Source organism: Streptomyces sp. NPDC020884 (assembly GCF_044333935.1).
Taxonomy (GTDB): domain Bacteria; phylum Actinomycetota; class Actinomycetes; order Streptomycetales; family Streptomycetaceae; genus Streptomyces.
The window spans coordinates 1,476,407-1,534,077 of record NZ_JBIRRY010000001.1; the positions used below are offsets into that span (position 1 = coordinate 1,476,407).

Consider the following 57,671-nt stretch of genomic DNA (forward strand, 5'->3'; position numbering starts at 1 on the left):
ACCGCGGGCGAGGTTCTCGGCGCTGGGCCGCCGGTCCGGGTTCTTGCTCAGGCAGCGCTCTATGACCGTCCACAGCGGTGCGGGGACGGTGCTGGGGCGGCGGGGCTCCTCGCTGAGGTGCCGGTGCAGGACTTCCAGGGCGGTGCCCCCGGCGAACGGCGGGCGGCCGGTGACCAGCTCGTACAGCAGGATGCCCGCGCCGTAGATGTCCACGGCGGAGGTCTGCGGGCGGCCCTCGGCGGACTCCGGCGCCACGTAGGCGGGGGTGCCGACGAACTCGTGGGTCCGGGTCAGGCCCGGGGAGTCGGCCAGGCGCGCGATGCCGAAGTCGGTGAGCATCGGGTGCATCTGGCCGTCGCGCTCGTCGAGCAGCACGTTGGCGGGCTTGAGGTCGCGGTGGACGACGCCGTCGGCGTGGCTGGCGGCGAGCGCGTCCGCGATCTGCGCGGTGAGCAGTGCGGCGGCGACCGGGGTGAGCGGGCCGTTCTCGCGGAGGTACCGGTGCAGGTCGGGGCCGTCGATCAGGTCCATCACCAGGGCGAGCAGATCGCCCTCGACGACGAGGTCCCGGGTGCGCACGATGTTCGGGTGCGTGAGCCGGAGCAGGACGGAGCGCTCCCGCAGGAAGCGCATCACCACATCGGCGTCGTTGGCCAGCTCCTCCTTGAGGACCTTGATGGCCACGGTCTCGCCGGGCTGACCCGCGACGGCTGCCTCGGCGCCCGCGGTCTCCCGCTGGCGGGCTCGCCAGACGGTGCCCGTGGCGCCGCGTCCGAGCGGCTCCTCGAGCAGGTACTTGCTGCCTACCGGCCGCACGTCATGCGCTCCCTGCTGATCGTGGTGCTTGCGGTCCCCCCGGGCCGCCCGAATGTTCCGGCCCACTGTAGTGCCGCCGAACGGGGCACCGGAGGCTCATGTTTCGGGGGAAGACGCGCAGACCGGGCAGATGGTTGCCGCACGGCTGATCAGAGGCCGCTCGAACGTTCGGATGCGGGTGCAGGTTCCTGCCCGGCATACGGCAGGTTTCTGCCGGGGAACTCCTCCGATATCCGCCGGGAACCCCTCCGAGCGGCGGGATCCGGACGCAAGCAGGCACTTTTGCGCCCACAGCCGACCATCCAAGATCATTTAAGGGTGACCGCCGGGCGTGTTGTCAGTGGCAGGTGCGAGGATGCCTGCAGCACGGATCTGCGGGGTCGGAGTCTCGCGGTGCGTGACGACCTGTACGGACGACGTGTCCGTGCCGGGTGGGGGGATCACAGGGCGTTTCCCCTGCCGGGCACCCCCGCGCAGAAGGGACCGCTGACGGCGATGCAGATCCGGCTGACCGTCCTCGCGCCGCGCAGCGGCCAGACCCCGGCGCGCACCTGCGACGTGCTCGTCACCGGCCCCGCCGGGACGGCGCTCGCGGCCGTCGCCTCGCAGCTGGCCTCCGCCGTGTCGGGGCCCGAGAGCTCCCAGGGCGGCGGGGCGGTCGTGCTCTTCGCGGGTCGGGAGCGGCTGGACGCGCACCGCATCGCGCTGGGCGAGCCGCCCCTGGTCGACGGAGCGGTCCTCTCGCTCCAGGTTCCCGGCGGGGACGAGGCGACGGACGACGCCGTTCCGGCCCAGTTGCACGTGGTGGCGGGGCCGGACGCGGGCGGGGTCCATCTGCTGCACGGCGGGCAGATCCGGATCGGCCGCTCCGCCGACGCGGACGTCCCGCTCGACGACCCGGACGTCTCCCGGCTGCACTGCGCGGTGACGGTCTCCGAGGACGGCCGGGTCTCGGTCGCCGACCTCGGTTCGACGAACGGCACCTCGCTGGACGGCGTCGAGGTGCTCGAACGGCCGGTCCGCCTCGCCCCCGGCGCGCTGCTGCGGCTCGGCGAGTCCGCGCTGCGCCTCACGGCGGGGTCCCGTCCGGCGACGCTGCCGACGGCCCCGGACGGCGAGGGACACCTGCGGGTGACCCGCGCCGAGGCGGGGCCGCCCGCCCCGGGCCGGGCCGGCGGTGCGCCCTTCGCCGCGCGCACCCCGGACCACGGCGGCGCGGGCTCCGGCCCCGCGTACGGCGCAGCGGCCTCCCCGTTCCCCGCTTCCCCCTCCAGCCACCTTTCACCTTCCCCTTCCCCTTCCTCCTCCCACTCCCCTTCACCGGCGTCCTCCGGGGCCCACGGCTCGTACGGGTCCTCCGGGTTCGCCGATGACGTGGCCTCCTGGCCGGAGCACGCCGAGGCCGGGCCGGGCGCGTATCCGGGTCACGACCGCTACGCCCGCGGCGAGGAGTCCGACGCCGCCCCCGCGCCCCGGCGCGGCGGCATAGGGGCCTGGGCGCGGCGTCTCACGGGCGGCGCGAAGGGCGAGCAGACGACGGGGGCCGGTGGGTCCTCCCGCACCCCCGACGCGTACGGCGACTCCCGCACCGCGGGCGATCCGGGCGGCCCGGCGGCGTACGGATCCGGGGCGGGCTCCTTCGGCTCCCCGGGCGGTTCGCCCGACCCCTCCGCCGGCTCGTCGGGGGCCGGGCACCTCGCCTCCCCGGCCTCCCCCGGCTCCCCCTTCTCCGCGCTGCCCTCCGCCCCCGAGGGCACCTGGCCCGATCCGGCCGCCGTGCTGCTGACCGCGCTCGGCCCCGGGCCCCGGCTCTGGGAGCGCCATCCGGAGCACCCGGAGGCACTGGTGGTGCGGCTCGGCACGACCGACCGGGCCGAGGTGCCCGCCGTGCCGGTGACCGTGGGGCTGCGGGAGGCCGGTTCGCTGGGGCTCGCCGGTCCGCGCGACCGGCTGGCGGGGCTGGCCCGCGCGACGGTGGCGCAGCTGGCCGCGCTGCACTCCCCGTTCGACCTGGAGATCGTCCTCATCAGCACGGACCGCTCCCGCCCGCTGGAGGAACGGCGGCGCGAGTGGTCCTGGCTGGGCTGGCTGCCGCATCTGCGCCCGACGCACGGGCAGGACTGCCGGCTGCTCCTCGCGTACGACCGTGAGCAGGCCGCCGCCCGTACGGCCGAGCTGGTGCGCCGTCTCGACGAGGGCCCGCTCGGTCCTGGCTGGCCGCATCTGGACCGGGCCGCGGTGGCCGAGGCCGCCCGCGCCCACACGGGCCCGCACACGGTGGTCGTCCTGGACGGCGACCCCGGTACGGCGATGCTGCGCGAGACCACGGCGCGGCTGGCCGGGGCGGGCGCGGCGGCCGGGATCCATCTGATCTGCCTGGCCGAGACCCCGGCCGCCTCCCCCACCTCCCCGGTGGCCGCGACGTACGAGGCCGCCTGCCGGGCCTCCATCGCCTTCCGGGAGTGCGGGGCGGTGGCGATGCTCAGCGGGGACGTCGCCACGGCGTTGCGCCTGCTGCGCACCTCGGGCGGGCAGGCGGCGGGGCACGGGACGGTGGCCGCGGTGGACGCGGTGTCGGCGGCCTGGGCCGAGCGGTTCGGACGGGGGCTGGCGCCCCTGCGCGAGGAGGGCTCGGCCGCGCTGGCGGGCCGCCCGACGACCGCGGCGCTGCCGCCGTCCGCCCGGCTGCTGGACGAGCTGGGCCTGGCCCGCGCCACACCGGCCTCGCTGATGGCCCGCTGGGCGTCCACGGCGGAGGCCCAGCCCGGCGCCTCGGCGCCCCGGGCCGGGGCGAGCGCCCCGGGCCGTTCGGAGCTGGACAGCACCGACTCCGGGCGCACTCTCAGCGCCGGCCCGCGCGTCGGCCCCCAGCGCACCACCTCCTCCTCCCCGCACAGCGCATCGGGCCGCACGCCGTATCCGGCGGCGGGCGCCCCCGACCCCGACCGCACCCCCTACCCACCGCTGGACAGCCACGACGCGGAGCGCACGCCCTACCTCGGCTCCCAGCGTTCCGGCCCGGGGCAGCGGCTCGGGCCGGGTCCCGGCGAACAGGGCGATGCCGCCGCTTCGGCGTCCGTCCAGGGCGTGCACACCGGCCGGCCGGTGCTCGTGCTCGGGGCGGGCCCCCGGGGCCCTCTCAGCGTCGATCTCGCCGACGAGGGGCCGCACCTGCTCATCGAGGGCCCTCCGGGCAGCGGCCGCACCGAGCTGCTCCGGGCCGTCGCCGCCTCGCTCGCCTCCGCGGCCCGGCCCGACCGGCTCGGCATCCTGCTCGTCGACGGCTCCGGCGGCGAGCAGGGGGAGCGCGGCGAAGGCCTGCTCCCCTGTACGGAGCTGCCGCATGTCTTCACCCACCTCGTGGCGTCCGACCCGGTCCGGATGCGGGAGTTCGCGCAGGCCCTGGGCGGCGAACTGAAGCGGCGCGCCGAGCTCCTCGGCGACCTGGACTTCACGGCCTGGCACGAGCGGTACGCCGACCAGGAGGCCTCCCCCCGCGTCGTGGGCCAGCGGCCGGCGAGCGGCTCCGAGCGCCGGGGCGACCTGGAGTCCGCGGCCAGCGGCACCCTGAGGCTGCGCTCCGTCTCCCGGTCCGCGGACCCGGGCCCGTCCCCGCTGCCCCGCCTCGTCGTCCTCGCCGACGACTTCGACGCGCTGGTCGCCCCGGCGCTCGGCAGCCCCGGCCGGCCCACCGCCGGTTCGGTGGTGCGGGCGCTGGAGGCGGTGGCCAGGGACGGCGGACGGCTCGGGGTGCACCTGGTCGCCACCTCCGCCCGCCCGGACCGCACCGAGGACACCGAGCTGGCCCGGGGCGCCCGGTTGCGCATCGTGCTGGACGCCCCGGTGCTGCCGCCGTCCCCGGACGAACCGGCTCCGGGCAGGGGCCGGCTGGGGCATCCGGACGGCCGGGTGACGCCGTTCCAGGGGGGCCGGGTCACCGGCCGTATCCCGCGTACGGCGACGCTGCGCCCCACCGTGGTCCCGCTGGAGTGGGAGCGGATGGGCGATCCGCCGACCCGGCGCCCGGTCCGGGAGCTGGGCAACGGGCCGACCGACCTGGCGCTGCTCGCCAGCGCGCTGGAGCGAGCCGCCCGATCGGTGAACGCCGAACGGCTTCCGGCGCTCGTCCCGTTCACGGCCTGACGTCGTCAACAGCCCCTTCCGTCAACGGAGTTGTCCGGGTCGAGACACCCCATAGGCCTGACATGTCGTCACGAGGCGATCACGATCATCTAGTTGCCACCACTGACGGTATTGCGGGGCCCGTGCACCGGGCGTAGGACTGTGCGCACGGACGACGTAGTCCGGGCCTGGAGACATGGCCGGGCGCGTGAGAAAGAAACGGGGCAGGAATGCGCACAACCCTTCGGATACGCAGGGCCGCACTTGTGTTTGCGGCGGTCGGCGCTCTGGCGCTCACCGGCTGCGGGGGCGACGGCGACGGCAAGAAGAAGTCGGACGACGGTTCCGGCAAGGGCACGGACAGCGCCTCCACGGTCGACCTGCCGAAGCTGGACGGGGAGGACATCTCCGTCGCCGCGGTCTGGACCGGACCCGAGCAGGCCAACTTCACCAAGGTGCTCGACGAGTTCGAGAAGCGTACGGGGGCGAACGTCACCTTCGTCCCGGCGCAGGACCCCATCATCAACTTCCTGGGAACGAAGATCGCGGGGAAGCAGCCGCCGGACGTGGCGATGATCCCGCAGGTGGGCGCGATCCAGCAGGCGGCCGCGAAGAAGTGGGCCAAGCCGGTCGGCCCCGAGGCGCGGGCCCAGCTCGGCCAGAACTACGCCAAGGTCTGGCAGGATCTCGGCGCGGTCGACGGCACCCAGTACGGCGTGTATTTCAAGGCCGCCAACAAGTCCCTGATCTGGTACAACGCCGCCGCGTTCGACAACGCGGGGGCGAGTGAGCCGAAGACCTGGAAGGACTTCCTGGCCACCGCAGAGACGGTCTCCGCCTCCGGCGTCCCCCCGGTCTCGGTGGGCGGCGCGGACGGCTGGACCCTGACCGACTGGTTCGAGAACGTCTACCTCTCCCAGGCGGGCCCGGAGAAGTACGACCAGCTGGCGAAGCACGAGATCCCGTGGACCGACCCGTCCGTGAAGGACGCGCTGACCACGCTGGCCGAGCTGTTCGGGAAGCCGGAGCTGATCGCGGGCGGCGCGGACGGGGCGCTCCAGACGGAGTTCCCGGCCTCGGTGACCCAGACCTTCACCGGGGGCGACCAGCCCAAGGGCGCGATGGTCTTCGAGGGCGACTTCGTCGCCGTCAACATCGCGCAGACCGAGGCGAAGATCGGCACGGACGCCAAGGTCTTCCCGTTCCCGGCGGTCGGCGCGGACTCCCCCGTGGTGACCGGCGGCGACGCCGCGGTGGCGCTGAAGGACACCAAGGGCGCCCAGGCGCTGCTGACCTGGCTGGCCTCCTCCGACGCGGCGAGGATCTGGGCCGAGGCGGGCGGGTTCATCTCCCCGAACAAGAGCCTGGATCCGAAGGCGTACCCGAACGACGTGCAGCGCACGATGGCCCAGGCGCTGATCGACGCCGGTGACGACGTCCGGTTCGACATGTCCGACCAGGCCCCGCAGTCGTTCGGCGGGACGCCCGGTGCGGGCGAGTGGAAGATTCTCCAGGACTTCCTGAAGAACCCGAAGGACATCGCGGGGGCCCAGAAGAAACTGGAGTCCGCAGCGGTCAAGGCGTACAAGAGCTGACGCCGTGACGACAACGACCGCGGGGGGCGCCGGAGCGGCGCCTCCCGCCGACGACACGAGTCCACGCCCGTCCCCGCCCCCGGATCCGGCGAAGTCCCGCCGGAGCGTGACCGGCACCCGCAGGGTCATCGCGGCGGCGTTCCTGCTGCCCGCGCTGGTGCTGCTCGGAGCGCTGGTGCTCTATCCGATCGGGTATTCGGTCTACCGGTCGTTCTTCGACCAGGCCGGTACGGGCTTCGCCGGGATCGACAACTACAAGGCGCTGTTCACCGACGCCACCATCCTCACGGCGGTGAAGAACAACGCGATCTGGGTGGTCTTCGCCCCGACGGTCGCCACCGCGCTCGGGCTGATCTTCGCGGTGCTGACCGAGCGGATCCGCTGGGGCACCGCGTTCAAGCTGATCGTCTTCATGCCGATGGCGATCTCGATGCTCGCGGCGGGCATCATCTTCCGGCTGGTGTACGACCAGGCTCCCGAGCGTGGTGTCGCCAACGCGGTGGCGGTGAGCGTGCACGACACGTTCAACGAGTCCTCCGGCTTCCCGAAGGCGCGCCCGCTGCCCGTGCACCCGCTGGAGAAGGGCACGGGCGGCACGTTCGTGTCCAAGGAGCCGATCCGGGCGGGCCAGCCGCTGCGGGTACCGCTGATCGGCGTGGCCCCGGCGAAGATGCCGGGCGACGCGCGGCCGGCCGAGGGCGCCCCGGCGGCCGCCGGGGACAAGATCTCCGGCACCGCCTGGCTGGACTTCACCCGGGGCGGCGGCGGGAAGCCGAACGTCGTCGACCCGAAGGAGCTGGGCCTGAAGGGCCTGAAGGTCGAGGCCGTGAAGGACGGGAAGGTCGTCGCCACGGCCACGGCGGGGGCGGACGGCGTGTTCACGCTGCCCGCGTCGGCGGACGGGGCCCAACTGCGCCTGCCCGCCGAGAACTTCCGCGAGCCGTACAACGGCGTCGACTGGCTCGGCCCGTCCCTCGTGACGCCCGGGATCATCGGCAGCTACGTGTGGATGTGGGCCGGGTTCGCGATGGTGCTGATCGCGGCGGGCCTGGCCGGTCTGCCGCGCGAGCTCCTGGAGGCGGCCCGGGTGGACGGCGCGAACGAGTGGCAGGTGTTCCGCCGGATCACGGTGCCGATGCTGGCACCGGTGCTGGCGGTGGTCCTGGTGACGCTGATGATCAACGTGCTGAAGGTCTTCGACCTGGTGTTCATCATCGCGCCGGGCTCCTCGCAGGACGACGCGAACGTGCTGGCACTCCAGCTGTACCGGTCCTCGTTCGGCACGGACGCGGACCTGGGCATCGGGAGCGCGATCGCGGTGCTTCTGCTGCTGCTGGTGATCCCGGTGATGTTGTTCAACATCCGCCGGATCCGGAAGGAGGGACGCCGATGAGCAGCGCACCGGAAGTGAACACCGCACGCATCGGCCGTCAGCGGGCGGCCTCCGGGGAGGCGGGCCCGCCCCGGGCGCCCCGGGCCAAGCAGTCCCTCGGGGCCAGGGTCGCCGCGCGCGCCGGCGGCGGGGTGATGCGGGTCTTCCTGATCCTGGTCGCCCTGTTCTGGATGATGCCCACGATCGGCCTGCTGCTGTCCTCGCTGCGCGGTCCGCAGGACATCGCGGCGACCGGCTGGTGGAAGATCTTCACCGCCCCGTCCGAGATGACCTTGGACAACTACCAGCGGCTGCTGGACAATTCGACGATCACCGGCTCGCTCGTGAGCACGATCATGATCACTGTGCCCTCCACGGTGCTGGTGGTGGTGATCGGGTCCCTCGCCGGATACGCCTTCGCCTGGATGGAGTTCCCCGGCCGCGACTGGTGGTTCCTGCTGGTCGTCGGGCTGCTCGTGGTGCCGGTGCAGGTCGCGTTGATCCCGGTCTCCGAACTCTTCGGCACCATCGGGATCTTCGAGACGACGCTCGGGGTGGTCCTGTTCCACACCGCGTTCGGCCTACCGTTCGCGATCTTCCTGTTGCGGAACTTCTTCGCGGAGATCCCCCGCGAACTGCTGGAGGCCGCCCGGCTCGACGGGGCGGGCGAGATCCGGCTCTTCGCCCGGGTCGTGATGCCGCTGGGCGGTCCGGCGATCGCCTCGCTCGGGATCTTCCAGTTCCTGTGGGTGTGGAACGACATGCTGGTCGCGCTGATCTTCGCGGACTCCGAGTCGCCGCCGATCACCGTGGCGCTCCAGCAGCAGGTACGCCAGTTCGGCAACAACATCGACGTGCTGGCACCCGGCGCGTTCGTGTCGATGGTGATCCCGCTGGTGGTGTTCTTCGCCTTCCAGCGGCAGTTCGTCACCGGCGTGATGGCGGGCTCGGTCAAGTAGCCCTCGCCATCGGGCCGTACGCCCACGAAGGCGTACGGCTGTACGTCAACCCGGAGCGGCCCGGTTCCCCGGAACCGGGCCGCTTCGCCGTGTACTTCCCCCGAATGCCACGTCCGGCGTAACCCTGTCATTCCATCCGACGTTTGCGGGCCACCTGGTTCCCGCGAACGACCCATGGATGTGTAGTGCCCCGGTTCAGTGTCATCGTGCCCGCATTCCGGGTCCAGGCGTATCTGCACGCGTGTCTGGATTCCGTGCTGACCCAGTCCTTCAAGGACTACGAGATCATCGTGGTCGACGACTGCTCCCCCGACGCCTGCGGACCGATCGCCGACGAGTACGCCCGCCGGGACCCCCGCGTCACCGCACTGCACCTGCCCCGCAACATCGGCCTGGGACCGGCCCGCAACGCCGGGATGGGCCGGGCGGTCGGCGACTACCTGATCTTCCTCGACGGCGACGACACACTGCTGCCGGACGCGCTCCAGACCATCGCCGACCGGATCGGGACGACCGGCGAGCCCGACGTCCTGATGTACGACTACGCCCGCACGTACTGGACCGGCCGCAGCGTGCGCAACGTCCTGGCCGTCCACCTCGACGAGAGCGGCCCCGCCCGCTTCCGCCTCACCGACCGCCCCGAGCTGCTGCAACTCCTCATGGTCGTCTGGAACAAGGCGTACCGCCGCACGTTCGTCGAGGCCGAGGGGTTCACCTTCCCGCCCGGCTACTACGAGGACACCCCCTGGACGTACCCGGTGCTGATGTCCGCCGGGTCCATCGCGGTGCTGGACGCGGTCTGCGTCTCCTACCGGCAGCGGCGGCGCGGCAACATCCTCTCCACCACGAGCGAGAAGCACTTCGACGTCTTCGACCAGTACGACCGGGTCTTCGCGTTCATCGACTCCCGCCCCGAACTCGCCCTGTGGCGGCCGGTGATATTCCGCCGCATGCTGGACCACTTCTCGGCGCTCTTCGCCTCCCGGGACCGGCTGCCGCTCCACAGCCGCGCCGCGTTCTTCCGCCGGGCGACCGCGTCCTGCCGCCGCTATCACACCCCCGGCGCTCCGGTCCCCCGCCGCGCGCTGCTGCGCCACGGGCTGCTGCGGCTCGGCGCGCGGCGCACCTACCGGGCCCTCTCGGCGGCCCAGCGCATCGGCGGCCAACTGCGCCGGGGTTCGAGCGCCGTGCGCCGGGCGGTGCGGGGCGCGGTGCTCCGGGCGCACTACCTGATCCAGTTGCGGCTGCCGCTGCGGTCCCGGGACGCGGTGTTCGCCGCCCGGGGCGGCCCGGGGTACGCGGGCAGCCCGGCGGCGATCGAGGCGAAGGTCCGCGAACTGGTCCCGGGGGTGCGGACGGCCTGGATCTGCCGGCCCGCGGACGCCCACACCGTGCCGACCGGCACCCGGCATCTCGCGCCCGGCACCCTCGCCCACTGGACGGCGCTGGCCCGCTCGACATACCTGGTGAACGACGCGCCCTTCGACCGGAGGCTGGTCAAGCGCCGGGGCCAGATCCTGCTCCAGACGCACGAGGGCACTCCGCTGCGGACCGTGGGCACCGATCTGCTGGACCGGCCCGCCGCCGCCCGGGGCACCGACTTCGAGCAGTTGCTGCGCTCCGTCGACACCTGGGACTTCTCCCTCTCGGCGAACCCGCACTCCACCCTCGTACGGGAGCGGGCCTACCCGTCCGCGTACACGACGCTGGAGTACGGCTCACCGCGCAACGACGTGTACCACCGCACCGGCCCGGCCGATGTGGCGCGGCTGCGCGAGACGCTGGGGATCCCGGCGGGCTGCACGGCCCTGCTCCACGCCCCGACGCACCGCGACTACCGGCGCGTCCAGCGGCCCGCCCTGGACCTGGAGCGGCTGATCCGGGTGCTGGGCCCGCAGTTCGTGATCCTGTCCAGGACGCCTCTCCCCGCTGGCCCGGGGGGCGTCCGCCGGGTTCCGCATCCCCGGATCATCGACGTCAGCACGCACCGGTCGGTGGAGACCCTGGCGCTCGTCTCGGACGCCCTGATCACCGACTACGCGTCGCTGATGTTCGACTACGTCAACCTGGACCGCCCGGTCGTGCTGCACCTCGACGACATCGAGGCGTGCGAGGCGGCCCGGGGCACGTACTTCGACATCACGACGTTCCCGCCCGGCATCGTGGCCCGGAGCCAGGACGAGCTGTTCGACATCTTCGCCACGGACCACTGGCGGGGCTCCCGCTCGGCGCAGCTGCGGGCCGCGTTCCGGGCCCGGTTCTGTCCGTACGACGACGGATGCGCCGCCGAGCGGGTGGTGCGCCGGGTCTTCCTCGGCGAGACGGACGGGCGGCCGACGCCGTCCCCGGCCCGCCGGACGCCCGCCGCCCTGCCGTCCCAGGAGCAGACCGGGGCCGGCGTCGGGAGCTGAGCCGGCCGCCGGGCCGGCTCAGCGTTCCAGGAACGCGAACAGCTCTTCCCAGCGGCGCAGGGTCTCCGGCTCGGAGAACCGCTGCACGCCGGACCGGGCCCGCGCGCCCATCGCGTCGCGCAGCCGGGGGTTGCCGGTGAGCCGCAGCAGCCGGTCGGCGAGGGCGGCGATGTCCCCGGCGGGGGCCAGGAGCCCGTCCTCGCCGTCCCGGACGATCTCCCGCACCCCGGGCGCGCAGTCGAAGGCGGCGCAGGGCACTCCACTGGCCATCGCCTCGAGCAGCGCGAGGGGGAAGCCCTCGCCCCGGGAGGACTGGACGAAGACGGAGGCCTCCGCGAGGGCCCCCTCGACGTCGTCGGTGCGGCCCATCCACCGGACCGATCCGTCGAGGCCGAGCCGGGTGCACTGCGCCTTCAGCGCGGCCTCGTCCTCGCCCGCCCCGTACACGCGCAGCTCCCAGTCCGGGCGGGCCGGGGCGACCAGGGCCCAGGTGTCCAGGAGCAGATCGATGCCCTTCTGGTCGCTGAGCCGGCCGATGGCGGCGACGGTCCTCGCGGTGCGCGGGGAGGGCGACGCGGGGAGGCGGGAGAGGGCGTTGGGCAGGAAGCCGACGTTGTTCATGCCGTCGCCGGCCCACTGGTCGGCGTCCTCCTCGGTGAGGACGAGCCAGTGGTCGAGGTTCCTGTAGTGGTTCTTGATCCAGCGGTAGCGGTGGCTCGCGCGGGAGTAGTCGTAGGACTCGTGGCTCATCCCGATGACCCGCAGGCCGGTGGTGTCGGCCTCGCCGACCCACTCCATCGCCCAGACCTGGGTGACGATGACGACCGCGCCGGGGCCGGCGGTCGCGAAGATCTCCGAGAGCCGCCCGACCGCCTGCTTCTTGGCGGCGACCCGGGCCGCCTCACCACGCCTGCTGGGGACGCGGAAGCGGTCGCGGACGCCGTGGGGCGTCCAGGGGGTCGGGGGGTGGGCCGGGTAGAGGGCGGTGACGGGGTGGCCGGGCTGCTCGGGCAGGGCCATCTTCAGGTCGGCGGCGTGGATGCCGATGGCGTGGACCCGGTGGCCCCGGCCCGCCAGGAGGCGCGCGGTCTGGTACATCCAGCCGGTGACGCCGCCGAGTTCGTCGGTGCTGTTGGAGACGATGAAGATGTCGCGGCTCATCGGCCGGCCCCCCGGTCGTGGTCGGTGGTGCGGTGGGCGTCCCGGGAGGATCCGGGGGCGAAGACGGCGGCGACGGTGCGGCGGGCCGCGTCGCCCCGGTCGTAGCGGCCGAACTGTTCGGCGAAGGACCGGCGTCGTTCGGCGTACCGGGTGTCGGACTTCTTCAGCTCCGCGAGGGCGGCGAACAGCTCGTCCGGGGTCTCGGTCACCGGTCCGGGGGCCTTCTCCCGCAGGTCGAAGTAGCTGCCGCGCTGATCCGCGTACGCGTCGAGGTCGGGGGCGAACAGCACGACGGGCCGGTCCAGGAGCGCGAAGTCGAACATGATGGAGGAGTAGTCGGTGACCAGCACGTCGGTGAGGGCGAGGAGTTCGCTGACGTCGTGGTGGCGCGAGACGTCGACGACGGTTCCGGGCGGGCAGACGGGAAGCCGGGCGGACTCCAGGTAGTGGGACCGGACGAGCAGCGTGTGGGTGTCGCCGAACCGCTCCGCGAACTCCCGTACGTCCAGCGGGAGCCGGCTCTTTCGCTGTCTGCCGGGGCCGCCCCGGAAGGTCGGCGCGTACAGCACGGTCTTCTTGTGGTCGTCCAGCCCGAGCTCCCGGGCGAGCGGCGGGCGGGGCAGCCGCCCCTCGGTCTCGGACCGGGTGCGCTCGGCGACCAGGGCGTCGTTGCGCGGGTAGCCGGTGCGCAGGAGCCGTTCCTCGGGCAGCAGGTAGGCGCGGGCGAGGGTGTGCACGTCGTGTTCGGAGCGGACGAGGAAGTGGTCGAAGCGGTCCACGGCCTGCTGGAGCCGTTCGCGCCGGGGGGCGTTCTGGAGGCGTACGCGTCGCTCGTCGAAGCCCATGCGCTTGTACGCGGATCCGTGCCAGGTCTGGAGGTAGGTGGTGTGCCGGGGCTTGCGCAGATGCTGCGGGAAGCCCTGGTTGTCGACCCAGTACTCGGCGCGGGCCAGCGCCCACAGATAGCGCCAGGACCAGCGGCGTACGAGGCGGGCGTCGCCCGGGAAGCCGGCCGGGGAGGGGTCGTAGGACCAGGTGGCGTGCAGTTTCAGGCCCTGGCGGCGGATCTCCTCGTACAGGGCGCGCGGGCTGTCGCCGTAGCAGGTGCCCATGTGGCTCTCGAAGACGACGGAGCCCCGGCGCACGGGGAGCCGGGTGAGCCAGGTGTTGTAGGCGGGGGCCTTGAAGCCCCGGGAGCGGTAGCGGTCCAGGCGCTTGCGCAGGGCCCGGACGAGGAGTTTCGCCTTGCGGGCGGGCCGGAAGCGGGTGGCGTAGCGGATCAGGCGGTGGGCGGTGCGGGCCGGGCGGCGGCGGGCGGTCAGCCGGAGCGCGAAGTGGTCCTTGAGCGTGATGTAGGGCTCCCAGGCGTCCCCGGCGAGCCGCCCGAGCCGGGGCCGGGCGGGCAGGCGGCCCGCGTCGGACGTGAGGTCCTGCGGAGCGAAGAGATCGCTGACGGACCGGGGCCCGTCGGGGCCGTCGGTCCGTACGGTCAGCCGCGCGTCCCACGCCGTGTCGCGTACGCCCACGGGGCGCAGGCGGCGCGCGACGTCGGCCCGCGCCCGCCAGATGATCCCGTTCCCGTCGTGCCGGACCTCCTCGACCGGGAACGCGACGGCGCGCGCCCCGCCCCGGGCCCGGAACTCCAGGGTGGCGGCGAGCGGGGCGTCGGGGGCGGGTCCGCTGTGGCCGGGCAGCACGAGGCGGCCCTCGAGCAGCAGGCGGCCGTTCTCGACGGTGGCGCGGGTGAGCCGGTTCATCAGCCGCAGCTCGCCGAACGGGCGGTGCTGGTAGCCGAGTTCGGTGATGTCGACGGCCGGCCCCGATAGGTCGCCGCCCCAGGTCACCCGCCCGTCCGCGCCCGTCGTCAGCGGCGCGCACACGGTGGCGGGCCGGCTCAGCGCGTACGCCGCCGCGAGGACGCCTTCGGCGTCGCCCCGGGCCAGCAGGCTCACGGCGACCCGCTCCAGCGGCGGGAGGCCCACCGGGTTGGGCTGGTTGGCCGGGTTCGGCTGGTCCGGCGGGTTGGCCGGGTTGGGCGGGAACGCGTCGGTCAGTACGCGGGCGGCGGCTGCGGCGACCCGGGCGCGGCGCGCGGCGGGCAGCTGGGGGAAGGACCGGGCGAGCGGCACCAGGTGATCGCGGGCGAACGCCCTCTCCCGTGCCTCGCGCAGCTCGGGCAGCCCGTGCGCGAGGAGGGTGTTGGCGACCCGGCGGTGGGCCTCGACCAGGGCGGCGAGGTCGCGGGCCCGGTCGGGGACGGCCCGGCCGCTCACGATGAGGCGGCGGACCAGGGCGATCCGGCCGACCGTGGCGGCGGCCAGCGGGCCGAACAGGATCTCGCCGTACGTCAGGTCCTCCTCGTACCGCAGCCCGTGCCGCCTGGCGGCCTCGCGGCGCAGGCAGAATCCGGTCACCAGGGCGTCCCTGACGACGAGTTCGGGGGCCTCGGTGAAGCGGGTGAGGGTGCGGGAGCGGGCGTACAGCTCACCCTGCCAGGAAGGCTCCCGCTCCTTGCCGCTCTCGTCGGCGATCCGGCTCCAGCGGCCCGCGATCAGGTCGGCGCGGCTGCTCTCGCCCGCCTGCCAGAGGTTGCGGCAGGCGTGCCGCTGGAGGCGTTCGCCCCCGGTCAGCACCAGGACGTAGCGACCGCTCGCCGCGTCCAGGCCCGCGTTGCGCAGGGCCCCGGTGGTGCGGGCGGCCGGGTCGGCGTGGACCAGGCGGACCCGGTCGGGGGCGCGGTCGGCGAGGGTGCGGGCGGCGGTGCGGACGGCCGGGTCGGCGGTGGCGGCGAGGACCACGACGGCCTCGGCGGCGCGCAGCGACTGGTCGAGGACGGACTCCACGGAGCCGCGCAGGGCGTCGGCGGGGGCGGGCCCCGCACCCTCCCCACCACCGGTGATCACACAGCTGAAGTCGCTCATGCCTGCTCCCTCTTGAGCATCCGGTCGACGACCCCGGCGGCGGCGGTCCCGTCGTCGAGGTCGCAGAACGCCTCGCGGAACCGCTCGTAGGCCTCCCGGTGCCCGGCGGTGGCGGCCTCCGGGTCGCGCAGGGCGGCCACGATCCCGGCGGAGTCGGGGATCAGGGGGCCCGGGGCGCGGCGCTCGAAGTCGAAGCAGAAGCCGCGCAGGGTGTCGCGGTAGTGGGCCAGGTCGTAGGTGTGGAAGAGCATCGGACGGCCGGTCTGCGCGAAGTCGAACATGATCGAGGAGTAGTCGGTGACCAGGACGTCGCTGATGAGCAGCAGCTCGGCGACGTCGGGGTGGCGCGAGACGTCCCGGACGACATCGGTGTCGGGGACGCTGCCGCCGACGAGGTAGTGGCGGCGGACCAGCAGGACATGGTCCTCGCCCAGGGCCTCCACCGCTTGTTCCAGGTCGAGTTGGAGGTCGAGTCCGTAGCGCCCGCCCTGTTTGGGGCGGTCGTCGCGCCAGGTGGGGGCGTACAGGACGACGCGCCGCCCCTCGGGGATCGCGAGCCGTTCGCGTACGGCGGCGGCGGTCTCGGCCCGGTCGGGCGCGTACAGCAGGTCGTTGCGCGGGTAGCCGCACTCCAGGACCTCGCCCGAGTAGCCGAAGGCGCGGCGCAGGACGGGGGTGGAGAAGCTGTTCGGGGAGACCAGCACGCTCCACTGGGCGGCCCGGTGCTCCATGGACGCCATGTACGCGGCATCCGCGTGCGGGGTGCCCGCGAGGTCGCGGCCGATGCGCTTGAGCGGGGTGCCGTGCCAGGTCTGGACGACGCACTGGCCCTCGGCCCGCTCGAACCATCCGGGCAGGTGGGTGTTGGTGACGACCCAGCGGCTGCGGGCCAGCGCCTCGTACCAGGCGGGGCTGTGCAGCGCGACGGGGCGGACGCCGTCGGGCACGGTCGCCTGCTGGTCGCGCACCACCCACAGGTGCTCGATGTCCCGTCCCCGTGCGGCGAGTTCGCGGTGGATGGCACGGGGCGAGTCGGAGTGCTGGCGGCCGTCGAAGCTGGAGTAGAGGACGGCCGGGCGCAGTTCGTCCACCGTGGAGGCACGCAGTTCGGCGTACCGCTCGCGCTGGATCCGCTGCCCGTACGCTCCCCGGGAACCCGGCGCGAGAGCGCTGCCGGACTCCAGGACGAGCCGGTCGTGGTGACGGCGCTGGAGCGTGAAGTTCCGTCCGCCCGCGTGCTGTTGTCGGGGCAGGCCGTGATGCAGCGGGGTGCTCAGGCGCAGCGGCCGGTACGCCTCCGGGTCCCGCTCCCCCGGGGCGCGCAGGAAGAGGTACCAGCGTCCCTCGGCGAGCGGCAGCGCCCCGCCGGGCCCCTGGACGGCGGCGGGTGCGATCACGGCCCGGAAGCCGCCGCCCTCGCCCCGCTCCAGGCCGAGGACGGTCTCCTCCTGGTGGCCGCTGTGCCGCAGGACGAGTTCCCGGGAAGCGCCCGTGGGTTCGGGGTACACACCTTCGAGGATCAGCTCGCCCGACTCCGCCCAGGCGGCGGAGGTGACGACGGGCTGGACGGGCCGGTCGGTGAGCACGAGGTCGCCCGAGGGGTTGGGGGCCGCGTACAGCTCACGGCCGCCGGGCAGCGGATAGCGCCCGTCCTGGCCGTCGGTCCGGGCCGCCACCGTCAACGCCGTGCCATCACCGACGAGTTGGACGCCCCAGATATCGTCCTCTCCCCGGAAGACGTCGAGCGGGATCTCGGCCGCCCGGGAGCCGAGCGAGCCGCGCAGGGCGAACTCCCGGGTCTCCTTGGTGCGCCACTCGGTGAGCCTGAGGGCGACCGGCCCTGCGTCGCCGAGGACCTGCACCTCCAGGCGCACGCTGTCCTCGCCGGCCGACTGGCCGGTCAGGACGGCCGCGACGCGTTCGACGCGCAGCTCCAGCTTGTTGCCGGACAGGACGGGGACGATACGGGTCCGCTCGTCGGTGTACGTCACCGCGGGCGGGGCCGGGGTGCCGACGAGCCGCAGCGGGCCGCGGCGCGGCCGGCCCGCGCCGATGACGAGGACCTCCGGCTTCCAGGTCGTACGACCGCCCCCGCCACTGCCCCTGCCCTTGCCCTTGCCCTTGCCTTTCCCCTGAGCAGTGAGTCGGCGCGGGTCGATGACGGCCTCGAACCCGGCGCGGTCGTAGCGGTGCAGGGAGCGGTCGGAGCGGTCGGTGGCCTCGTCGCCCGGGACCGGGCGGGTCCGCAGGGGGATCAGCCGCTTCCCGGAGCGCAGCCAGCCGAGCCGGACCGGTCCGCCCGGGGCGTTGCGCACGTAGGCGTGGCCGGTCAGGTGCAGCAGCCCGTCCCGCCAGACGGCCTCGGTGAGGTGGGCGTGGACGGGGAGATCGGCGGAGGCCAGGGCGGTCGTGGCGGGCGGCAGCGGGTCGCGGACGGCGGGGTGCTGGGCGCGGGGGCGGAGCAGTCCGGTGACGTGGAAGGTGTCCCGGTCCTTCTTCTCGTCGGCGAGCAGGGCGAGGAGTTCGGGCAGCCGGCGTTCGCGGATGAGCTGCCACTTGACCCGCAGATGCAGGGGCAGTCCGGCGAGAACATCGGGTTCGACGGTGGCGGCGAACGCGCCCGCGTGCTCCAGGAACGCCTCGTGGAACTCCGCGTCGCCGCCCGCGAGCGCCTCGATGAACAGCCACAGGTCGCCGGAGAGCGCGTGGGCGTCGTAGCGGCGTTTGGCCTCCGTCAGGTCGGGCCGGCCCGCGAGGAAGCGGCTGACGGTGGTGACGGCGGTGACCCGGTCGCGGATGCCCCGGGGCACGGCCCGCCGGGTGGTGATCGAGCCGTCGCGGTCGCGCCAGTGGTAGACGGGCTCCTCGACGACGTCGACCGAGCGGGCCAGGAAGTGGGCGGGCAGGACGACGGCGATGTCCTCGTACAGCACCCCGGTGGGGAAGGCGAAGGTGTGCTCGTCCCAGAAGGTGCGGCGGAAGACCTTGTTGCAGGCGATGCGGTCGCCGAGCAGGATCCAGTCCCGGGTGACGTGGGTGGCCGCGCGGGCCTTCTCCATGGGTTTGCGGAACATCGGGGACTGCTCGAGATCCCCGTTGGCCCGCAGCCTGAGCACGTTGCCGGTGGCGAAGTCGGAGTCCGACCGGTCGAGTTCGGCCAGCATCCGGGCGTACGCGCCGGACGGCACGACGTCGTCACTGTCGACGAACGTCAGGAACTCCGCGCCGGGATGGGCCTCACGGACCCCGGCGTTGCGGGCCGCGCCGAGCCCGGCGTTCTCCTGCCGGACCAGCCGGAAGCGCGGGTCGCGGTCCGCGAACTCCTGCGCCATTGCCGGTCCGTTGTCCGTCGAGCCGTCGTCGACGAGGACGACCTCCAGGTCCGGCATGGTCTGTTCGGCGAGCGAGGACAGGCAGGCACCGAGGTACTCCTCGACGTTGTAGAGGGGGACGACGACGGTGAGACGGGGTGCCATCGCGGCGCACGATCCTTCCGGGCGGACGACATCGGGGGTCAATGAGCGTCGGGGAGACGGGTACGGGTTCGGGTTCGGTCGGGTTCGACTGCGGGATCGGCTGCGGGTTCGACTGCGGGTTCGTCTTCGGTTTCGATTGCGGGGAGGGAGAGTTGGGCTGGGACTTCGAGGGGCGTGAGGGGCCTATCGGGGCCCGTCGGGGGCCATGGGGTACAACCCGCGCCGGATGGCCGGGTCACCCGAGGGGGTCCGTTCGGGTGAAGCGGAGGGCGGAGTCATCCACCAGGGGGCGCGCCGGGAGCACGTTCGAGCCCCGTACCGGAAGGGCACGGGGCTCGGTGCTGCCGTGGAGCCGGGCGTCAGGGTTTGACGGCGATCCGGCCCTCGTCCATACGGAGCAGGAGGAGCCGCTCGCCGGTCTTCTCGAGGAACTCGTCGACCGCCTGCCGCGATCCCTGCCAGTACCCGTAGTCGTCGATCAGGAGCACCCCGCCGCTGACCAACCGGGAGTAGAGGTACTCCAGTTCGTGCTTCGTGGAGGCGTACCAGTCGGTGTCCAGGCGCAGGATCGAGATCTGCTCGGGGGCCTGCCCGGGGACGGTGTCCTCGACCCGGCCCCGGACGTAGTGGACGCGCTCCTTCGGGTACGGCACGTTGTCGAAGCCCGCTTGGACGTCCTCCAGCGAGGCGACCGCCCAGATCGGCCGGTCCTTGCCCTGGGCGTCCAGCAGCTCCTGGGCCGGCCGGCCGTCGCGCCGCAGATCCTCTGCGGTGGGCGGGGTCATGCCCTCGTACGTGTCGAAGAGATACAGGTCGCGCTCGGTCTCCCCGGCGGAGAGCAGGGTCCGGGCGCAGGCCTGCATGGAACCGCCGCGCCAGACGCCGCACTCGACGATGTCGCCGGGGATGTCGTGCCGGGTGATGTAGCGGGTGGCGAGGATGAAGGCGTTGAGCCGCTCCGGCGAGGTCATCGAGTACGGCTTGACCGCGCGGATGATGTCCTTCGCCTCGTCGTCGTAGTCCGCCGGGAAGGCGAGGGCGGACTTCTTCGCCTTGGGCTTCGGCTCCGCGGCTTTCGCGGGAACGGAGGCGGGGACGGGTGCGGCGGCGGCCGGAGCCGGTGCGGGACCGGCGGGGGCGGTGCGGGCGGCGGGCACCGTGACGCGCCTGAGCTGGTATCCGGTGAGCTGCTGAAGGACGCCGTTGACGGCGTTGCGCCAAGCCATGCCCCGGGACAGTACGCGCGGTTTGCGCCGCATGTCATCTTTCGTCAACCTGCCATTGATCCCACGGGTCCCGCTCATGGCTCAGCCCGCCGACTCGGCACGCACGGGGGCCTGTTCCGGTGCGGGCGTCTGCTCGGGTACGGGGGCGGGTGCGGGCTCGGCCCTGCCGCACCGTTCGCGGCCGTCCACCGGCCGGGGCAGCGGGACGCCGTCCACGCCGCCGACCCGGTTGGCCCACCACACCGCCAGCTCCCGTACGGCGAACATCGTCAGGCGGGGGTAGCGCTGCGGCTTGCGGAAGACGCCGACGGAGTCGCCCCAGTAAGCGGCCTTCTTGTCGATGGCCCGGTAGTCGTGCCAGATCCCCTTCCGCGGCGGGAAATCGGTGTAGGCCTCGCGCAGTTCGAGCCGGGAGTGCGCGGCCAGCGCTCGGAAGCCGTCGGGGTAGTAGCGCCAGCAGTCCTGGGCGTCGTGAACGTGGCCGCGCGAGGGGGCGGTGATGAACGCGTGCCCGCCGGGCTTCAGGATCCGGGCGATCTCCAGCATCGACGCCCAGAAGAACGGGATGTGCTCGAACGCCTGCCCGGACAGGACGACATCGGCGCTGTTGGAGCGGGCGGGGATGCGGTACGGCTTCGTCATCACCGCGTCCACGTTGGGGCCGTCCTGCACGTCGACCCCGAAGTAGTCGATGGGGTGCCCGGCGAGCAGTGCCCGGTGGGTACGGGTCTGCTTGCCGGAGATGCGCGATCCTAGGTCGACGACGCGGTACCGGCCGGAGGCGGCTTCGCCTGCGGGCCCTTCGACCGGCAGATACTCCTTGATGCAGAGTTCCATCTGCTCGTAGGCGGACCGGTGCATGGACGTCTCCCAAGATGGCGGGGTGAGCGAGCTGTTGGGCACAACGACGGCGCGGGGCGGAGGAATCGGCACGAGGAGGCCGCCTTGGGCCATCCGGGTGACGGGCCCCCGCGATACAGGGACGGCACGAGCCCGGCCGGGCGTCACAGGGACGGCGCGAAGAACCGCCGTACGACGCGTTCCGCCGCGTGCCCGTCGTCGTACGGGCAGAACCGCTCCCGGAACGCGGCGCGCAGCGCGGCCGCCTCCGGTGACCGCCACTGCCCCGTCCGGAACGCGTCGGCCAGTTCGTCCGGGGTGGCGGTGACGGTGCCGGGGGTGTCGCCGGGCCGCCCGGAGAGCAGGTCGAAGTAGGTGCCGCGCGCGGCCCGGTAGGCGGCCCAGTCGGGGGCGTGGACGACGATCGGGCGGTCCAGGCAGGCGTAGTCGAAGATCAGGGAGGAGTAGTCGGCGATCAACGCGTCTGCGGCCAGGCAGAGTTCCTCGACCCGGGGGTGGCCGGTGACGTCCACGACCCGCCCCGCCCCCGTCGCGCCGACCCCGGCGGAACGCCCGTAGAAGTAGTGGGCGCGGACCAACACGACATAACCCGAGCCCAGTTGCTGCGCCAGTCGCTCCGGGTCGAGGTCGGGGACGAAGCCGGTGCGGTAGTCGCGGTGGGTCGGGGCGTAGAGCAGGGCGGTCTGCCCCTCGGCGATGCCCAGTCCGGCGCGGATCTTCGCGATGTCCGCGGCGATGGCGGTGAAGTAGACGTCGTTGCGCGGGTATCCGAGGTCGAGCCGTTCGTAGGGGCGGTCACCGGGAGACGGGTAGACGCGGTCCCAGACCTCGGTGCTGTGCGGGTTGGCGGAGAGGCTGAAGTCCCACTGGCGGACGTGGGCGAGGATCTTGCCGAAGTCGGTCTTACGGGCGAGGGCGGGGTACGCGCGCTGGTCGAGCCCCATGGTCTTGAGCGGGGTCCCGTGGTGGGTCTGGAGATAGCGCTGACCGGGCCGTTTGGTGAAACCGCCGGGAAAGCTGGAGTTGTTGACCAGGTAGGTGGCCGTGGCCATGGCCCGCCAGTAGGGCCGCGAGCCCTCGATGACGTACGGCACCCCGCTCGGCATCCGGTCGCGATGGCGCGAGGAGACGGCCCACACGCCCCGGATGTGCGGGACCAGTTCACGGGCCTTGGCGTGCAGGGCGGCAGGATTGCAGGCGACGCCCCGGTTCCAGTAGGCCCCGTAGACGGCGAGGTTCGGGTCGAGCGGGCGGCGCAGGTCGATGCGGTAGGCGGCCCGCATGGCCTGCCTGCGGACGAACCGCTTCGCGGAAGCTCTGGTGGGCATGGCAGCCGAGCGTAATCGCGGGCCCGGCCGGCCGGTGGCCCGCGTTCACCCGTTCGGGTCAGCGCCGGTGACCCCGGGACCCGCCCCCTGTTGACCAGGACATGAAGCCACTCCTCAGCGTCGTCGTCCCCGTCCACAACGTCGAGGCCTACCTTGAGGACTGCCTGCGGTCGGTGGCGGAACAGAGCCTCGAAGCGACCGAGGTGGTCATGGTCGACGACGGTTCGACGGACGGCAGCGCCCGGATCGCCGCCGAGTTCGCCGCGCGGGACGACCGCTTCCGGCTGGTCCGGCAGAAGAACGCCGGTCTGAGCGCCGCGCGCAACACCGGTGTCCGGCACACCACCCCCACCGTCCCCTACCTCGCGTTCGCCGACAGCGACGACATCGTCGTGCACGACGCGTACGAGCGGATGACGGCCTCGCTGGAGTCGACCGGCTCCGATCTGGTGACCGGCAATGTGTGGCGGCTGACCGGGCAGGGGCGGCAACAGGCCTGGCAGTACCGCTGGCTGACCGCCACCCGTCCCCGCACCCACATCACCCGGGACCCACGTCTGCTGGCCGACCGGGTGGCGTGGAACAAGGTGTTCCGGCGCTCTTTCTGGGACGCGCACGCTTTCGCCTTCCCCGAGGGCAAGTTGTACGAGGACACCCCGGTGATGATTCCCGCGCACCACCTCGCCGGGTCCGTCGACGTCCTGCACGAGCACGTCTACTACTGGCGGGTGCGGGAGGGCTCGATCACCCGGCGGCGCACGGACGTCACCGGTGTGAGGGACCGGATCGCCGCGTGCGAGCAGGTCAGCGCGTTCCTGGGCGGCCGGGACGCGGCGCAGCGGCGGGCGTACGACGCGTCCTGTCTGCGCGACGACTTCGGGTACTTCCTGGACGGCCTGCCGATGGGCGGCACGGCGTACCGGGCGGCGTTCCTGGAGGGAGCCGGGGCCTTCGTCGACCGGGCGGGACCCGGGGCGCTGGAGGGGCTGCCGGTGGAGCTGCGCATCAAGTGGAAGCTGGTGCGGGAGCGACGCCTGACGGAACTGCTGGCGGTCCTCGCCTTCGAACGGGCCAACGGGGCGGGCACGTTCGCCGTCGAGGGCCCCCCGGGACTGCGGCGGGCCGTGTACCCCGGCGTGCACGGCGCGAGCGCCCGGCTCGCGCGCACGGACATTCCTGCGGTCGCGCGGCTGCTGGAGGCGCACTGGGGCGCGGACGGGAAGCTGCGGCTGCGCGGGTACGCGTACCTGCGCAACCTCCCCGCCGCCTCCCCCCGGCAGCGGCTCACGGTGGGGATGGTCCGGGCGGAGCGGGGCCGACAGGTACGGCCGGTGCCGGTACGTGTCGTGTCCGCGCCCGAGGCAACGGTGAACTCCGGCCAGGAGCTGCACGGTTACGACCACGCGGGCTTCGAGATGGTCCTCGACCCCGACCGGCTGCCCGCGACGGCGGGGAGCGGCTGGCTGATCGGCCTGGTCCTGGCGGGGCCCGGAACGGTCCGCCGGGTGGCGGTGCGCGCGGCGGACGCGGGCGCGGACCAGCCGCTGGTGCACGACCTGGCCGACGGCCGACGGGCGGTGCTCGACCACCGGGGCGGCCGGCTCCGGCTGACCGTGTCCCGGCCACGGGCCCTGATCGAAGGCCACCGCCCCGTCAAAGCGGAGGGGGCCCCGCTGGAACTCACGGGCCGGCACTTCGCCGGAAGCAGGCCCACGGCACTGCTGCTGACGCGCGACGGGGACGAGGAGCGCTCCTACCCGGTGACGTATGCGACGGCCGGCGGGGACATCGGCACGGACGCGGACGCGGACATGGACGTGGATGAGGCGGGAGGGGCACGCGGGGCGGACGAGGAGCCCGGGGCGGAAGGGGCGTGCGGGGCGAACCGAGCACGCAGGCCGGGCGGGAGGCCCGGTACGGGCAGTGGCTCCGGGCCGGAAGAGACGCGCGGGCCGGACGGGGAGCCCGGGGCCAACGACGCACGCGAGGCAAACCGCGAGCCCGGCCCGAACAGGCCGCCCGGCCCGGACGGGGAGCCCGGAACGGGCGGGAGGCCCGGAACGGACAGGAGGTCCGGCACGAACAGGTCGCCGGGCACGGACGGAGGGCCCTGCACGGACGGGGAGCCCCGCCCGGACGGGCGGCGCCGGCCCGACGGGGTCGTGTTCACCGTGCGGGTGCCGGTCGCCGTACTCGCCGCTGTTCCGCCCGCCCCGCACCGGGCCCCCCGCGAGGTCGAGGCGGCGGGCGGGGCGCGGTGGCGGGTGCGGCTGCTGCTCGCCGACGGCTCCCGCGTCCCGCTGCCCGCCGCCCCGGACCTGCCGCCGCCCGCGTGCGCGGACCCGGCGGGCGACCTGGTGCTGGACCTGGCGGGGCCCCCGTACGCGGACCGGGTGGAGCGCACGCCCGAGGGTGGCCTGCGCGTCTCGGGGGCGTACGTTCCGCCCGCGCCGGGGACCGCGTCTGCGTCGTCCGGCAACCGTCTCGTCCTGCGCCACGAGACGCTGCACGAGACGCTCCCGGTCGCGGATGCCGTCGTGAACGTCGCAGATGACGGCGTGAACGTCGGGGACACCGGCGTGCACGTCGGAGATGCCGTCGCGCACGTCGCAGATGACGGCGTGCACGACGCCGACACCGTCGCGCACGAGCCTCCGGCCCCGACCCCGACCCCGGACCCGACCCCGAACGCGGCGGCCCCCGCCCCCGCACCCGGCCGGTTCTCCGCCCTGATCTCCCCGCCGCTCCCCGAGGGCCGGTGGGACATCCGCCTGGACGGCCGCCCCGTACGCGTCCTCGGCTCCGCCGCCGCGCAGCTGCCCTGCGGTGACGACGCGCTGCGTCTGGAGCGGCGGCACGGCGACCGGCTGTCCGTGCTCGCGGGGCCGGACCTGCCGGCCGCCGGGCGGGGCGCGTACGGCAGACGGCTCCTGCGCGCCGCGCACTACCGCGACCGGCGCACGGCGCTCCCCCTCCGCGACACCGTCCTCTACGCGGGCGGCGACTCCCCGCGCGCCGTGCACGCCGAGCTCGTGCGCCGGGGCACGGAGGCCGAACACCTGTGGGTCACCGGCACCGCCCCCGGCCGCACCACCCACGTCCCGCCCGGCGCGCGGGCCGTCCCCGCGCACAGCGCCGCCTGGTACGAGGCGCTGGCCCGCTCCCGCCGGATCGTCACGGACGGGCAGCTGCCCGCGTGGTTCGAGCGGCGTCCGGGGCAGACGGTCGTGCAGACCTGGCACGGCACCCCGCTCGGCCGGTTCGGCGGGGGCCTGGCGGACACCCTCTACGCCGACCACCAGCACCTCGCCACCCTGCCGCAGCGGTCGGCCCAGTGGTCGGTGCTGGTCTCCCCGAGCCGCTTCGCCACCCCGTGGCTGCGCCGGTCGCTCGGGTACGGGGGCGAGGTGCTGGAGGCCGGGTCGCCCGCCAACGACGTGCTGTTCCCGCCCGACCGGGACAAGGCCGCCGGGGAGGTGCGGCGCGGGCTCGGGCTGCCGGACGACCACCGCCTCGTGCTCTACGCCCCGACCTACCGCGACCACCTGGCCCACCCCCCGGCCGCGTCCGCCGACCGCACGGCCCCTGGCCCGTACCGCTGGGACCCGGCGCTCGACCCGCACGCGCTGGCCCGGACGCTCGGCCCCGGCCACACGGTGCTGGTCCGGCGGCACCCCCGGGTCACCGGTGGCCCCCAGGACGGGCCCGGCGTGCTCGACGTGTCCGGGCACCCGGGGGCCGCGGAGCTGCTGTTGATCGCGGACGTCCTGGTGACGGACTACGCGGGGCTGATGTTCGACTTCGCACTGACGGGCCGGCCGATGCTCTTCCACACCTACGACCTGGAGCACTACCGCGACACCGTGCGCGGCTTCTGCCTGGACTTCGAGACCCGGGCCCCGGGGCCGCTGCTGGTCACGACGGACGAGGTGGCCCAGGCACTGCGCGACACGGAGGCGCTGGCGGCGCGGCACGCCGACGCGTACGAGGGCTTCCGCCGCGACTACTGCGACCTGGACGACGGCGGCGCGGCGGCCCGGGTCGCGGACCGGCTGCTGGCGGACCCGGCGCAGGGGGAGGCCGGAATCCCCCGGACGAGTGGCGGCCGGGAGAGCGGGCCCGCCGCACGGAACCCATGAGGTGTGCCCCTCTTCTCCGCTGCCTCCGCCCCGTCATCCGACCTACCGCCCGCCGTGGCCGAAGGCGACGGGGCGGTCCGGCCGCCCCTGTGGCTGCCGTCGCCGTACCTCGTGCTGGGCGGCCTGCTGTGGGCCGTGCTGTCGGCGGCGGCCTGGCAGGCCCCGCTGTGCTGCGAGGCCGGGCTCCAGGCCGCGATCGTCGAACGGCTGCGGGTGAACCTGCTGCACCCGGCGTTCCCGATGACCGACCTGCCCGCCGTCGCGAGCGCGCACTACTCCCCGTACGCGCTGCTCCAGGGTCTGGCCGCCCGTGCCACCGGGCTCCTGGGCCCGTCCGTCGTCGCGCTGGCCGCGTCGGTGAACCTGCTGCTCCTGCTCACCGGGATCGGCCGGCTCACCCGGCTGCTGACCCCGAACCGCTGGGTGCCGGTCCTCGTGCTGGCACCGCTGGCCCTGATCCACTGGGCGGACCCGGCCCGCTGGAGCGCGCCGAGCACGTTCGCGGTCGCGGTCACCCTCCATCTGTGGGCGTGGACCGGTCACGCGGCCGCCCGGACCGCCCGCCCCGGTGATCCGAAGCCCGGCCGGACGCCCCGGTGGCCGGAGGCGGCCGGGATCGGCGTGCTGCTCGGGCTCGTCCTGCTGGTCCACCCGCCGACGGCGCTCGGCGCGGCGATCGGGTGCCTCGCCCTGATCGCGGTCCGGACCCGGACCCGGATCCGGCCGGCCGTGTGGCGGTGGGCGTTCGCCGTCGTGTGCGCGGTGGCCGTGGCGGCGCTGTGGCCGTACTACAACGGGCTCACCGCACCGCGCACCCCCGCCGCCGGCCGGACCACGGGGCCCCCGGCGGCCGCGGGGGTGCGGGCGGCCGGGGAACCGTACGCCTGGGCGACCGCGTACGTGCCCCCGGGCGAGGTGGTCCTGACGGACAGCCGCCCGGCGATGTACGCGCTGGCCGGGCACGGGGCGTACGTACTGGCCGACGCGCTGCCGGACGCGGGGCTCGCGACCACCGAGCGGCGGGACCGGAGCCGGGCGGTGGCCGCCTATCTCGACGTGTCGACCCCGCAGGCCCGGCGGGACGGGATCACCACCCGGTACGGGGTGCGATGGCTGCTGCTGACCCGCTTCCAGCGGCTGCCCGAGAACGCGACGGTGCTGACGTTCAGCCCGCGCACGGGCGAGGTGCTGGCGCGGGTGGGCGGCGGCTGATCCCGTACGCGTAGGGGGTCAGCCGGAGTGCCGGAGTGCGGCGACCGCCGAGGCGGCCAGATCGTCCAGGTAGCCCTTCGGCAGTTCGCCGCGGACCACGACGAGCCGCCAGTACAGCGGTCCCACGATCAGGTCGAGCGCCCGGTCGGGATCGCTGCCCTCGGGCAGTTCGCCCCGGGCCACCGCCTCCCGTACGACGACGACGGCGACGCCCTTCTGCTGGTCCAGGAGCGCGGCCTTGATCGCCTCGGAGATCTCCGGATTGCGTGCCGCCTCGACCAGCAGGTCCGGAATGACCTGGGAGGCGACCGGGTGGCGCAGGGCGTAGGCGGCCAGTTCGAGGACGGCGCGCACGTCCCCGTACAGCGAACCGGTGGCCGGGGCGGGCATCCCCTGGGCGGCGACGGCCGCGACCAGGTCGAGGACGAGCGCCAGCTTGGACTTCCAGCGGCGGTAGACGGCGGTCTTGCCGACGCCCGCGCGCCGGGCGATGCCCTCGATGGACATCCGGGCGAACCCCACCGCGGCGAGCTCCTCGAAGACGGCGGCGCGGATGGCGTCCGTCACGTCCTCACGCAGGACGGCGGCGCCTGCGGGGGCGCGGCGGCGGGTTCCCCGTTCGGTGGTCATGGCCCGCATGATAGTCGGCCGCGACGAAACGGTTGCGTTGCGACGTAGAAGCGTCCTACTCTCGGCGTTACGACGATACGGTTCCGTCCCAACGAGGGCGTCCCTACGGGACCGTATCGTTCCCCCCTCTCTCCCGCCTGCGTCGAAAGCGATCGTGGTGAGCCAGACAGCAGCTCCGCCGCCCCCGGCGGACACCGCACCTCCCACCGGTTCCACTCCCGCCCCGGACCGCTCCGCCCCTTCCACCGCCCCCGCCCCCGCCCCTGTCTCCGCTCCCGTCTACGCTCCCGTCTACGCTCCCGGCGAGCTGGCCGCGCTCGCCGCCCGGCACGGTCTGACCGTCAGCGGGGCGCGGCCGACGCTCGGCGCGTACATCCGCCGGCTCTGGGGCCGCCGGCACTTCATCACGGCGTTCGCCACCGCCAAGCTGACCGCGCAGTACAGCCAGGCCAAGCTCGGGCAGGTCTGGCAGGTCATGACCCCGCTGCTCAACGCGACGGTCTACTACTTCATCTTCGGCGTCCTGATGAACACCAAGCACGGGGTGGAGGACTTCGTCCCGTTCCTGGTCACCGGGGTGTTCATCTGGACCTTCACCAGCAGCTCGATCACCGCGGGCACACGGGCGATCAGCGGCAACATCGGCCTGGTGCGGGCCCTGCACTTCCCGCGCGCCTCGCTGCCGGTGGCGCTGGCCCTCCAGCAGTTGCAGCAGCTGCTGTTCTCGCTGGGTGCGCTGACCCTGATCCTGCTGGCGTTCGGCCAGTACCCGCGCCCGTCCTGGCTGCTGGCCGTCCCGGCGCTCGCCCTCCAGGCGGTGTTCAACACCGGGTTGTCGATGGCCGTGGCCCGGCTGACCGCGCAGACCCCGGACATCGCCCAGCTGACACCCTTCGTGCTGCGGACCTGGATGTACTCCTCCGGCGTCATGTGGAGCCTGGACCATCTGCTGGCCGGCGACCGGGTGCCGCACGCGGTGACGGTGCTGCTGGAGTACAACCCGGCGGCGCTCTCCATCAACCTCATGCGGTACGCGCTCATCGACAGCTACGCCTGGACGCAGTTGCCGCCGTACGCCTGGGCGGCCTCGGCCGGCTGGGCGCTGGTGTGCGGGGTGGCCGGATTCGTGTACTTCTGGCAGGCCGAGGAGACGTACGGACGTGGCTGAGCTCAGGAATTCCGCCGACCCGGGGGTCCCCACCGTGGTCGTGGACGACGTCCACATCACGTACACGGTGCACGGCGCCCGTACGGGCAGGGGCAGCGCCACCTCGGCGCTCAGCCGGCTCACCACCCGCCGCGCGACCCCCGGCGCCCGCAAGGTGCACGCCGTGAGGGGCGTCAACTTCGCCGCGTACAAGGGCGAGGCGATCGGGCTGATCGGCTCCAACGGCTCGGGCAAGTCGACGCTGCTGAAGGCGATCGCGGGCCTGCTGCCGCCGACCCGGGGCCAGGTCCACACCCAGGGCCAGCCCTCCCTGCTCGGGGTGAACGCGGCGCTGATGGGCGATCTGACCGGCGAGCGCAACGTGGTGCTGGGCGGACTCGCGATGGGCATGACGCGCGAGCAGATCCGCGAACGCTACGACGAGATCGTCGACTTCTCCGGCATCAACGAGAAGGGCGACTTCATCACGCTGCCGATGCGCACGTACTCCTCGGGCATGGGCGCCCGGCTCCGCTTCTCCATCGCGGCGGCCAAGAACCACGACGTACTCCTGATCGACGAGGCGCTGTCCACGGGCGACGCGAAGTTCCAGCGCCGCAGCAAGGACCGCATCAAGGAGCTGCGCGCCGAGGCGGGCACGGTGTTCCTGGTCAGCCACAGCAACAGATCGATCACCGAGACCTGCGACCGCGCCCTGTGGCTGGAGGCGGGCACGCTGCGCATGGACGGCCCGGCGAAGGACGTGGTGGCAGCGTACGAGGCCTTCACGAAGCGCAAGTAGCCGTCCCGGCCCGCCCTATCCAGCCCGTCCGGCCAAACCCAGCCCGTCCGGCGCTTGAGGACGACGCCTCGGCAGAAGCCGCCCGACACCTCTCAGCCCACCCGCGCAAACCCAGCCCGTCCGGCGCTTGAGGACATCCTTCCAGCCCGTCCGGCGCTTGAGGACGTCTTCACAGCCCGTCCGGCGCTTGAGGACAAAGCCCTCCGCCGGGAAAGGCGGCACCGAACGCCCAAGGGGCCGGCACCACAGACGTGGCGCCGGCCCCCCAGACGTACAAGACCCCCTAGGCGTGCGTACGCAACAGCGTCCGCATCGTCCGCATGGCCACCGACAGATTCGCCAGGTCGAACGCGTCCGACCCCTGGATCTCCTCCAGCGTGGAGCGCGACCGAGCCAGGATCGCCGCGTTCTTCTCCTCCCACGCCCGGAACCGCTCCTCCGGAGTGGCGGACCCGTTCCCCACGCTCAGCACGTCCGACGTGAGCGCGGCATGTGCCGCGTACAGGTCCTCGCGGATGGAGGCACGGGCCATGGACTGCCAGCGGTCGGCCCGCGGCAGGTCGATGATCCGGTCCATCAGCTGGGTGATCCGCAGCCGGTCCGCGAGGTCGTAGTAGACCTCGGCGACCTCCAGCGGGTCCTGGCCCGTACGGTCGGCGATGGCCACGATGTCCAGCGCCGGGAAGGCGGAGGAGAACCCGGCCACCCGGGCCGCCAGCTCGTCCGGGACGCCCGCCGAGGTGAGCTCGTCCAGGATCGAGTGGTACCAGTCCAGGTCCGCGCCCCTGACCAGCTTGGGCAGCTCGTCCCAGACCCGCGCGACACCGTCCCGGAAGCTCTCGATGGTCTCCGCGATGGCGACGGGCTGCGGGCGGTTGCCCAGCAGCCAGCGCGAACCGCGCTCGACCAGCCGCCGCGAGTGCAGCCGGATCCGGGTCTGGACATCGGCGGCGACATTGTTGTCGAGTGCCTCCACGGCGTCCCAGACCCGGGACAGGCCGAAGATCTCACGGGCCGCGAACTGGGCCCGCACGATCTCCTCGATCGACGCCCCGGTCTCCTCGCGCAGCCGGTGCAGGAAGGTCGAACCGGCGGTGTTGACCGTGTCGTTGACCAGGACCGTCGTGATGATCTCGCGGCGCAGCGCGTGCCCGTCGACCGCCTCGGGGAACCGCTCGCGCAGCTCGCTCGGGAAGTAGGCGTGCACCAGCTTCTGCAGGTGCGGGTCGTCCGGCAGGACGGTGGAGATCAGCTCGTCCGCCGTCGTGATCTTGGTGTACGCGATCAGCACCGCCAGCTCCGGCTGGCTCAGCCCCTTGTCGCTGTTCAGCAGCTCCCGGATGTGCCGGTCGGCGGGCAGGAACTCCAGCGCCCGGTCGAGAGCGCCGTCGCGCTCCAGGCGGCGCATGAAGCGCTGCTGGGCGTGGAGCAGGGAGGGGGCCTGGGCGGAGGCGTTGGAGAGCGCGACGTTCTGTGCGTAGTTGTTGCGCAGGACGAGCGCGCCGACCTCGTCGGTCATGTCGGCGAGCAGCTTGTTGCGCTGCTTGACGGTCATGTCGCCGTCCCGGACCAGCCCGTTGAGCAGGATCTTGATGTTCACCTCGTGGTCGGAGGTGTCCACCCCGGCGCTGTTGTCGATCGCGTCGGTGTTGATCCGGCCGCCGCTGCGGGCGAACTCGATCCGGCCGAGCTGGGTGGCGCCGAGGTTGCCGCCCTCTCCGACGACCTTGGCCCGCAGGTCCTCGCCGTTGACGCGGATCGCGTCGTTGGCCTTGTCGCCGACGTCGGCGTTCGATTCGGAGACGGCCTTGATGTACGTGCCGATGCCGCCGTTCCACACCAGGTCGACGGGGGCCTTGAGGATCGTCTGCATCAGGTCGGCGGGCGTCATCTTGGCCACCGACGCGTCGATGCCGAGCGCCTCGCGGATGTGGGTGTTGAGAGGGATCGACTTGGCGCTGCGCGGGTGGATTCCGCCGCCCGCGGAGAGCAGGCCCGCGTCGTAGTCGGCCCAGGAGCTGCGGGGCAGGTCGAACAGCCGGCGCCGCTCGGCGTACGAGGTGGCGGCGTCGGGGTTCGGGTCGATGACGATGTGCCGGTGGTCGAAGGCGGCGACGAGGCGGATGTGCTCGGAGAGCAGCATGCCGTTGCCGAACACGTCGCCGGACATGTCGCCGACGCCGACGACGGTGAAGTCCTCGGTCTGGGTGTCGTGGCCCAGCTCCCGGAAGTGCCGCTTGACGGACTCCCAGGCGCCCCGGGCGGTGATGCCCATGCCCTTGTGGTCGTAGCCCGCCGAGCCGCCGGAGGCGAACGCGTCGCCGAGCCAGAAGCCGTACGCGACGGCGACCTCGTTGGCGATGTCGGAGAAGCTCGCGGTGCCCTTGTCGGCGGCGACGACGAGGTAGGTGTCGTCCTCGTCGTGACGGACGACGTCGACAGGCGGCACGACCTCGCCGGCCACCATGTTGTCGGTGATGTCGAGCAGCGCCGAGATGAACGTGCGGTAGGCGGCGATGCCCTCGGCGAACCAGGCGTCGCGGTCCACGGACGGGTCCGGGAGCTGCTTGGCGACGAAGCCGCCCTTGGCGCCGACCGGGACGATGACGGTGTTCTTCACCATCTGCGCCTTGACCAGGCCGAGCACCTCCGTACGGAAGTCCTCGCGCCGGTCCGACCAGCGCAGCCCGCCGCGGGCGACCTTGCCGAAGCGCAGGTGGACGCCCTCCACACGCGGCGAGTAGACCCAGATCTCGTACGCGGGCCGGGGTGCGGGCAGGTCCGGGATGGCCTGCGGGTCGAACTTCATCGAGACGTAGGAGTGCGGCGTGCCGCCCTCCGGGCGCCGGTCCCCCTTGCCGCTTCCCTCGCTCGCGCTCTGGAAGAAGTTGGTGCGCAGGGTGGCCTTGATGACGGTGAGGAAGGACCGCAGGATCCGGTCCTCGTCCAGCGAGGCGACCTGGTCCAGGGCCCCGTCCAGCTCCTCCAGGAGCCCGTCGGTCAGCTCCGTGCCGGCGCTCTGGCGGCCGGGCGACATCCGGGCCTCGAAGAGCGAGACGAGCAGCCGGGTGGTGTGGACGTTGTTGCGGAGCGTGGACTCCATGTAGTCCTGGCTGAAGGTCGATCCGGCCTGCCGCAGGTACTTCGCGTAGGCGCGCAGCACCATGGCCTGCCGCCAGTTCAGCCCGGCGCCGAGGACCAGCGTGTTGAAGCCGTCGTTCTCCGCCTCGCCCTTCCAGACGGCGGCGAAGGCCTCCTGGAAGCGGGCGCGGGCGTCGTCGGCGAGATAGCCGCCGTTGCCGTTGGCCAGGGGCATCCGCAGCCCGAAGTCGTAGATCCAGGCGTGGGTACGGTCCGCGCAGCGCAGCTCGTACGGGCGCTCGTCGACGACCTCGACGCCGAGCTGCTGGAGCGCCGGGAGGACGGCGGACAGGGAGACCTGCTCGCCGGTCCGGTAGATCTTGAAGCGGCGCTCGCCGGGGCCCGCGCCGACCGGCTCGTACAGGCTGAGGGCGAAGTCCTTCTCGCCCTGCTTGAGGGTCTCCAGGTGGACCAGGTCGGCCACGGCGGCGCGCGGCGAGTGGTCGGCCTTGTAACCCTCGGGGAACGAGTGGCCGTAGTGGCGCTGCAGTTCGGCGCCGCGCTCCTCGCCCAGCTCGGCGGTGAGCGCCTCCTGGAAGCCGTCGGCCCAGGAGCGGGCGGCCTCGACGAGACGGGCCTCGATGCGGTCGGCGTCGGCGTCCGTGAGATGGGCCAGCTCGGTGCCGGCCGGGACCCGGATGACGAAGTGCAGCCGGGAGAGGATCGACTCGGTGTTCCAGGCGGTGAAGTCGACGCTGTTGCCGCCGAGCTCCTCCTTGAGGATGTCGATCAGCCGCACGCGCACGCCGGTGGTGTAGCGGTCGCGCGGGAGGTAGACGATCGCGGAGTAGTAGCGCCCGTACTCGTCCTGGCGCAGGTAGAGCCGCAGCCGGCGGCGCTCCTGGAGGTAGAGGACGGAGGTCACCACGGAGCGGAGCTGGTCGACGGGCGTCTGGAACAGCTCGTCGCGCGGGTAGGTCTCCAGGATCTGGAGCAGGTCGCGGCCGTCGTGGCTGTTGTACGAGAAGCCCGCGCCCTCGACGACCTCGGCGACCTTGCGGCGGATGACGGGCACCCGGCGCACGGACTCGGTGTAGGCGGCGGAGGAGAACAGCCCGAGGAAGCGCCGCTCGCCGACGACGTTGCCCTTGGCGTCGAACTTCTTCACGCCGACGTAGTCGAGGTAGCTGGGGCGGTGCACGGTGGCCCGGCTGTTGGCCTTCGTCAGGACGAGGAGCTTGTGCTCGCGGGCCTTGGCGCGGGCGTCGGCGGGCAGCCGGTCGAAGGACGGGCTGACCGGGTGGGCCTCGTCCTCGCTGTGCTGCGGGTCCGAGCGCAGGATGCCGAGTCCGGTGCCGGGCACGGCGGCGAGCGCGTCGCTGTCCTTGAGCTCGTACTCGCGGTAGCCGAGGAAGGTGAAGTGGTCGGCGGCCAGCCAGCGCAGCAGCTCGCGGGCCTCCTCGACCTCCTCGTCGGCGAGGTCGTCCAGCGGTTCGCCGGGCAGGTCATCGGCGATCCGGAGGGCGGCGTCGCGCATCTTCCCCCAGTCCTCGACGGTCTCCCGCACGTCGGACAGGACGCGCAGCAGGTCGGCGGTGATCTGCTGGAGGTCGGCGCGGTCGGTCTCGCGGTCGATCTCGACGTGGATCCAGGACTCGACGAGCGCGTCGTGCGGCAGCTCGGCCTTCTGGTCCTTGGCGTTCTTGCGGCCCTTGGCGGTCTTCGGGGTGCCGGGGCCGCCGGAGAGGACCTCGATGAGCTTGCCGGTGACATCGCGGCGGACGGTGACCTGCGGGTGGATCACGACATGGATGCCGCGACCCTGCCGGGACAGCTCGTTGGTGACGGAGTCCACCAGGAAGGGCATGTCGTCGGTGACGACCTCGACGACGGAGTGGCTGCAGGTCCAGCCGTTCTCCTCGACGGTCGGGGTGTGCACGCGGACGTTCGCGGTGCCCTGTGGACGGTTCTCGGCCAGCCGGTAGTGCGAGGCGGCGGCGCCGAACACATCGACCGGGTCCCGGCCGCTGAGGTCCTCCGGAGCCGTATGCAGGTAGTAGCGCTGGAGGTAGGCGAGCACCGTGTCCTGACCGGGACGGGCGCTCTCGTCGGCCCCGGCAGCGGCAACCCGCGCCCGGGGGGCACCTCCCGGGCCACCGACACCACCGCCCGGACCGTTGTCAGCTACCTTGGCGGCCCCTGCGAGCAGCTCGGCCTTGGCTTCGTCCAGCTTGGTCTGCATGTCCTCTGGCTCCTGTCGCGCGCCATTGCGTGACGTAGGTGAGAAAAGCGACGTAACGCCACGACGCGAGGTTTCCGGTCTGGGTCGACGCTATGCCGCTTCGAGAGATACCCGGGACCATTCTGGCCATTTTCGGCGGGATCCGGTCCGGAGTCGGGAGATCGCGGATCGCCCGGGTGCGGTGGCACTCCGGGCGGCGGTCGGGGGCTTCGCTGCCCCCGAGGCGTATCGCGCTGATCACGGCACCAGGCTATCGCCCCCGCACCCCACCGCGTCATGAGCTGCTTGTGTACAAAAGAACCCCCCGAACTTTGACACTCTGGACAGTGCGCCGCGCCGCCTTGATGAACTCTCAAAACCGGGGCAATCTGTCCCAACAGTACGAAATCAGGCCACCAGAGGGCCGCCGAAGGACCCCTGGCAGGCCATCGGCAGTCCGACGACGGTCCGCCGCGACCGACCGGCCCCGAGGAGCCCGCCATGCCGCAGAAGATCCTCATCGTCACCGGCGACGCCGCCGAATCGCTCGAAGTCCTCTATCCGTACCAGCGGCTGCTGGAGGAGGGGTACGAGGTCGACATCGCGGCCCCCGAGCGCAAGACGCTGCGCTTCGTGGTCCACGACTTCGAGCCCGGCTTCGACACGTACACGGAGAAGCCCGGCTACACCTGGCCCGCCGACCTGTCCTTCGCCGAGGTGGACCCCGGGGCCTACATCGCCCTGGTGATCCCCGGCGGCCGCGCCCCGGAATACCTCCGCAACAACGCCGAGCTGCGGAAGATCGTCGGCGCCTTCTTCTCCGCGGACCGCCCGGTCGCCCAGATCTGCCACGGCCCCCTGATCACCGCCGCCACCGGCAGCCTCAGCGGCCGCAACGTCACGGCCTACCCCGCCCTGGAACCGGACATGCAGAGCGCGGGCGCGACATTCCAGGACACGGAAGCGGTCGTGGACGACACCCTGGTCTCATCCCGAGCCTGGCCGGACCACCCGACCTGGATGCGAGAGTTCCTGAAGGTGCTACGCACCCAGTAGAACCCACACTTTTCAGCCCGCCCTGTTCAGCCCGTCCGGCGTTTGAGGACATCTTCTCAGCCCGCACTTTTCAGCCCGTCCGGCGCTTGAGGACACCCTTCTCCGCCCGCCCTTCTCAGCCCGTCCGGCGCTTGAGGACACCTTTTCAGCCCGTCCGGCGATTGAGGACCGGGGTCCGGGGCAGCGCCCCGAAGGCCCGCACCACGCCCACCCGCACACGGCACCGGCACCGCCACCCCGCTACGCGGCAAACGTCTCCGCCAACGCCACCGCCTCCCCCAGGCTGTCCACCACCGGCACCCCCGCCCCCTCCAGACTGCTCCGACTGTGCGACCCCCCGGTGTACAGCACGGCCCGAGCCCCCACATGCGCCGCCGCCACCGCGTCGTCCAGCGCGTCCCCGATGACCACCGAATTCTCCGGCGCGATCCCGCCCACACCGGCCAGCGCCGCGAAGTGCCGCTCCATGTGGAGCGCCTTGCTCCCGCCGGACGGCCCCGTACGCCCCTCGACGCGGACGAACCGCGGCTCGATGCCGTACCCCCGCACCACCGGAACCAGCTGCTCGTGCCCGTACATGCTCAGGAGCGACTGACTGCGCCCCGCGAGCTGCCACTGATTCAGCAGCTCCTCCACCCCGGCGGTGAGCCCGCAGGCCACCCGCTGCTCCGCGTAATACCGGTGGAAGATGCCGTCCATCCGCTCCCACTCGGCCTCGGTGGGCAGCCGGCCCAGGAACCGCTCGTAGAACCGGGGTATGGGGATCGTGTACATCTCCCGGTACTGCTCCAGCGTGATCGGCGCCAGCTCGACCTCAGCGAACGCGGCGTTCGTCGCCTGGATGACGGCATGCGTGTCGTCGAGCAGTGTGCCGTTCCAGTCCCAGACCAGATGTGTGCGCGTCGTCCCGGAAGTCATACGGAAAATCTACCCGCCGGGTACGACAACGCCGCCCCTCAGGCGATGAGCTGCGGAATCTCCTGGACGCCGAACCAGAGCAGCTCGTGGTCCTCGGCGCCGTCCACGGTGAACTGCGCGTCGTCGTCTCCGAGGTCCGCCGCGCCCAGGGCCGCCGCCGCGGCGGCCACGTCCTTCTCCGCGTCGTCGGCGTCCACGTGCACCGCCGCCGCCTTGGCCAGCGGCAGCGCGCCGGCGATCCGCACCTCGCCGAGCGATGACGCGCTCAGCCCGTGATCGGGGTCGGCCACGGCGGACCCGTCCGGTACGTCGACGGCGACGACGACCCGGCGGCGCGCCTCGTCCGGGTTCCCGGCGATCGCCCTGAGCGAGGCCGCGGCGGCCCGGTTGAGCGCCGCGTACTCCAGCTCCTCGATGTCGTCGGAGACGTACCACTCGCGCAGCCCGGGGGTCACCGCGTAGGCGGTCAGCGGTCCGGGGCCGACCTCGCCCGCACCGTGCGCCGCTGCGAGACCGGAGAGGGTCAGGGGGACGTACACGCGCATGGCAGGTCGCTTTCGTAGAGGGAAACGTCCTCAGGATACGTGGGAACGTCCCCTTTCGGGTTTCGGCAACCGGGGCCGTCCGTCCACGGCCGACGCCTCGTCACCCCCGCTGTCGCCCTTGCCCCACAAGGGTCGAGCCACGGATAGGTGAATCGGCCCGCACGCGGTCGGCGCCCGGAGGCCCCTTGCGGGGCTGACGGCCGCACCCGTAGAAGATCCCCAACACAAGTTACCGCCCGGTAGACGCCGGGCCCGGTCAACGGGGGCGATCGATCATGAGCACGGACAGGACGAGGCCCGCCGGCCGACGCGACCAGAGCGGTCCCCGGTCGGTACCTCCGCAGCGGTCCCGCAGGCAGCCCCACCGGCCGCAGCGGCCCCACCAGTGGTTCGCCGAGCGCCTGCTCGCGGTCCTCAGCGGCCAGCGCCCGGTGCACTGGATGCTCGGCCACACCATCGGCGAGGCCTACGACCAGCTCGCCGAGCTGGCCCCGAGCACCCCGCTGGGGTCCGCCCGGGGCAGCCGCCCCGTCCTCCGCCACTGCCGCGGGGCCCAGCCCGCCACGGGCGTGGTCGAGGCGTTCGCCAGCATCGCCGCGGGCGACCGGGTCCGGGCGATGGCCTTCCGCCTGGAGCAGGGCGCCGACCAGCGCTGGCGCTGCGCCGCGGTGGAGCTGGGCGGCGAACGCCTCACGGCCGGCGCCCCGGGCCCCGGGTGACCCCGCGCACGCGGCAGGGGCCGGACACCCCGTGGTGTCCGGCCCCTGCCGCGCTGCCGCCGGTGCTACTTCTTGCGACGGCGACCGCCGCCGCCGTTCTTCTGGGCCTTGCGGCGCTCGGCACGCGTCATGCCGTCCGAGGAGCCCGCCCGTGCACCGTCGTCGTCGTTGGCGAAGTCGCCCTCGACGACACCGCCCTCCCCGTCGACCGTGGGAGCGGAGAAGTGGAGCCGGTCCGGCCGCTGCGGGGCCTCGAGGCCCTTGGCGCGGATCTGCGGGGCGGCCGTGGCGCCCTCCTTCTCCAGCGAGGTGCGCTCGGCGCCGTCCTTCACCGGAACCTCCTCGACCTGCTGCTCGACCTGGACCTCCAGGTTGAACAGGTAGCCGACGGACTCCTCCTTGATGCCCTCCATCATGGCGTTGAACATGTCGAAGCCCTCGCGCTGGTACTCGACCAGCGGGTCCTTCTGCGCCATGGCCCGCAGGCCGATGCCCTCCTGGAGGTAGTCCATCTCGTAGAGGTGCTCGCGCCACTTGCGGTCGAGCACCGAGAGGACGACGCGTCGCTCCAGCTCACGCATGATGTCGGAGCCGAGGGTGCTCTCGCGCTCCTCGTACTGCTCGTGGATGTCGTTCTTGACCGACTCGGCGATGAACTCGGCGGTGACGCCCGCCAGGTCCCCGGCCGCCTCCTCCAGCTCCTCGACCGTGACCTTCACCGGGTAGAGCTGCTTGAAGGCGCCCCACAGCCGGTCCAGGTCCCACTCCTCGGCGAAGCCCTCGGCGGTCTCCTGCCGGATGTAGTCGTCGATCGTGTCGTCCGTGAAGTGCCGGATCTGGTCCTGGAGGTCCTCGCCCTCCAGGACGCGGCGGCGCTCGCCGTAGATGACCTCGCGCTGCCGGTTGAGCACCTCGTCGTACTTCAGGACGTTCTTACGCGTCTCGAAGTTCTGCTGCTCGACCTGCGACTGGGCGGAGGCGATGGCGCGGGTGACCATCTTGTTCTCGATCGGGACGTCGTCCGGAACGTTCGCCATCGACATGACGCGCTCGACCATCTGCGCCTTGAACAGGCGCATCAGGTCGTCGCCCAGCGACAGGTAGAAGCGGGACTCGCCCGGGTCGCCCTGACGGCCGGAACGACCGCGCAGCTGGTTGTCGATACGGCGCGACTCATGGCGCTCGGTGCCGAGCACATAGAGCCCGCCGAGGTCCTTGACCTCTTCGAACTCCGCCTTCACGGCCAGCTCGGCCTGCTCCAGCGCGGCGGGCAGCGCGGCCGCCCACTCCTCGACGTTCTCCACCGGGTCGAGACCGCGCTGGCGCAGCTCCGCCTCGGCGAGGTCGTCCGGGTTGCCGCCGAGCTTGATGTCGGTGCCTCGGCCGGCCATGTTCGTCGCGACGGTGACGGCACCCTTGCGGCCCGCCTGGGCGACGATCGTCGCCTCCCGGTCGTGCTGCTTGGCGTTGAGGACCTCGTGCTGGACGCCGCGCTTGGAGAGCTGCTGCGAGAGGTACTCGGACTTCTCGACCGAGGTGGTGCCGACCAGGATCGGCTGACCCTTCTCGTGCTTCTCGGCGATGTCGTCGACGACCGCGGCGAACTTGGCGACCTCGGTGCGGTAGATCAGGTCCGACTGGTCGGCGCGGACCATCGGCCGGTTCGTCGGGATCGGCACCACGCCGAGCTTGTAGATCTGGTGGAACTCGGCGGCCTCGGTCATCGCCGTACCGGTCATGCCGGAGAGCTTGCCGTAGAGGCGGAAGAAGTTCTGCAGGGTGATCGTGGCGAGGGTCTGGTTCTCGTCCTTGATGTCCACCCCTTCCTTCGCCTCGATCGCCTGGTGCATGCCCTCGTTGTAGCGGCGGCCGGCGAGGATACGGCCGGTGTGCTCGTCGACGATCATGACTTCGCCGTCGATGACGACGTAGTCCTTGTCCTTCTTGAACAGTTCCTTGGCCTTGATGCCGTTGTTCAGATAACCGACGAGCGGGGTGTTCACCGACTCGTAGAGGTTGTCGATGCCGAGCCAGTCCTCGACCTTGGCGACACCGGGCTCGTGGATGGCCACGGTCCGCTTCTTCTCGTCGACCTCGTAGTCGCCGGTCTCCTCGATGCCCTTGAGCTGGTTGCCCGCCTCACCCCTGGTGAGGCGGGTGACCAGCTTGGCGAAGTCGCCGTACCACTTGGTGGCCTGGTCGGCCGGGCCGGAGATGATCAGCGGCGTACGGGCCTCGTCGACGAGGATCGAGTCGACCTCGTCGACCACGGCGAAGTTGTGGCCGCGCTGGACGAGCTCGTCCTTGGACCACGCCATGTTGTCGCGGAGGTAGTCGAAGCCGAACTCGTTGTTCGTGCCGTACGTGATGTCGCAGGCGTACTGCTCGCGGCGCTGCGCCGGGGTCATGTTGGCGATGATGCAGCCGACGGACAGGCCGAGGAACTTGTGGACCCGTCCCATCATCTCGGAGTCGCGCTCGGCGAGGTAGTCGTTGACCGTGATCAGGTGCACGCCCTTGCCGGAGAGCGCGTTCAGATAGGTGGGCAGGGTGCCGACGAGGGTCTTGCCCTCACCGGTCTTCATCTCGGCCACATAACCGAGGTGCAGGGCGGCTCCGCCCATCATCTGTACGTCGTAGTGGCGCTGTCCGAGGACGCGCTTCGCGGCCTCACGGACCGTGGCGAACGCTTCGGGAAGCAGGTCGTCCAGGCTCTCGCCGTCCGCGTACCGTTCCTTGTACTCGTCGGTGAGCGCCCGCAGCTCGGCGTCGGAGAGGTTGACGAAGTCCTCTTCGATGGAGCTGACCTGGTCCGCGATGCGGTGCAGTTTGCGCAGGATCTTGCCTTCGCCTGCACGCATGAGCTTGTTGAAGACGGACACTGAGGCTGGTCTCCTTGCCGATCGGGCCTGGCACTGGGTCGTGTAATGGACTCTGGCGCGGGCACGGCAGGTGGGCCCCACCGCAACGGCCATCGTAAGCGAGGACCCCACCGCGTCGGGAGGGCTGCCGTCGCGTGGACCTCGCCGCACCCTTATAAGACAACGGTCCAAAGGCACGGAAGGTGCCGGGAAGCCCGAAAAGTGCTCGCATCACGGGAGCGGGCTCACAAGAATCGGCCCATGGAGCCGATCACACTCACCACGGAACGTCTGCTGCTGCGGCCCTTCGGCCCGCAGGACACCTACCGGGTGCACGCCGCCTGCCAGGACCCGGACATCCAGCGCTGGACGGTGATCCCCTCCCCGTACCGCCTGACCGACGCGGAACTGTTCACCACGAAGCTCGCCCCCGCCGGCTGGCAGGACGACTCCGCGTACGGCTTCGCCCTGGTCCTGCGGGAGACCGGGGCGCTCGTCGGGGCGCTCGGCGTCGACCGCCGCAGCCGGCCGGGCACCTACGAGGTCGGCTACTGGTCCACCAAGGAGCACCGCGGCCGCGGATACGTCACCGAGGCGGTGCTCGGCTCCGCCCGTTGGGCCTTCGCCTCGCTCGGGGCGGACCGGCTGGAGTGGCGGGCCGAGATCGGCAATCTGGCCTCACGGGCCGTCGCCCTGCGGGCGGGATTCCGGCTGGAGGGAGAGCAGCGGTCCGGGCTGCTCAACAAAGGGGTGCGGCGCGACGCCTGGACGGCGGCCCTGCTCCCGTCCGACCTGGGGCTCGCGGGCACCCACCCGTACGTCCCCGAGCGGCACGCCCCGCGGCCCGGCGGGGCCCCGGATTCCGGACGGTGACCTGAGGGCGGAAATCCGGGGCCGGACTGTCAGTGGCGGCGTCTAGGGTTCGACGTATGACGCCTGTGCCTCCTCCCGCAGTCGAACTCTCCGCCGACCAGGCCCGCCGCATCGCGCTGCGCGCCCAGGGCTTCCTGGGAGCCCCGGACCGCCGGGCAGGGGTGCCGGGGGTGCTGCGCCACCTCGGAGCCGTCCAGCTGGACACGATCTCGGTGCTGGCCCGCTCGCACGAGCTGATCCCCTACGCCCGGCTCGGCCCGGTGGGCCGCCGAGCGGTGGAGGACGCCTACTGGTCGGGCGGCCGGACCTTCGAGTACTGGTCGCACGCCGCGTGCATCCTGCCGGTGGAGGAGTGGCCGCACTTCGCCTTCCGCCGCCGGGCCTACCGCTCCCGCCCGCACTGGAGCCACGATCTGCCCGACGGTTCGTACGACACCGTGATCAAGCAACTGCGCACCGAGGGCCCGCTGACGGCGACCGAGCTGGGCGGCGCGAAGAACGGCGGCGAGTGGTGGGACTGGTCGGCGTCCAAGGTCGCCGTCGAGCGGGCCCTGATGTACGGCGAGGTCGTGTGCACCGAGCGGCGCGGCTGGAAGCGGGTCTACGACCTGGCCGAGCGGGCCATCCCGGACGCCCTGCTGCACGACGGGTTGAGCGACGCCGAGTGCCGGCGGCGGCTGGTCGCGCTGGCCGGCCAGTCCCTGGGCGTCGGCACCCGCAGCGACATCGCGGACTACCACCGGCTGAAGGGCGAGGAGTTCGACTCCGTGGTGGCGGACTCGGGGCTGGTCCCGGTCGCGGTGGAGGGGTGGGCGAAGCCGGCCTGGGCGGACCCGGAGGCCCTGGCCACCGAGCCGCGCGGACGCCACCGTACGACGCTGTTGTCGCCGTTCGACTCCCTGATCTGGGAGCGGGCGCGCACGGAACGGATCTTCGGCTTCACGCACCGGCTGGAGGCCTACGTGCCCAAGCAGAAGCGGATCCACGGCTACTTCGCGATGCCGTTGCTGGCGGGCGGAAAGCTTCAGGGCCGGGTCGACCCGGCGCGCGAGGGCACCACGCTGGTCGCCCGGCAGGCGTCGCCGACCGGTCCGAAGGCGCTGGTCCCGATGGCCGAGGCCCTGGTGGAGGCGGCGGCCTGGGTGGGCTGCACGGACATCCGGGTGGACCGGGTCGACCCCCCGGAGCTGCGCGAGCCGCTCAGGACGGAGATCGGGCACGCGCTCCAGCGCGCCTACCGCTGACCGGGCCCGGAGCGGGAGCCGGGGCCGTCCGCTACCTGATCTCCAGGATCTTCTCGCGCATGGCATAGACCACGGCTTCCATCCGGGAGTGCAGCTGCAGTTTCTCCAGGATATTGCGGACGTGGTTCTTCACCGTGTTCTCGGAAATGAACAACTCCTTGGCGATATCCCGGTTGTTCATGCCGGTCGCCACGAGTTTCAGCACTTCCAGCTCGCGTTCGGTGAGCCGGGGCGCCGGCACGAGTCGCCGCTCGTCGGTGCGCTGGATCATCGATTTGAACTCGGTGAGCAGCTTGGAGGCCATGGAGGGGCTGATCTGGGACTGTCCGTCGGCGACCGCGCGAATGGCGGTGGCGACCTCGTCGGTGGAGATTTCCTTGAGGAGATATCCGGTCGCGCCCGCCTTGATCGCCTCGTAGAGGTCGGCTTCCTCGTCGCTGATCGTCAACATGATGATCTTCGCGCTGGGGGCCACCTCCTTGATGGCGGTGCAGGCCTCGATGCCGCCGCGCTTGGGCATCCGGACATCCATCAGAACGATGTCGGGCAGCAGGTCGGCGGCCTTGTCGACCGCCTCGGAGCCGTCCCCGGCCTCGCCGACGACCTGGATGTCCTCCTCCTGCGCGAGGACGATCTCCAGACCTCTGCGGAAGAGCGCGTGGTCGTCGACCACGAGGACCCTGATGGGCTCCTTGCGTGAAGCGCCGTCCGCGTCCGTGCCGGTATACGCACCGGCGGCGTCGTCGGAGTCATTCGCATCGCGCACGGGCCCGAAGGTGTCCGCCATCGTTCCTCCCCCTGAAGGCCACGGCCTGCAATGTCGGTCGTTCGCCAACGGCACCTCACAGAACACCGATTGGCTCGGGCCGCCATGATTCCATGCCCGCACCCCGACCCGGTGGCCCTGTACCCGTACACGGGTGCCCCCGGTGGCGCGAAAGCGCCCCGGGGGCACCCCGACGCTGTGGCCTCAGCCGCCGAGCGCACCGCCCGCGCCGCCGGCTTCGTCCGCGGCGAGCGGGTCGGTCCTCAGGTGGATGACGCCGTAGTCGTAGGCGTGTCGCCGGTAGACGACGCTGGGCTCCTTCGTCTCGGAGTCGACGAACAAGTAGAAGTCGTGGCCGACCAGTTCCATCTCGTAGAGCGCCTGGTCGAGCGACATGGGTGCGGCGGTATGGGTCTTCTCGCGCATCACGAGCGGCCCTTCGCCCTGCACTTCGAGCGAGCCGATCTTCGTGGTGGGGACGGGCTCCGACGGCTGGTCGCCGACCAGTTCACCGTCCTCGTCGAACGAAGCGACGCCGGGGACCACGTCCCCGACCTCGGCAGCCGACAGCCGGCCGTTGCCACGGCGGCTGTAGCGCTTGTCGTGCTGCTTGCGCAGCCGGGCCTCCAGCTTTCCGGTGGCCAGGTCGAGCGCTGCGTAAGGGTCGCCCGCCGCCGCTTCCGCCCGGATGACCGGTCCCCGGGAGCGGAGCGTGATCTCCACCCGGTCGGAACGGTCGGCCTGACGGGGATTCGGCTCCTTGGACACCTCGACGTCGAGGCTGATCACCTTGCCGTCGAACTTCTGGATCTTGTCCAGCTTCAGCTTCTCGGCCACGTGCTTGCGGAACCGCTCGGGCACCTCGGTCTTGCGGCCCTTGACGACGATGTCCACGCAGAACTCCGTTCCCGGATCGCCCCGCTCAGCGGCGGAGCATCTCCCTTTTGCACCAGGCCCCGGAGATCACCAGGGCCTCGGACTCGGTGGCTTTCGCCTCCTCCTCCCCCGCCGGAAGGATCGCAACCCCACCGACTTTGCGTGCTTCTCCTACCGGTGAGTTACCTGCCCGAAACCTGATGGTGCATTCATCGAGGCCCGGCATTCACCGTTCCTCACAACCGAACATAGCCTGCACACCAGGGTCTCGGCACCCGCTACCGGCACGTACCTCCGTTCAGGGGGTATTGCCCTCTCATTACCTGCAACGATGCAGGTTCTCGGTCAGTTCCGGTTTATTTCGAAGGCGGAGGGAGAAGCTGCGACGACCGCCGCCCGGCACTCTCCGTGCACGAAGGGCTCCCGACCGGCGCCGCGCGCCTGCCCGATGGCCCGTGCCGCCTCCGCCAGCGTCGACCCGGTCGTCAACAGATCGTCGACCAGGACCACCCGGTCGGGACGGAGCAGTCCCTTCCGCAGGAGTCGCTCTCCCCCGGCCGTGAGCTCCAGCGCTCCGGCCAGATTCGCCCGCCGCTGCCGCGCCCCGAGACCCGACTGGTCGACGACCGCGCGCCGCTGCCGCAGCACCGGAAGCACCTGGGCCGGCAGGCCTCCGCGCCGCAGGTCCCGCGCGGCCGTGGCGGCGATCCGGCGCACCGGGTCATGGCCGCGTGCCGCGGTCGAGGGACGCGCGGAGGGCACGGGCACCAGCAGCAGGGTCCCCGCACGGCCCGGTCGCCCCGTCCCGGCCCGCACACAACCCGCCAGGGCCCGTCCGAGCGCCCCCGCCAGCCCGAGTGCCCCTCGCTCCTTGTGGGCCAGCAGAACCGCACGTACGGCGTTCTCGTACGGCGCGGCGGCATGCACCGCCGGGAGTCCCGGGGGCCGGGGCGAGGGCCGGACCCGACGGGCCGGAGCACCGTGCAACGCGGCCCCGCAGAGCGCGCACAGCTCGGTGCGCGGTCTGCCGCAGCCGGCGCAGGCCACCGGCAGGAGCAGACCGGACAGCTCCTGCCACGCGTTCCGCATGACCCCACTGTGCCGGGACCGCCGGGACCGGACCACCCCTGTGGAAAACCCCGGGCGGCTCCCGGATCAGCCGGGGTAGACCAACGACGTGCCCTCCTTGAGGACCGTCTGCCAGTTGTCCCCCGGCGAGAGCTTCACGATGCCGTCGCCGACCGTCTCCGCCATCAGCGGAAGCAGCTCGTCGTCCGCCGCGGCCACCGACTGGACCTGGTTCACCCCGGGCAGCGCGCCCGAGGCCGACGTGGAGCCGTCCGCCTGCACGTAACGCACCTGCTGGACACCGCCCTCCTCCTTGCCGACCACCACGAGACGGCTGCGCCCCGACCAGGAGATGGCCCGCACGTCCGTGAGCTGCGGTGCGGCCTGGCGCAGGTCCTCGACCGAGATCTCGGGCGCCACCGACGACCCCCGGCGCTCGACCCGGCCGATCTTCAGCGTCGTATGCCCGTCCTCCGTCAGCAGCAGAGCGATCCGCACGCCGTCCGCGGACATCCGCAGCTCCTCGATCCGGGCGCCGTCGAGGCCCGGCACCCTGACCTCGTGGGGCTCGCCCGTTCCCCCGGCCAGCCGCAGCAGCCGGGGACCGGCCGGATCGCGGTCGGCGACCCACAGGTCCCCGCGCCCGTCCCAGCTCGGCGGCGACAGCCGGTCGGCGGCCTTCTTCGCCGTGCTGGTGACCAGTGGCTCGGCCAGTTCGCCCTCCGTCTCCAGGGAGGACACGTAGAGGCGCTGCCCGTTGGAGGAGACCGCGGCGGCCCGCTTCTCGTCCCGGGCCACCCCGACCGCGCCCATCGGGACGGCGCCCACGCCGAGGGGACCGGTCACGGGCTCGGGCGTGTCGGTGGCGCCGGGGATCCGCTCCACCTGGCCCTTGTCGTTGATGAAGTACTGGCTGTCGGCCCCTTCGGAGCCCTGGTCGGCGGAGAACTCCGGTGCGTCGTCGGCGTCCAGCGCGCAGAGCCGGCCCTCGCTGCCGTCCAGCTCCACCCGCTCGACCCGTGCCGAGGTCAGGTCCCGGAGCGTGAAGAGCACCTGGGCGGCCATCATCCGGCAGGCGCTCCGGCCCGCCTTGTCGGCCTTCTGGTTGAGCGGCACCTTCAGGATGTTCTGATCGTCCGGCGCCAGCGCGGTGACGCCCTTGCGCAGGGCGGTCCCCGTCGGGAACCGGGAGTCGACCACGGGCCGCAGCCAGTTCGTCGGCCCGGCGAGCAGCGTCCTGACGGTCTGGGTGGCGGTGTCCATCCGCGTGACCGGATCCGTGCGGTTGCGGACGTAGACGGGGTCCGCGACGAGCGTCGACTGCCCGTTCGTGCGCCCGGTGGCGAAGTAGTACTTGTTCACGGAGCGGTAGAGCCGCTTGAAGTCGGACTGCCCGAGGACCAGGCCGTCCGGCACGACGTCGATGCGCCACTCCTGCTTCCCCTCCGCCACCTTCTCCAGCACCAGGTGCAGGGTCTGGGAGTAGTCGGTGGGCGCGAGCGGCTGGTAGGAGCTCTGGGCGTCGACCGCCGCCACCTTCTCGCCGGTCAGCGTGTAGGTCGTCTCCCGGTCCCGGGTGTCCCGGTTGTCCTCGTCGTGGAGCAGGGGGCCGCTGCGGTTGGGGGCCTGGGCGAGCACCGTGGTGCCCCCGCTCGGCTGCCAGGTCCGCCGGGCGTCGGCGCTCAGATACTTCCGCGTGGTCGCGAACGCGGGATCGTCGCTGGTCATCGACTCCAGGAAGCCGTCGACGATCTCGCTGGGCGGTGCGCCCTCCCGGGGCGCCACCGCGTACACCTGCACCTGGGAGTCGCCGGGCTGCGAGGCGTCGACCGCCTTGACGTCCCCGGTCACCGGCATCGAGCCGCACCCGGCCAGCACCACGATGCCGCAGCCCAGCAGCGCGGACGTCCGCACCGCCCGTCCGCGGCCGCCCGGACGGCGGTCAGTACCCACGAGTGGTGTCCTCCTGGTCGGAATTCCGTACGCCACCGCTCGCGCGCCCACCGGGGCGCTCCTGGGCGGGGCGCGCCACGACACGTGCTCCGTTGCCGGGCAGCGCGGCGGGGTGCACCGACGAGGGAGCGCCGCTGTGCACGGCGGGGCCCCGGCCGGGCACCGGCAGCGGCGAACGCTCGCCTGCCCCGGGCTGCGGCGGCACGGACATCAGCCGGTGGTCGTCCGACACGCCCGTCCCGGCCTCGTCGCGCTCCCGGTTGCCCCGGTTGCGCCGCGAGTCCTCGGGCTCCAGCGGTATCGGCGAACCGCGCAGGGGCTCGTCCGCCGTACGCGGCAGGGTCAGCCGGAACTGGGAGCCGCCGCCCGGCTCGCCCCAGGCCTGGAGCCAACCACCGTGCAGCCGGGCGTCCTCCACGGCGATCGACAGGCCGAGACCAGTCCCGCCGGTCGTCCGGGCCCGCGCCGGGTCGGCGCGCCAGAACCGGTTGAAGACCCGGGTCGCCTCGCCGGGCTTGAGCCCGACCCCGTAGTCCCGGACGGCCACGGCGACCGCTCCCTGTGCCACACCCATCCGCACCACGACGTCCCGGCCCTCTCCGTGCTCGACGGCGTTGACCACGAGGTTGCGCAGGACGCGTTCGACGCGGCGGGCGTCGGCCTCGGCGATCACCGGCTGTTCGTCGCCGATGACCAGGATCCGGGTGCCCTTGCGCTCGGCGAGCGGCTCGGCGCCGCCGATCACCCGGTGCACCACGGTCCGCAGGTCTATCGGCTCGGCTTCCAGGGCCGCGGCGCCCGCGTCGAAGCGGCTGATCTCCAGCAGATCGGCAAGCAGCGACTCGAACCGGTCGAGCTGGTCGCCGAGCAGCTCGGCGGAGCGCGCGGTGACCGGGTCGAAGTCGGCACGCGCCTCGTGGATGACGTCGGCGGCCATCCTGACGGTCGTGAGCGGGGTGCGCAGCTCGTGCGAGACGTCGGAGACGAAGCGCCGCTGCATCCGGGAGAGCTCCTCCAGCTGCTGGATCTTCAGCTGGAGGTTCTGCGCCATCTTGTTGAAGGCCTCGCCGAGCCGGGCGATGTCGTCCTCGCCGGTGACCTTCATCCGTTCCTGGAGCTTGCCGGCGGAGAGCCGCTCGGCGATGCCTGCCGCCATCCGCACGGGCGTGACGACCTGGCGCACCACGAACCAGGCGATGGCCCCGAGCAGCACGACGACGAACAGCCCGGCGGTCGCCAGGGTCGTCTTGACCAGGGTCAGGGACTTCTCCTCCTGCGTGAGCGGGAAGAGGTAGTAGAGCTCGTAGGGGTGCTGATCGATGTCGTAGAGCCGCTTGCCGACGACGAGCCCCGGCTGCGACTCCTTGCCGTACGAGTACCGGATCAGGGAGTACGTCTGGAAGGCTCCCTGCCCCTTGCCCACGTCCTGGCGCAGGCGCTCGGGCACGCTGGACGCCTCGACGCTGCCCGAACCGCGCGGCGCACGGCTGCCCGCGCCCTCGCCCACGGTGTCCGCGCTGAGCGCCACCACGTTGAACGCGTTCTTGCCACCACTGGCCAGCTGATCGACGAGCTCGGTGCGCCAGGAGGTGCTGCCGGTCATGCCGTCGGTCGCGTCGCTGCCCTGTCCCCCCGGGGACAACGGGGCGTTCGCCTTCTCCTGGGCCGCGGCGAAACCACCGGCGGCCTGGGTCTGGGCGGCCTTGCCCTTCGCGTCGAGCAGGCCGTTCCGCACCTGTCCGATGACGACGAAGCCGAGCAGCAGCACGACCACGACCGACATCAGCAGGGTGCCCGCGACGACACGGAGCTGCAGGTTGCGCCGCCACAAGCGGACGGCAGGGAGCAACGGACGGCGCACCCACCGCATCAGCAACCGCGGTACGGGCCCGCCGGGCGTCCGGTCCTCGAACAACCGGCCGCCCTGCAGGAATCGGCTCATACGTGGTGCCCTCCGTCCCGGGCCGGCAGCCCGCTCCGTACGGACTCCCGGCTCCCCGGGCCCCGGAGCAGCACTGCCTCCGGCCATCTCAGCTAGGTCCGGCCTTGTAGCCGACGCCTCGGACCGTCACGACGATCTCCGGCCGTTCCGGGTCCTTCTCGACCTTGGAACGCAGACGCTGGACATGCACATTCACCAGGCGGGTGTCGGCCGCGTGGCGGTAACCCCACACCTGCTCCAGCAGGACCTCACGGGTGAAGACCTGCCACGGCTTGCGGGCGAGCGCGACCAGCAGGTCGAACTCCAGCGGAGTCAGGGCGATGGACTGCCCCTCCCGCTTCACGGAGTGCCCGGCCACGTCGATGACCAGGTCACCGATGGTCAGCTGCTCCGGGGCGGGTTCTTCGGACCGCCGCAGACGTGCCCTGATCCGGGCAACCAACTCCTTAGGTTTGAACGGCTTGACGATGTAGTCGTCGGCCCCTGATTCCAGGCCGACCACGACATCGACGGTGTCGCTCTTGGCAGTGAGCATGACGATCGGCACACCGGACTCGGCCCTGATCAGCCTGCACACCTCGATGCCGTCCCTTCCGGGCAGCATGAGGTCGAGCAGCACCAGGTCCGGCTTGGCCTCACGAAATGCGGCCAGTGCCTTGTCGCCGTCCGCTACGAACGACGGCTCGAAACCTTCTCCACGCAGCACAATCCCGAGCATCTCGGCCAGTGCGGTGTCGTCGTCGACGACAAGGACGCGTCCCTTCATAATCGACATCATCCCATTAGCTAATCGTTACCTGCGATGACCTGGCACACAGCTCTGCCAGTCCGACCCCTGTGACCGGGGAAATTGCGCCCTCCTCGGTGACGATCGCCGTGATCAGTTCCGGCGGTGTGACGTCGAAGGCCGGGTTGTACGCCGGTGCCCCGAGGGGTGCGACGACCATCCCGCCTCCGCCGCCGGCCGATACACCCTGCGCTGATGTGAGCTCCGTCACTTCTCTCCCGGAACGCTGCTCGACGATGATCGATGTGCCGTTCGGAGTCTCCAGATCCACGGTCGTCGTCGGCGCCACCACGATGAAGGGCACGTGGTGGTACTTGGCGAGCACGGCCAGCGGATAACTCCCCACCTTATTGGCCACCGAGCCGTCCGCGGCGATGCGATCCGCCCCTATCAGCACGGCATCGACCTCCCCGGCCGCGAACAGGGAACCCGCCGCGTTGTCCGTGAGCAGGCTGTACGCCAGACCGTTGCGCGCCGCCTCGTACGCCGTCAGCCGGGCCCCCTGGAGCAGCGGCCGCGTCTCGTCCACCCACAGCCGGCGCAGCCGCCCCCGCCGGTGCACCCGCAACGCCACGGCGAACGCCGTCCCCTCGCCCCCGGAGACCAGCGCCCCGGTATTGCAGTGGGTCAGCAGCTGATACCCGCGGCCCGGCAGCAGCTCCTCCAGCAGCACCTCGCCGTGCTCCGCCATACGCCTGCTGGCCTGGGCATCCTCCCGGTGCAGGGCCCGCGCCTCGGCCAGCGCCGCCGCGGCGGCGGCCTCGTCCCCCGCCCCCTTCCCGACGGCCTCCCAGTAGACCGCCGCCACCCGCCGCACCCCATAGCCGAGGTTCACGGCGGTGGGCCGCGCCTGCTCCAGCAGACCCGCCGCCTCCGCGACGTCGTAGCCCCGGGCCGCCGCGAGCGCCACCCCGTAGCCCCCGGCGATCCCGAGCAGCGGAGCCCCTCGCACCGCCAGCGTCCGGATCGCCCGCACCAGCACGGGCACATCGGTGCACACCAGCTCGACCTCCTCGGCGGGCAGCCGCGTCTGGTCGAGAAGCACCAGCACGGGACCTTCCGGAGGTTCGTCCCAGCGAAGTACGGGAAGCGCGGGAGGCTCGTTGCCCACCGGCGATTGCGCGTCCTGATCAGCCATCTGTCCAGTCTGCCCGCTGAGCAGCCCGCACATGAAGGTGCGAAGGAGATAGAGCGGCTGGTCCGCCCCGGGCCGACGCGTGGCACGATGGCTGCCAACCTGCCGCCCCGATGAGCGGTCAGGACGGTGAAGGAGCGAGAATGAACGACTCTCCGGGCTGGGCTTCGCCCGGATCTGCCCCCTCCGACGGCAAGGAGACGGCGATTCCCCGCCCCTCCGACCCCCAGGACGGAAGCGGCCCGACGGGACAGTGGTCCCCCGAGCAGCCGCCTCCCGGGCAGTGGTCCCCACCGAGCAACCCCGGCAGCGGCCCCGGAACACAGCCGCCCGCACCCGGCTGGGGCGGCGGCCCGCAGCGACAGGGCTGGGCAGGACCACCGCCGGCCGCGAAGCCCGGCGTCATCCCGCTGCGCCCCCTGGGCCTCGGCGACATCCTCGACGGCTCCGTCTCCGCCCTGCGCGCCCACTGGCGCACGGCACTCGGCTTCAGCCTCGCGGTCTCGGTGGTCACCCAGATCGCGGTCATCCTCATGCAGCGTTATCTGCTGCCGGAACCGACCACCGTCGACCCGAACGCCACCGGCGCCGAGGCCCTCCGCCAGACCGCCGATTCGGCCCGCTCGACACTGATCTCCCTGGGCCCGGCCTCCCTCATCTCGATGATCGCCACGCTCTTCACCGCGTCGATCGTCACCGTCGTCATCAGCCGCTCCGTGCTGGGCCGCCCCACCACGCTCTCCGACGCCTGGGCAGAGGCCCGCCCCCGGGTCCTCCCGCTGCTCGGACTGACCGTCCTGGTGGCCGTGATCATGGCCGCCATCATGACCGTGGGCATCGGACCGGGCCTGCTCCTGGGCTCCGAGGCCGGGGCCGCACTCGCCTTCCTCGGCTTCGCCGCCGCCTGCGTCGTGATGCTCTGGCTCAACGTCAGCTTCGCCCTCGCCGCCCCCGCACTGATGCTGGAACGACAGAGCATCGTGGCCGCACTGCGCAGGTCGGCGAAGCTGGTCCGCGGCGCCTGGTGGCGCACCTTCGGGATCCTCGCCCTGACCTGGCTGCTGACCTTCCTGCTGACGTTCCTCGTCTCCATCCCGTTCGGCATCATCGCGGTGATCGCCGACGGAACCGACGTCAGCGACTTCTTCAGCAGCAGCCCTCCCTCCTTCGGCTGGCCGTTCCTGATCATCACCGGCGTCGGCGAAGTGATCGTCTCGACACTGATCTACCCCTTCGTCGCCGGCGTGATGGCCCTCCTCTACATGGACCAGCGCATCCGCCGCGAAGCCCTGGACCTCGACCTGGCACGGGCCGCCGGGCTGCCCGGCTTCGGCGTCGACACCCCCAGGAGCTGATGCGGTGTCGGGGGCGGGGGGCATCACCACAGCACAGCGGGGCGCCACAGCCGGCGACATACCCGTGGACACTCCACGTCTCCCCGCACGGGAGGCGGCCGAGAGCGAACTGTCCAAGCCGATGTACCACGAGAACGACCCGAACTTCCTCCAGCGCGCCCTGAACCAGTTCTGGGACTGGGTCGCCGGAGTGTTCGACGCCGCCGCGAGTGCCGCCCCCGGCGGCCCGGCCGGACTCGTCGTCCTGGTCGTCATCGTCATCGGCCTTGCCGCCGCCCTCTGGTGGCGGCTCGGCACCCCGCAACGCTCGCCCCGCAGCGCGGACGCCCTCTTCGACAACGACGGCCCCCGCGGCGCGGCCCAGCACCGCGCCGCCGCCGAGGCCCACGCCGCGGCTCTGCGCTGGACCGAAGCCGTCCAGGAACGCATGCGCGCCATCGTCCGAGCCCTGGAAGAGCGCGCTCTGCTCGACCCCCGCCCCGGCCGCACCGCGGACGAAGCCGCAGCCGAAGCGGGCCGCACCCTGCCCGAGCACGCCACCCGGCTGCGCGCCGCCGCCCGGAGCTTCGACGACGTGACATACGGCGGCCGCACCGCGGACCAGCCGACATATCTGTCCCTGCGCACCCTCGACCTCGAACTCGACGAGGCAAAGCCGCTGCTGCCCGGCACCGCCCGAGGAGCCACCGGATGACCGCGGCGACCACCGCTTCCCCCACCTCGACGGCGCCCACCCCGGGCCAGGTCTGGACTCGTGCCCGAGGCATCCTGGCCGTCGTCCTCATCCTCGTCGTCGCCGGCGTCACGTTCGCCGCCGTACGCTCCGGAACGAACCACGTGCAGCTCGACCCCCGCTCCGCGGACCCCAAGGGCAGCCGCGCCGTGGCCGAACTCCTCAAGGCACGCGGCATATCCGTCACCGTCGCCACCACCCTCGACGAAGCCACCGCCGCGACCGGCCCCGACACCACGCTCCTGGTCGCCGGCCCCAACCTCCTGACACGGTCGCAACAGCTCCGACTCGGCGAGACGACCTCCATGTCCGCGGGACGCACTCTGCTGATCGCCCCGGGGCCGGGGGCCACACCCCGACTCGCCCCCGGCGTCCGCGCCAAGCCGCACCACGCCGTCAGCGCTCTCCCTCCGTCGTGCGAGCTCCGCGCCGCCCGCCGGGCGGGCACCGCGGACATGGGCGGCACCCGCTACACGGCACAGGACCCCACCGCCGTCACCTGCTACCCGAGCGCGGGCCTCCCCAGCCTGGTCGTCCTCCCGACCGGGGCGAACGGCGACACCGTCGTCCTCGGCTCCCCCGACCTCCTCCACAACGAGCGTCTCGACAAGCAGGGCAACGCCTCGCTCGCCCTGCAACTCCTCGGCTCCCGCCCCCATCTCGTCTGGTACCTCCCCTCTCTCACCGATCCATCCGCAACAGCCGACGCCCCCGACAACGGCGACGGAAACGGAGACAAGGAACAGTCCGAGGACGGAGCAGGGAACGACCCGGACCACGCGGACGACGAAAGCAGCTTCCTCGACCTCGTCCCCTCCGGCTGGCTGTGGGGAACACTCCAACTCGCCCTCGCCGCCGCCCTCGCCGCCGTCTGGCGGGCCCGCCGACTCGGCCCCCTGGTGACAGAACGGCTACCAGTGGCCATCCGCGCATCCGAAACCGCCGAAGGCCGCTCCTTCCTCTACCGGAAGGCCAACGCCCGCGACCGGGCCGCCGAGGCCCTCCGAGCCGCCACCCGCACCCGCATCGCCCCCCTCGCCGGTGTGCCCGCCCGTGATGCGCACACCCCCGACGTCCTCCTCACCGCCGTCTCCACCCGCATCACCGCCCCCGAACACGACCTCAGCGCCCTGCTCTTCGGTACGGCTCCCGCCACCGATGCCGCCCTGGTCCTCCTCGTCGATCAACTCGACGCCCTCGAAAGAGAGGTACGCACTTCATGAGCGCCCCGACCCCCGAGCCGGCCGAGTACGCGGTGCCCGCTGCGGCCCCCATGAGGCCCGCGGAACCGGAGCCGTCCGACAGGGCCCGTGCGTCCCTGGAGGCCCTGCGCTCCGAGATCGCCAAGGCTGTCGTCGGCCAGGACCCCGCCGTCACCGGACTCGTCGTCGCGCTGCTCTGCCGCGGTCACGTACTCCTCGAGGGCGTGCCCGGAGTGGCCAAGACCCTGCTGGTGCGTGCGCTCGCCGCTTCCCTCGAACTCGACACGAAGCGCGTCCAGTTCACACCCGACCTGATGCCCAGCGACGTCACGGGCTCACTGGTCTATGACGCGCGCACCGCCGAATTCTCCTTCCAGCCCGGCCCCGTCTTCACCAACCTGTTGATCGCCGACGAGATCAACCGCACCCCTCCCAAGACCCAGTCCTCCCTCCTCGAGGCGATGGAGGAACGGCAGGTCACCGTCGACGGAACGCCACGGCCACTGCCTGACCCCTTCCTCGTCGCCGCCACCCAGAACCCCGTCGAGTACGAAGGCACCTATCCCCTCCCCGAAGCGCAACTGGACCGCTTCCTGCTCAAACTGACGGTTCCGCTCCCCTCACGGCAGGACGAGATCAACGTCCTCACCCGTCACGCCGACGGCTTCAACCCACGCGACCTGAAGGCCGCCGGGATACAGCCCGTCGCCGGACCCGCCGCATTGGAAGCAGCACGCGAAGCTGTCGCCAGGACGACCGTCTCCCCCGAGATCGCCGGCTATGTCGTGGATATCTGCCGTGCCACGCGCGATTCCCCCTCGCTCGCCCTCGGCGTCTCCCCTCGAGGCGCCACCGCACTGCTGTCGACCGCCCGCGCCTGGGCCTGGCTGACCGGCCGGGACTATGTCATCCCGGACGACGTGAAGGCTCTGGCGCTGCCCACACTCCGTCATCGCATCCACCTGCGGCCCGAGGCGGAAATGGAAGGAGTCACCCCGGACTCCGTCATCGCCTCAGTGCTCGCCCACGTCCCCGTACCCCGATGAGGCGGTGACCATGGCCCTCACCGGACGTACCGCGCTGCTGGCCGCCCTGGCGTCACTCCCCGTAGGGATCTTCGCTCCCAGTTGGACCGGGATGCTTGCGGTCAACGCACCGCTCTCCCTGGCAATTCTGTGTGACTACGCCCTGGCCGCGCCAGTGCGCACGCTTCGATTCACTCGATCTGGTGATACATCTGTTCGACTCGGTGACGCGGCAGAAGTTCAACTGACGGTGACCAACACCTCGCGCCGGCGCCTACGCGCCCAGCTGCGGGACGCCTGGCCTCCCAGCAGCTGGACCTCGGGCGCCGAACCGCGCGCTTCACGTCACACGGTGACGATCCCCGCCGGGGAACGACGGCGCCTGGTCACCGTTCTGCGCCCCACGCGCCGCGGAGAACGGCGGGCGGAACACATCACGATCCGCTCGTTCGGCCCGCTCGGCCTCGCCGCCCGCCAAGGGCAGCACCGCGCCCCGTGGACCGTACGGGTCCTGCCGCCGTTCACCAGCCGCAAGCATCTGCCTTCCCGGCTCGCCCGGCTCCGGGAACTCGACGGCCGTACCAGCGTTCTGACCCGCGGTGAGGGCACGGAGTTCGACAGCCTGCGGGCCTACGTGCCCGGGGACGACACGCGTTCCATCGACTGGCGGGCCACAGCACGCCAGTCCGTCGTAGCGGTCCGGACCTGGCGTCCCGAGCGTGACCGGCACATCTCGATCGTCCTCGATACCGGACGGACATCCGCGGGCCGGGTGGGCGACGTCCCCCGCATGGACGCCTCGATGGACGCCACACTCCTTCTCACCGCACTCGCCACGCGCGCCGGCGACCGCGTGAGCCTCCTCGCCTACGACCGTCAGGTCCGAGCCCGGGTACACGGCCGAACGACCACGGGCAATGTCCTGGCCACCGTCATCAACACCCTGGCCACGCTGGAACCCGAACTGATCGAGACGGATGCCCGGGGCCTCAGCAACGCCGCTCTCGCCGACGCTCCCCGCGGCTCGCTGATCGTCCTCCTCACGACGCTGGAGGCCGCTCCCATCGAGGAGGGGCTCGTCCCGGTGCTCCCTCAGCTCACTCAGCGCCACACCGTTCTGCTGGCCGCGGTCT

The 57,671-nt window shown here is 72.3% G+C and carries 37 protein-coding genes (2 of these 37 running past the window's edge); 18 read left to right on the plus strand and 19 right to left on the minus strand.

What is annotated here, in order from left to right:
* Positions 1 to 816, minus strand: the start of a protein-coding gene (locus ACH4UK_RS06680; protein WP_398354863.1) for a serine/threonine-protein kinase. It extends 864 nt beyond the left edge of the window; only the first 816 of its 1,680 coding nucleotides appear in the window; the start codon lies at positions 814 to 816; its stop codon lies off the left edge, out of view.
* Between the two features lie 495 nt (positions 817 to 1,311).
* Between ACH4UK_RS06680 and ACH4UK_RS06685 the strand changes: the two genes are divergently transcribed.
* From ACH4UK_RS06685 to ACH4UK_RS06705, 5 genes are all read left to right on the plus strand, one after another.
* On the plus strand, positions 1,312 to 4,959 hold the full coding sequence (locus ACH4UK_RS06685; protein ID WP_398354864.1) for an FHA domain-containing protein: 3,648 nt from the start codon (positions 1,312 to 1,314) through the stop codon (positions 4,957 to 4,959).
* Between the two features lie 209 nt (positions 4,960 to 5,168).
* Positions 5,169 to 6,533 carry an ABC transporter substrate-binding protein gene (locus tag ACH4UK_RS06690; RefSeq protein ID WP_398354865.1) on the plus strand — a complete coding sequence of 455 codons (1,365 nt, stop codon included), beginning with the start codon at positions 5,169 to 5,171 and terminating at the stop codon, positions 6,531 to 6,533.
* A gap of 106 nt (positions 6,534 to 6,639) precedes the next feature.
* A complete protein-coding gene (locus ACH4UK_RS06695) occupies positions 6,640 to 7,926 on the plus strand; it encodes a carbohydrate ABC transporter permease (RefSeq protein ID WP_398354945.1) in 1,287 nt (428 codons plus the stop codon).
* The gene (locus ACH4UK_RS06700) at positions 7,923 to 8,864 is read left to right on the plus strand and encodes a carbohydrate ABC transporter permease (protein ID WP_398354866.1); all 942 of its coding nucleotides are present in this window, start codon (positions 7,923 to 7,925) and stop codon (positions 8,862 to 8,864) included. The genes ACH4UK_RS06695 and ACH4UK_RS06700 overlap by 4 nt, the downstream gene beginning before the upstream one ends.
* A gap of 185 nt (positions 8,865 to 9,049) precedes the next feature.
* Positions 9,050 to 11,275, plus strand: coding sequence for a CDP-glycerol glycerophosphotransferase family protein (locus ACH4UK_RS06705; protein ID WP_398354867.1), 2,226 nt, complete (start codon positions 9,050 to 9,052; stop codon positions 11,273 to 11,275).
* A gap of 18 nt (positions 11,276 to 11,293) precedes the next feature.
* Here the strand turns inward: ACH4UK_RS06705 and ACH4UK_RS06710 are convergent, their stop codons facing one another.
* From ACH4UK_RS06710 to ACH4UK_RS06735, 6 genes are all read right to left on the minus strand, one after another.
* Positions 11,294 to 12,436, minus strand: a complete 1,143-nt coding sequence (locus ACH4UK_RS06710) for a glycosyltransferase (protein ID WP_398354868.1) — start codon at positions 12,434 to 12,436, stop codon at positions 11,294 to 11,296.
* On the minus strand, positions 12,433 to 15,357 hold the full coding sequence (locus tag ACH4UK_RS06715) for a CDP-glycerol glycerophosphotransferase family protein (RefSeq protein ID WP_398354869.1): 2,925 nt from the start codon (positions 15,355 to 15,357) through the stop codon (positions 12,433 to 12,435). Before ACH4UK_RS06715 ends, ACH4UK_RS06710 begins: the two co-directional genes overlap by 4 nt.
* Positions 15,354 to 18,833 carry a CDP-glycerol glycerophosphotransferase family protein gene (locus ACH4UK_RS06720; RefSeq protein WP_398354870.1) on the minus strand — a complete coding sequence of 1,160 codons (3,480 nt, stop codon included), beginning with the start codon at positions 18,831 to 18,833 and terminating at the stop codon, positions 15,354 to 15,356. The genes ACH4UK_RS06715 and ACH4UK_RS06720 overlap by 4 nt, the downstream gene beginning before the upstream one ends.
* A 359-nt stretch (positions 18,834 to 19,192) precedes the next feature.
* A complete protein-coding gene (locus ACH4UK_RS06725; protein WP_398354871.1) occupies positions 19,193 to 20,092 on the minus strand; it encodes a TylF/MycF/NovP-related O-methyltransferase in 900 nt (299 codons plus the stop codon).
* 48 nt (positions 20,093 to 20,140) lie between these two features.
* Entirely contained in the window at positions 20,141 to 20,920 is a 780-nt protein-coding gene (locus ACH4UK_RS06730) for a methyltransferase domain-containing protein (protein WP_398354872.1), read from the minus strand.
* 143 nt (positions 20,921 to 21,063) lie between these two features.
* Positions 21,064 to 22,248, minus strand: a complete 1,185-nt coding sequence (locus ACH4UK_RS06735; protein ID WP_398354873.1) for a CDP-glycerol glycerophosphotransferase family protein — start codon at positions 22,246 to 22,248, stop codon at positions 21,064 to 21,066.
* Between the two features lie 101 nt (positions 22,249 to 22,349).
* On the opposite strand from ACH4UK_RS06735, the gene ACH4UK_RS06740 reads away from it, so the two are divergent.
* Positions 22,350 to 26,387, plus strand: a complete 4,038-nt coding sequence (locus ACH4UK_RS06740) for a CDP-glycerol glycerophosphotransferase family protein (RefSeq protein ID WP_398354874.1) — start codon at positions 22,350 to 22,352, stop codon at positions 26,385 to 26,387.
* A 3-nt stretch (positions 26,388 to 26,390) separates the two neighbouring features.
* The gene (locus tag ACH4UK_RS06745; RefSeq protein WP_398354875.1) at positions 26,391 to 27,599 is read left to right on the plus strand and encodes a hypothetical protein; all 1,209 of its coding nucleotides are present in this window, start codon (positions 26,391 to 26,393) and stop codon (positions 27,597 to 27,599) included.
* An 18-nt stretch (positions 27,600 to 27,617) separates the two neighbouring features.
* On the opposite strand, the gene ACH4UK_RS06750 is transcribed toward ACH4UK_RS06745, so the two are convergent.
* Entirely contained in the window at positions 27,618 to 28,229 is a 612-nt protein-coding gene (locus ACH4UK_RS06750) for a TetR/AcrR family transcriptional regulator (RefSeq protein WP_398354876.1), read from the minus strand.
* 157 nt (positions 28,230 to 28,386) lie between these two features.
* Between ACH4UK_RS06750 and ACH4UK_RS06755 the strand changes: the two genes are divergently transcribed.
* Positions 28,387 to 29,397: an ABC transporter permease gene (locus ACH4UK_RS06755; RefSeq protein ID WP_398354878.1), complete on the plus strand. Its 1,011-nt coding sequence runs from the start codon at positions 28,387 to 28,389 to the stop codon at positions 29,395 to 29,397.
* Positions 29,390 to 30,178: an ABC transporter ATP-binding protein gene (locus ACH4UK_RS06760; protein WP_398354879.1), complete on the plus strand. Its 789-nt coding sequence runs from the start codon at positions 29,390 to 29,392 to the stop codon at positions 30,176 to 30,178. The genes ACH4UK_RS06755 and ACH4UK_RS06760 overlap by 8 nt, the downstream gene beginning before the upstream one ends.
* Positions 30,179 to 30,461: 283 nt before the next feature.
* Here the strand turns inward: ACH4UK_RS06760 and ACH4UK_RS06765 are convergent, their stop codons facing one another.
* Positions 30,462 to 35,501: an NAD-glutamate dehydrogenase gene (locus ACH4UK_RS06765; RefSeq protein ID WP_398354880.1), complete on the minus strand. Its 5,040-nt coding sequence runs from the start codon at positions 35,499 to 35,501 to the stop codon at positions 30,462 to 30,464.
* Between the two features lie 480 nt (positions 35,502 to 35,981).
* Between ACH4UK_RS06765 and ACH4UK_RS06770 the strand changes: the two genes are divergently transcribed.
* The gene (locus ACH4UK_RS06770; protein ID WP_398354881.1) at positions 35,982 to 36,536 is read left to right on the plus strand and encodes a DJ-1/PfpI family protein; all 555 of its coding nucleotides are present in this window, start codon (positions 35,982 to 35,984) and stop codon (positions 36,534 to 36,536) included.
* Between the two features lie 240 nt (positions 36,537 to 36,776).
* Here the strand turns inward: ACH4UK_RS06770 and ACH4UK_RS06775 are convergent, their stop codons facing one another.
* Positions 36,777 to 37,454: an HAD family hydrolase gene (locus ACH4UK_RS06775; RefSeq protein ID WP_398354882.1), complete on the minus strand. Its 678-nt coding sequence runs from the start codon at positions 37,452 to 37,454 to the stop codon at positions 36,777 to 36,779.
* A 38-nt stretch (positions 37,455 to 37,492) separates the two neighbouring features.
* Positions 37,493 to 37,999 (minus strand): DUF6912 family protein, encoded by a 507-nt coding sequence (locus ACH4UK_RS06780; protein WP_398354883.1) that lies wholly within the window; start codon positions 37,997 to 37,999, stop codon positions 37,493 to 37,495.
* A gap of 275 nt (positions 38,000 to 38,274) precedes the next feature.
* Between ACH4UK_RS06780 and ACH4UK_RS06785 the strand changes: the two genes are divergently transcribed.
* Positions 38,275 to 38,718 carry an Rv3235 family protein gene (locus ACH4UK_RS06785; RefSeq protein WP_398354884.1) on the plus strand — a complete coding sequence of 148 codons (444 nt, stop codon included), beginning with the start codon at positions 38,275 to 38,277 and terminating at the stop codon, positions 38,716 to 38,718.
* 65 nt (positions 38,719 to 38,783) lie between these two features.
* Here ACH4UK_RS06785 and secA read toward each other — a convergent pair whose 3' ends face one another.
* Complete coding sequence (gene secA / locus ACH4UK_RS06790) at positions 38,784 to 41,600, minus strand: preprotein translocase subunit SecA (RefSeq protein WP_398354885.1); 2,817 nt, start codon at positions 41,598 to 41,600, stop codon at positions 38,784 to 38,786.
* A gap of 240 nt (positions 41,601 to 41,840) precedes the next feature.
* On the opposite strand from secA, the gene ACH4UK_RS06795 reads away from it, so the two are divergent.
* Positions 41,841 to 42,452: a GNAT family N-acetyltransferase gene (locus ACH4UK_RS06795; RefSeq protein WP_398354886.1), complete on the plus strand. Its 612-nt coding sequence runs from the start codon at positions 41,841 to 41,843 to the stop codon at positions 42,450 to 42,452.
* Between the two features lie 56 nt (positions 42,453 to 42,508).
* Positions 42,509 to 43,696: a winged helix-turn-helix domain-containing protein gene (locus ACH4UK_RS06800; protein ID WP_398354887.1), complete on the plus strand. Its 1,188-nt coding sequence runs from the start codon at positions 42,509 to 42,511 to the stop codon at positions 43,694 to 43,696.
* Between the two features lie 31 nt (positions 43,697 to 43,727).
* Here the strand turns inward: ACH4UK_RS06800 and ACH4UK_RS06805 are convergent, their stop codons facing one another.
* From ACH4UK_RS06805 to mtnA, 7 genes are all read right to left on the minus strand, one after another.
* On the minus strand, positions 43,728 to 44,483 hold the full coding sequence (locus tag ACH4UK_RS06805; RefSeq protein ID WP_398354888.1) for a response regulator: 756 nt from the start codon (positions 44,481 to 44,483) through the stop codon (positions 43,728 to 43,730).
* Between the two features lie 183 nt (positions 44,484 to 44,666).
* A complete protein-coding gene (hpf, locus tag ACH4UK_RS06810) occupies positions 44,667 to 45,356 on the minus strand; it encodes a ribosome hibernation-promoting factor, HPF/YfiA family (RefSeq protein WP_003968752.1) in 690 nt (229 codons plus the stop codon).
* A gap of 327 nt (positions 45,357 to 45,683) precedes the next feature.
* Positions 45,684 to 46,427 (minus strand): ComF family protein, encoded by a 744-nt coding sequence (locus ACH4UK_RS06815; protein WP_398354889.1) that lies wholly within the window; start codon positions 46,425 to 46,427, stop codon positions 45,684 to 45,686.
* 66 nt (positions 46,428 to 46,493) lie between these two features.
* The gene (locus ACH4UK_RS06820) at positions 46,494 to 48,320 is read right to left on the minus strand and encodes an LpqB family beta-propeller domain-containing protein (RefSeq protein ID WP_398354946.1); all 1,827 of its coding nucleotides are present in this window, start codon (positions 48,318 to 48,320) and stop codon (positions 46,494 to 46,496) included.
* 28 nt (positions 48,321 to 48,348) lie between these two features.
* On the minus strand, positions 48,349 to 50,388 hold the full coding sequence (gene mtrB, locus ACH4UK_RS06825) for an MtrAB system histidine kinase MtrB (protein WP_398354890.1): 2,040 nt from the start codon (positions 50,386 to 50,388) through the stop codon (positions 48,349 to 48,351).
* A 1-nt stretch (position 50,389) separates the two neighbouring features.
* Positions 50,390 to 51,079, minus strand: a complete 690-nt coding sequence (gene mtrA / locus ACH4UK_RS06830; RefSeq protein ID WP_007448372.1) for a two-component system response regulator MtrA — start codon at positions 51,077 to 51,079, stop codon at positions 50,390 to 50,392.
* A 4-nt stretch (positions 51,080 to 51,083) separates the two neighbouring features.
* Positions 51,084 to 52,226: an S-methyl-5-thioribose-1-phosphate isomerase gene (gene mtnA, locus ACH4UK_RS06835; RefSeq protein WP_398354891.1), complete on the minus strand. Its 1,143-nt coding sequence runs from the start codon at positions 52,224 to 52,226 to the stop codon at positions 51,084 to 51,086.
* Positions 52,227 to 52,366: 140 nt separating this feature from the next.
* Between mtnA and ACH4UK_RS06840 the strand changes: the two genes are divergently transcribed.
* The 5 genes in view from ACH4UK_RS06840 to ACH4UK_RS06860 are tightly spaced (at most 10 nt apart) and all read left to right on the plus strand, a layout consistent with a single transcriptional unit that may run on beyond the window.
* The gene (locus ACH4UK_RS06840; protein ID WP_398354892.1) at positions 52,367 to 53,578 is read left to right on the plus strand and encodes a hypothetical protein; all 1,212 of its coding nucleotides are present in this window, start codon (positions 52,367 to 52,369) and stop codon (positions 53,576 to 53,578) included.
* Positions 53,579 to 53,582: 4 nt separating this feature from the next.
* Positions 53,583 to 54,272, plus strand: a complete 690-nt coding sequence (locus tag ACH4UK_RS06845; protein ID WP_398354893.1) for a DUF4129 domain-containing protein — start codon at positions 53,583 to 53,585, stop codon at positions 54,270 to 54,272.
* Positions 54,269 to 55,534 carry a DUF4350 domain-containing protein gene (locus ACH4UK_RS06850; protein ID WP_398354894.1) on the plus strand — a complete coding sequence of 422 codons (1,266 nt, stop codon included), beginning with the start codon at positions 54,269 to 54,271 and terminating at the stop codon, positions 55,532 to 55,534. Before ACH4UK_RS06845 ends, ACH4UK_RS06850 begins: the two co-directional genes overlap by 4 nt.
* On the plus strand, positions 55,531 to 56,559 hold the full coding sequence (locus ACH4UK_RS06855; RefSeq protein WP_398354895.1) for an AAA family ATPase: 1,029 nt from the start codon (positions 55,531 to 55,533) through the stop codon (positions 56,557 to 56,559). Before ACH4UK_RS06850 ends, ACH4UK_RS06855 begins: the two co-directional genes overlap by 4 nt.
* A 10-nt stretch (positions 56,560 to 56,569) precedes the next feature.
* Positions 56,570 to 57,671: the 5' portion of a DUF58 domain-containing protein gene (locus ACH4UK_RS06860; RefSeq protein ID WP_398354896.1), read on the plus strand. Its footprint extends 212 nt past the window's final position; only the first 1,102 of its 1,314 coding nucleotides appear in the window; the start codon lies at positions 56,570 to 56,572; the stop codon falls past the right edge of the window.

Coding starts and splice junctions, on each gene's coding strand:
- ACH4UK_RS06715 (WP_398354869.1), bottom strand. CDS start 15,357: ATGAGCGACTTCAGCTGTGTGATCACCGGTGGTGGGGAGGGTGCGGGG.
- ACH4UK_RS06690 (WP_398354865.1), top strand. CDS start 5,169: ATGCGCACAACCCTTCGGATACGCAGGGCCGCACTTGTGTTTGCGGCG.
- ACH4UK_RS06750 (WP_398354876.1), bottom strand. CDS start 28,229: ATGACCACCGAACGGGGAACCCGCCGCCGCGCCCCCGCAGGCGCCGCC.
- ACH4UK_RS06840 (WP_398354892.1), top strand. CDS start 52,367: ATGAACGACTCTCCGGGCTGGGCTTCGCCCGGATCTGCCCCCTCCGAC.
- ACH4UK_RS06780 (WP_398354883.1), bottom strand. CDS start 37,999: ATGCGCGTGTACGTCCCCCTGACCCTCTCCGGTCTCGCAGCGGCGCAC.
- ACH4UK_RS06700 (WP_398354866.1), top strand. CDS start 7,923: ATGAGCAGCGCACCGGAAGTGAACACCGCACGCATCGGCCGTCAGCGG.
- ACH4UK_RS06805 (WP_398354888.1), bottom strand. CDS start 44,483: ATGGCGGACACCTTCGGGCCCGTGCGCGATGCGAATGACTCCGACGAC.
- ACH4UK_RS06710 (WP_398354868.1), bottom strand. CDS start 12,436: ATGAGCCGCGACATCTTCATCGTCTCCAACAGCACCGACGAACTCGGC.
- ACH4UK_RS06850 (WP_398354894.1), top strand. CDS start 54,269: ATGACCGCGGCGACCACCGCTTCCCCCACCTCGACGGCGCCCACCCCG.
- ACH4UK_RS06730 (WP_398354872.1), bottom strand. CDS start 20,920: ATGCACCGGTCCGCCTACGAGCAGATGGAACTCTGCATCAAGGAGTAT.
- ACH4UK_RS06775 (WP_398354882.1), bottom strand. CDS start 37,454: ATGACTTCCGGGACGACGCGCACACATCTGGTCTGGGACTGGAACGGC.
- ACH4UK_RS06785 (WP_398354884.1), top strand. CDS start 38,275: ATGAGCACGGACAGGACGAGGCCCGCCGGCCGACGCGACCAGAGCGGT.
- ACH4UK_RS06855 (WP_398354895.1), top strand. CDS start 55,531: ATGAGCGCCCCGACCCCCGAGCCGGCCGAGTACGCGGTGCCCGCTGCG.
- ACH4UK_RS06720 (WP_398354870.1), bottom strand. CDS start 18,833: ATGGCACCCCGTCTCACCGTCGTCGTCCCCCTCTACAACGTCGAGGAG.
- ACH4UK_RS06735 (WP_398354873.1), bottom strand. CDS start 22,248: ATGCCCACCAGAGCTTCCGCGAAGCGGTTCGTCCGCAGGCAGGCCATG.
- ACH4UK_RS06740 (WP_398354874.1), top strand. CDS start 22,350: ATGAAGCCACTCCTCAGCGTCGTCGTCCCCGTCCACAACGTCGAGGCC.
- ACH4UK_RS06685 (WP_398354864.1), top strand. CDS start 1,312: ATGCAGATCCGGCTGACCGTCCTCGCGCCGCGCAGCGGCCAGACCCCG.
- mtrA (WP_007448372.1), bottom strand. CDS start 51,079: ATGATGTCGATTATGAAGGGACGCGTCCTTGTCGTCGACGACGACACC.
- mtrB (WP_398354890.1), bottom strand. CDS start 50,388: ATGGCCGGAGGCAGTGCTGCTCCGGGGCCCGGGGAGCCGGGAGTCCGT.
- ACH4UK_RS06765 (WP_398354880.1), bottom strand. CDS start 35,501: ATGCAGACCAAGCTGGACGAAGCCAAGGCCGAGCTGCTCGCAGGGGCC.
- ACH4UK_RS06795 (WP_398354886.1), top strand. CDS start 41,841: ATGGAGCCGATCACACTCACCACGGAACGTCTGCTGCTGCGGCCCTTC.
- ACH4UK_RS06770 (WP_398354881.1), top strand. CDS start 35,982: ATGCCGCAGAAGATCCTCATCGTCACCGGCGACGCCGCCGAATCGCTC.
- ACH4UK_RS06725 (WP_398354871.1), bottom strand. CDS start 20,092: ATGCGGCGCAAACCGCGCGTACTGTCCCGGGGCATGGCTTGGCGCAAC.
- ACH4UK_RS06815 (WP_398354889.1), bottom strand. CDS start 46,427: ATGCGGAACGCGTGGCAGGAGCTGTCCGGTCTGCTCCTGCCGGTGGCC.
- mtnA (WP_398354891.1), bottom strand. CDS start 52,226: ATGGCTGATCAGGACGCGCAATCGCCGGTGGGCAACGAGCCTCCCGCG.
- ACH4UK_RS06800 (WP_398354887.1), top strand. CDS start 42,509: ATGACGCCTGTGCCTCCTCCCGCAGTCGAACTCTCCGCCGACCAGGCC.